Origin of the sequence: Blastococcus sp. TF02-09, from assembly GCF_003319105.1 — a bacterium.
GTDB lineage: Bacteria > Actinomycetota > Actinomycetes > Mycobacteriales > Geodermatophilaceae > Blastococcus.
Window position 1 is genome coordinate 112,399 of sequence record NZ_QOHH01000006.1, and the last position, 57,465, is coordinate 169,863.

General features: G+C 73.4%; 51 protein-coding genes (1 of these 51 only partly in view). 33 read left to right on the top strand and 18 right to left on the bottom strand.

What is annotated here, in order from left to right; all coding sequences use genetic code 11:
- Positions 1-19 precede the first annotated feature (19 nt).
- The gene (nucS, locus tag DQ239_RS10875) at positions 20-691 is read left to right on the top strand and encodes an endonuclease NucS (protein ID WP_113834431.1); all 672 of its coding nucleotides are present in this window, start codon (positions 20-22) and stop codon (positions 689-691) included.
- Here the strand turns inward: nucS and DQ239_RS10880 are convergent, their stop codons facing one another.
- The gene (locus tag DQ239_RS10880; protein ID WP_147252082.1) at positions 692-1,213 is read right to left on the bottom strand and encodes a hypothetical protein; all 522 of its coding nucleotides are present in this window, start codon (positions 1,211-1,213) and stop codon (positions 692-694) included.
- 156 nt (positions 1,214-1,369) lie between these two features.
- Between DQ239_RS10880 and DQ239_RS10885 the strand changes: the two genes are divergently transcribed.
- Positions 1,370-1,900, top strand: a complete 531-nt coding sequence (locus DQ239_RS10885; RefSeq protein ID WP_113834433.1) for a DoxX family protein — start codon at positions 1,370-1,372, stop codon at positions 1,898-1,900.
- Positions 1,901-1,937: 37 nt separating this feature from the next.
- Here the strand turns inward: DQ239_RS10885 and DQ239_RS10890 are convergent, their stop codons facing one another.
- Entirely contained in the window at positions 1,938-3,056 is a 1,119-nt protein-coding gene (locus tag DQ239_RS10890) for a hypothetical protein (RefSeq protein ID WP_113834434.1), read from the bottom strand.
- A gap of 61 nt (positions 3,057-3,117) precedes the next feature.
- Positions 3,118-3,618: a hypothetical protein gene (locus DQ239_RS10895; protein WP_113834435.1), complete on the bottom strand. Its 501-nt coding sequence runs from the start codon at positions 3,616-3,618 to the stop codon at positions 3,118-3,120.
- Positions 3,619-3,959: 341 nt separating this feature from the next.
- On the opposite strand from DQ239_RS10895, the gene DQ239_RS10900 reads away from it, so the two are divergent.
- Together DQ239_RS10900 and DQ239_RS21175 are read left to right on the top strand one after the other, a co-directional pair.
- Positions 3,960-5,717, top strand: a complete 1,758-nt coding sequence (locus tag DQ239_RS10900; protein ID WP_113834436.1) for a 3-hydroxyacyl-CoA dehydrogenase family protein — start codon at positions 3,960-3,962, stop codon at positions 5,715-5,717.
- Positions 5,718-5,903: 186 nt separating this feature from the next.
- Positions 5,904-6,026 (top strand): hypothetical protein, encoded by a 123-nt coding sequence (locus DQ239_RS21175; RefSeq protein ID WP_255411219.1) that lies wholly within the window; start codon positions 5,904-5,906, stop codon positions 6,024-6,026.
- Here DQ239_RS21175 and DQ239_RS20910 read toward each other — a convergent pair.
- From DQ239_RS20910 to mce, 4 genes are all read right to left on the bottom strand, one after another.
- On the bottom strand, positions 6,023-7,363 hold the full coding sequence (locus DQ239_RS20910) for a class F sortase (RefSeq protein ID WP_348519329.1): 1,341 nt from the start codon (positions 7,361-7,363) through the stop codon (positions 6,023-6,025). The two genes, DQ239_RS21175 and DQ239_RS20910, sit on opposite strands and share 4 nt — an antisense overlap.
- A complete protein-coding gene (locus DQ239_RS10915; RefSeq protein WP_113834439.1) occupies positions 7,360-8,586 on the bottom strand; it encodes a hypothetical protein in 1,227 nt (408 codons plus the stop codon). The genes DQ239_RS20910 and DQ239_RS10915 overlap by 4 nt, the downstream gene beginning before the upstream one ends.
- Before the next feature lie 166 nt (positions 8,587-8,752).
- Positions 8,753-10,084 carry a crotonyl-CoA carboxylase/reductase gene (gene ccrA / locus DQ239_RS10920; RefSeq protein ID WP_113834440.1) on the bottom strand — a complete coding sequence of 444 codons (1,332 nt, stop codon included), beginning with the start codon at positions 10,082-10,084 and terminating at the stop codon, positions 8,753-8,755.
- A 116-nt stretch (positions 10,085-10,200) separates the two neighbouring features.
- Entirely contained in the window at positions 10,201-10,662 is a 462-nt protein-coding gene (gene mce / locus DQ239_RS10925) for a methylmalonyl-CoA epimerase (RefSeq protein ID WP_113834441.1), read from the bottom strand.
- 192 nt (positions 10,663-10,854) lie between these two features.
- Here mce and DQ239_RS10930 point away from each other — a divergent pair, with 192 nt between their 5' ends.
- Positions 10,855-12,045: an acetyl-CoA C-acetyltransferase gene (locus DQ239_RS10930; RefSeq protein ID WP_113834442.1), complete on the top strand. Its 1,191-nt coding sequence runs from the start codon at positions 10,855-10,857 to the stop codon at positions 12,043-12,045.
- Positions 12,042-13,070, top strand: a complete 1,029-nt coding sequence (gene meaB, locus DQ239_RS10935) for a methylmalonyl Co-A mutase-associated GTPase MeaB (protein WP_113834443.1) — start codon at positions 12,042-12,044, stop codon at positions 13,068-13,070. The genes DQ239_RS10930 and meaB overlap by 4 nt, the downstream gene beginning before the upstream one ends.
- Here the strand turns inward: meaB and DQ239_RS10940 are convergent.
- Together DQ239_RS10940 and DQ239_RS10945 are read right to left on the bottom strand one after the other, a co-directional pair.
- Entirely contained in the window at positions 13,034-13,924 is an 891-nt protein-coding gene (locus tag DQ239_RS10940) for an MFS transporter permease (RefSeq protein ID WP_113834444.1), read from the bottom strand. The genes meaB and DQ239_RS10940 overlap by 37 nt on opposite strands.
- Positions 13,921-14,427: a hypothetical protein gene (locus DQ239_RS10945; RefSeq protein WP_113834445.1), complete on the bottom strand. Its 507-nt coding sequence runs from the start codon at positions 14,425-14,427 to the stop codon at positions 13,921-13,923. Before DQ239_RS10945 ends, DQ239_RS10940 begins: the two co-directional genes overlap by 4 nt.
- A gap of 136 nt (positions 14,428-14,563) precedes the next feature.
- Here DQ239_RS10945 and DQ239_RS10950 point away from each other — a divergent pair, with 136 nt between their 5' ends.
- Positions 14,564-16,042, top strand: a complete 1,479-nt coding sequence (locus DQ239_RS10950; RefSeq protein WP_113834446.1) for an NAD(P)/FAD-dependent oxidoreductase — start codon at positions 14,564-14,566, stop codon at positions 16,040-16,042.
- A 48-nt stretch (positions 16,043-16,090) separates the two neighbouring features.
- On the opposite strand, the gene DQ239_RS10955 is transcribed toward DQ239_RS10950, so the two are convergent.
- Positions 16,091-16,468, bottom strand: coding sequence for an NlpC/P60 family protein (locus DQ239_RS10955; RefSeq protein ID WP_233489079.1), 378 nt, complete (start codon positions 16,466-16,468; stop codon positions 16,091-16,093).
- A 303-nt stretch (positions 16,469-16,771) separates the two neighbouring features.
- On the opposite strand from DQ239_RS10955, the gene DQ239_RS10960 reads away from it, so the two are divergent.
- Genes DQ239_RS10960 through DQ239_RS10970 form a run of 3 tightly spaced genes read left to right on the top strand, consistent with a single transcriptional unit; the run spans position 16,772 to position 18,680 of the window.
- Positions 16,772-17,287: a MarR family transcriptional regulator gene (locus tag DQ239_RS10960; protein ID WP_113834448.1), complete on the top strand. Its 516-nt coding sequence runs from the start codon at positions 16,772-16,774 to the stop codon at positions 17,285-17,287.
- 26 nt (positions 17,288-17,313) lie between these two features.
- The gene (locus DQ239_RS10965) at positions 17,314-17,676 is read left to right on the top strand and encodes a VOC family protein (protein WP_113834449.1); all 363 of its coding nucleotides are present in this window, start codon (positions 17,314-17,316) and stop codon (positions 17,674-17,676) included.
- 47 nt (positions 17,677-17,723) lie between these two features.
- Positions 17,724-18,680: a tetratricopeptide repeat protein gene (locus DQ239_RS10970; RefSeq protein WP_199582882.1), complete on the top strand. Its 957-nt coding sequence runs from the start codon at positions 17,724-17,726 to the stop codon at positions 18,678-18,680.
- A gap of 3 nt (positions 18,681-18,683) precedes the next feature.
- Here DQ239_RS10970 and DQ239_RS10975 read toward each other — a convergent pair whose 3' ends face one another.
- The 5 genes from DQ239_RS10975 to DQ239_RS10995 all read right to left on the bottom strand — a co-directional run bounded on the left by DQ239_RS10975 (position 18,684) and on the right by DQ239_RS10995 (position 28,366).
- Positions 18,684-20,093 (bottom strand): neutral zinc metallopeptidase, encoded by a 1,410-nt coding sequence (locus DQ239_RS10975; protein ID WP_233489081.1) that lies wholly within the window; start codon positions 20,091-20,093, stop codon positions 18,684-18,686.
- Between the two features lie 29 nt (positions 20,094-20,122).
- Positions 20,123-22,933, bottom strand: a complete 2,811-nt coding sequence (glgB, locus tag DQ239_RS10980) for a 1,4-alpha-glucan branching protein GlgB (RefSeq protein WP_199582884.1) — start codon at positions 22,931-22,933, stop codon at positions 20,123-20,125.
- Between the two features lie 87 nt (positions 22,934-23,020).
- Positions 23,021-24,394, bottom strand: a complete 1,374-nt coding sequence (locus DQ239_RS10985; protein ID WP_113834450.1) for a hypothetical protein — start codon at positions 24,392-24,394, stop codon at positions 23,021-23,023.
- On the bottom strand, positions 24,391-26,232 hold the full coding sequence (gene treS, locus DQ239_RS10990) for a maltose alpha-D-glucosyltransferase (RefSeq protein ID WP_113834451.1): 1,842 nt from the start codon (positions 26,230-26,232) through the stop codon (positions 24,391-24,393). The genes DQ239_RS10985 and treS overlap by 4 nt, the downstream gene beginning before the upstream one ends.
- A 100-nt stretch (positions 26,233-26,332) precedes the next feature.
- Complete coding sequence (locus tag DQ239_RS10995) at positions 26,333-28,366, bottom strand: alpha-1,4-glucan--maltose-1-phosphate maltosyltransferase (protein ID WP_113834452.1); 2,034 nt, start codon at positions 28,364-28,366, stop codon at positions 26,333-26,335.
- A 148-nt stretch (positions 28,367-28,514) separates the two neighbouring features.
- Here DQ239_RS10995 and glgP point away from each other — a divergent pair, with 148 nt between their 5' ends.
- The 3 genes from glgP to DQ239_RS11010 all read left to right on the top strand — a co-directional run bounded on the left by glgP (position 28,515) and on the right by DQ239_RS11010 (position 32,819).
- The gene (glgP, locus tag DQ239_RS11000; protein WP_113834453.1) at positions 28,515-31,064 is read left to right on the top strand and encodes an alpha-glucan family phosphorylase; all 2,550 of its coding nucleotides are present in this window, start codon (positions 28,515-28,517) and stop codon (positions 31,062-31,064) included.
- Between the two features lie 167 nt (positions 31,065-31,231).
- Positions 31,232-32,215 carry an FHA domain-containing protein gene (locus tag DQ239_RS11005; protein ID WP_113834454.1) on the top strand — a complete coding sequence of 328 codons (984 nt, stop codon included), beginning with the start codon at positions 31,232-31,234 and terminating at the stop codon, positions 32,213-32,215.
- A gap of 85 nt (positions 32,216-32,300) precedes the next feature.
- The gene (locus DQ239_RS11010) at positions 32,301-32,819 is read left to right on the top strand and encodes a hypothetical protein (RefSeq protein ID WP_113834455.1); all 519 of its coding nucleotides are present in this window, start codon (positions 32,301-32,303) and stop codon (positions 32,817-32,819) included.
- A 95-nt stretch (positions 32,820-32,914) separates the two neighbouring features.
- On the opposite strand, the gene glgX is transcribed toward DQ239_RS11010, so the two are convergent.
- Positions 32,915-35,050 carry a glycogen debranching protein GlgX gene (glgX, locus tag DQ239_RS11015; protein ID WP_113834456.1) on the bottom strand — a complete coding sequence of 712 codons (2,136 nt, stop codon included), beginning with the start codon at positions 35,048-35,050 and terminating at the stop codon, positions 32,915-32,917.
- 63 nt (positions 35,051-35,113) lie between these two features.
- On the opposite strand from glgX, the gene DQ239_RS11020 reads away from it, so the two are divergent.
- The 15 genes from DQ239_RS11020 (at position 35,114) to DQ239_RS11090 (ending at position 51,253) form a co-directional block, all read left to right on the top strand.
- Positions 35,114-35,929: an ABC transporter ATP-binding protein gene (locus DQ239_RS11020; protein ID WP_113834457.1), complete on the top strand. Its 816-nt coding sequence runs from the start codon at positions 35,114-35,116 to the stop codon at positions 35,927-35,929.
- Positions 35,930-35,939: 10 nt separating this feature from the next.
- The gene (locus tag DQ239_RS11025; RefSeq protein WP_113834603.1) at positions 35,940-36,725 is read left to right on the top strand and encodes an enoyl-CoA hydratase-related protein; all 786 of its coding nucleotides are present in this window, start codon (positions 35,940-35,942) and stop codon (positions 36,723-36,725) included.
- A 145-nt stretch (positions 36,726-36,870) separates the two neighbouring features.
- Positions 36,871-38,013, top strand: a complete 1,143-nt coding sequence (locus DQ239_RS11030) for an ABC transporter substrate-binding protein (protein WP_113834458.1) — start codon at positions 36,871-36,873, stop codon at positions 38,011-38,013.
- A 59-nt stretch (positions 38,014-38,072) separates the two neighbouring features.
- The gene (locus DQ239_RS11035; RefSeq protein ID WP_233489083.1) at positions 38,073-38,921 is read left to right on the top strand and encodes an ABC transporter permease subunit; all 849 of its coding nucleotides are present in this window, start codon (positions 38,073-38,075) and stop codon (positions 38,919-38,921) included.
- Entirely contained in the window at positions 38,918-39,802 is an 885-nt protein-coding gene (locus tag DQ239_RS11040; protein WP_199582886.1) for an ABC transporter permease, read from the top strand. Before DQ239_RS11035 ends, DQ239_RS11040 begins: the two co-directional genes overlap by 4 nt.
- Complete coding sequence (locus tag DQ239_RS11045) at positions 39,799-40,881, top strand: ABC transporter ATP-binding protein (RefSeq protein WP_113834460.1); 1,083 nt, start codon at positions 39,799-39,801, stop codon at positions 40,879-40,881. Before DQ239_RS11040 ends, DQ239_RS11045 begins: the two co-directional genes overlap by 4 nt.
- The gene (locus DQ239_RS11050; protein WP_113834461.1) at positions 40,878-41,975 is read left to right on the top strand and encodes a PLP-dependent cysteine synthase family protein; all 1,098 of its coding nucleotides are present in this window, start codon (positions 40,878-40,880) and stop codon (positions 41,973-41,975) included. The genes DQ239_RS11045 and DQ239_RS11050 overlap by 4 nt, the downstream gene beginning before the upstream one ends.
- 116 nt (positions 41,976-42,091) lie before the next feature.
- Positions 42,092-42,871 (top strand): electron transfer flavoprotein subunit beta/FixA family protein, encoded by a 780-nt coding sequence (locus DQ239_RS11055; protein WP_113834462.1) that lies wholly within the window; start codon positions 42,092-42,094, stop codon positions 42,869-42,871.
- Between the two features lie 36 nt (positions 42,872-42,907).
- Entirely contained in the window at positions 42,908-43,870 is a 963-nt protein-coding gene (locus DQ239_RS11060) for an electron transfer flavoprotein subunit alpha/FixB family protein (protein WP_113834463.1), read from the top strand.
- Between the two features lie 100 nt (positions 43,871-43,970).
- Complete coding sequence (locus DQ239_RS11065; protein WP_113834464.1) at positions 43,971-45,359, top strand: MFS transporter; 1,389 nt, start codon at positions 43,971-43,973, stop codon at positions 45,357-45,359.
- On the top strand, positions 45,356-46,546 hold the full coding sequence (locus DQ239_RS11070; RefSeq protein WP_113834465.1) for a cysteine desulfurase family protein: 1,191 nt from the start codon (positions 45,356-45,358) through the stop codon (positions 46,544-46,546). The genes DQ239_RS11065 and DQ239_RS11070 overlap by 4 nt, the downstream gene beginning before the upstream one ends.
- Complete coding sequence (gene mnmA, locus DQ239_RS11075) at positions 46,543-47,613, top strand: tRNA 2-thiouridine(34) synthase MnmA (protein WP_113834466.1); 1,071 nt, start codon at positions 46,543-46,545, stop codon at positions 47,611-47,613. Before DQ239_RS11070 ends, mnmA begins: the two co-directional genes overlap by 4 nt.
- Positions 47,610-48,590 carry a methionine synthase gene (locus DQ239_RS11080; RefSeq protein WP_113834467.1) on the top strand — a complete coding sequence of 327 codons (981 nt, stop codon included), beginning with the start codon at positions 47,610-47,612 and terminating at the stop codon, positions 48,588-48,590. Before mnmA ends, DQ239_RS11080 begins: the two co-directional genes overlap by 4 nt.
- A gap of 55 nt (positions 48,591-48,645) precedes the next feature.
- Complete coding sequence (ligA, locus tag DQ239_RS11085) at positions 48,646-50,805, top strand: NAD-dependent DNA ligase LigA (protein WP_199582888.1); 2,160 nt, start codon at positions 48,646-48,648, stop codon at positions 50,803-50,805.
- A 52-nt stretch (positions 50,806-50,857) separates the two neighbouring features.
- Positions 50,858-51,253 (top strand): PPOX class F420-dependent oxidoreductase, encoded by a 396-nt coding sequence (locus DQ239_RS11090; RefSeq protein WP_113834468.1) that lies wholly within the window; start codon positions 50,858-50,860, stop codon positions 51,251-51,253.
- Positions 51,254-51,295: 42 nt separating this feature from the next.
- On the opposite strand, the gene DQ239_RS11095 is transcribed toward DQ239_RS11090, so the two are convergent.
- The gene (locus DQ239_RS11095) at positions 51,296-51,976 is read right to left on the bottom strand and encodes an ACT domain-containing protein (protein ID WP_113834469.1); all 681 of its coding nucleotides are present in this window, start codon (positions 51,974-51,976) and stop codon (positions 51,296-51,298) included.
- A gap of 202 nt (positions 51,977-52,178) precedes the next feature.
- Here DQ239_RS11095 and gatC point away from each other — a divergent pair, with 202 nt between their 5' ends.
- From gatC to DQ239_RS11120, 5 genes are read left to right on the top strand one after another with little or no spacing between them, the layout of a single operon-like run.
- Positions 52,179-52,496 carry an Asp-tRNA(Asn)/Glu-tRNA(Gln) amidotransferase subunit GatC gene (gene gatC, locus DQ239_RS11100; RefSeq protein WP_113834470.1) on the top strand — a complete coding sequence of 106 codons (318 nt, stop codon included), beginning with the start codon at positions 52,179-52,181 and terminating at the stop codon, positions 52,494-52,496.
- A complete protein-coding gene (gene gatA / locus DQ239_RS11105) occupies positions 52,493-54,010 on the top strand; it encodes an Asp-tRNA(Asn)/Glu-tRNA(Gln) amidotransferase subunit GatA (RefSeq protein ID WP_113834471.1) in 1,518 nt (505 codons plus the stop codon). The genes gatC and gatA overlap by 4 nt, the downstream gene beginning before the upstream one ends.
- Positions 54,007-54,210: a hypothetical protein gene (locus DQ239_RS11110; RefSeq protein WP_113834472.1), complete on the top strand. Its 204-nt coding sequence runs from the start codon at positions 54,007-54,009 to the stop codon at positions 54,208-54,210. The genes gatA and DQ239_RS11110 overlap by 4 nt, the downstream gene beginning before the upstream one ends.
- A complete protein-coding gene (gene gatB / locus DQ239_RS11115) occupies positions 54,207-55,718 on the top strand; it encodes an Asp-tRNA(Asn)/Glu-tRNA(Gln) amidotransferase subunit GatB (protein WP_113834473.1) in 1,512 nt (503 codons plus the stop codon). The genes DQ239_RS11110 and gatB overlap by 4 nt, the downstream gene beginning before the upstream one ends.
- A 9-nt stretch (positions 55,719-55,727) precedes the next feature.
- Positions 55,728-56,306: a GNAT family N-acetyltransferase gene (locus DQ239_RS11120; RefSeq protein WP_113834474.1), complete on the top strand. Its 579-nt coding sequence runs from the start codon at positions 55,728-55,730 to the stop codon at positions 56,304-56,306.
- Here the strand turns inward: DQ239_RS11120 and DQ239_RS11125 are convergent.
- A protein-coding gene (locus tag DQ239_RS11125; RefSeq protein WP_233489086.1) for a PQQ-dependent sugar dehydrogenase crosses the window boundary here: on the bottom strand, positions 56,269-57,465 show its 3' portion. The gene runs 27 nt beyond the window's last position; only the last 1,197 of its 1,224 coding nucleotides appear in the window; its start codon lies off the right edge, out of view — the gene reads right to left on this strand; the stop codon is at positions 56,269-56,271. The two genes, DQ239_RS11120 and DQ239_RS11125, sit on opposite strands and share 38 nt — an antisense overlap.

Consider the following 57,465-nt stretch of genomic DNA (forward strand, 5'->3'; position numbering starts at 1 on the left):
ACGGGTAGCGTCGCCGTCCGTGCGCTTGGTGATCGCCCGTTGCTCCGTCGACTACATCGGGCGGCTCACCGCCCACCTGCCGATGGCCACCCGGCTGCTGCTGGTGAAGGCCGACGGCTCGGTGTCCATCCACGCCGACGACCGCGCCTACAAGCCGCTGAACTGGATGACGCCGCCCTGCACGCTCAAGGACGAGCTGGTCGACGGCGCGGGCACCTGGACGGTCACCAACAAGGCCGGCGAGCAGCTGGTCATCACCATCGAGGCCGTCGAGCACGACCACGCGCACGAGCTGGGCGTCGACCCCGGGCTGCAGAAGGACGGCGTCGAGGCCGAGCTGCAGCGGCTGCTGGCCCTGCACGTGGAGACCTTCGGCGAGGGCTGGTCGCTCGTGCGCCGGGAGTACCCGACCGCGATCGGCCCGGTCGACCTGCTCTGCCGCGACGCGACCGGCGCCACCGTCGCGGTGGAGATCAAGCGGCGAGGCAAGATCGACGGCGTCGAGCAGCTGACCCGCTACCTGGAGTTGCTCAACCGCGACCCGCTCCTGGCCCCGGTCAAGGGCGTGTTCGCCGCGCAGGAGATCAAGCCGCAGGCGCGGGTGCTCGCGCAGGACCGCGGGATCGACTGCGTCACCGTCGACTACGCCGTCCTAAAGGGGACGGACGACCCGACCCAGCGGCTGTTCTAGCTAGCCCTCGGGTGCCGCTGCGAGCAGTGGCCGCACGACGTCGTCGTACTGCTGCCGGTCGAACACGAGGCTCGTGACCGGCATCTCCTGCTCGGTCAGGTCGAGCGGCGCGTAGGCGGCCTGCCAACCGATGCTGCGCCACTCGACCCGGTCGTCACCCCGGACCAGCTCGGCGGTGAGGGCGCGGCAGTCCAGATCGAAGTCGACGTGGCAGACGAGCAGCGGCACTCGTCCGTCCGGCATCACCGTCCACTCGCGGCTGACGGGCTCCCCGAGGATCGCCCGGAGATAGTCGGCCTCGTAGTCGGGCAGGGCAGCGTCGTTCCGCACCGGAGTGACCTCCGAGGCCACCGAGCCGTCCGGCCACGCCACGACCTCGCGGAGTGGCACGCCGTCGATGGTCCAGTCCAGGTACGTGACCGCGCGGGGGACCAGTTCTCGACGGAACCAGCCGACCTTCTCGACCACCGACACGCTGACGATCGCGGGCGCTGTCCCGAGGGTTGAGACCGGGCCGGGCACGTGGGGAGTGTGGCAGGCCGTGGTGAGCACATGGCGGCTGCTTGTTCTGACGCCGTACCCGGCTCACCGGGCGCAGACGTCTTCCGTCGGGCGGGCGACGGGGTGACCATCGGGGGGACCGACGGCCGCGGACGCGACAGCTGACGGAGGCACCCCATGGGACGACTGCTCCTCCGAGCCACGCTGGGCGCGGTCTTCGTGGTCCACGGCACGCAGAAGCTGTTCGGGTGGTTCGGCGGGTACGGACCGGACGGCACCGGCCAGTTCTTCGAGTCCCTGGGCCTGCGGCCCGGACGTCGGAACGCGCTGCTGGCCGGAGCGACCGAGACCGGGAGCGGTGTCCTCCTGGCCGCCGGCGCAGCCACCCCCGCGGCTGCGGCCGGAGTGACGGGGATGATGATCAGCGCGCTGGCGACGACGGTCTGGAAGGACGGCATCCGACCCGCCACCGGCGAGTTCGAGGTGCTGCTCGCTGCCGCAGCGCTCGCGCTCGCCGATGAGGGGCCCGGCCCGTGGTCGGTCGACGCCGCGCTCGGACAGGAACGCACCGGTGCCCCCTGGGCGCTGGGCGCGCTGGCGGCAGGCGCGGTCGGCACGGGTCTGGTGCTCGCCAGCGCCCGGGCGGCCCAGCCGACGGCGCCGGCGCCCGCCACCGAATCGGCGCCCGCCACGGCGTCGGACGCCTGACCCCGGCGCCGACTGCATCGTCCGGCGTGGACCTCGCCTACCGGGCTCTCCGTGCCAGGCACTCGTCCCTCAGCGGTGGCAACACGGACCAGGCCATGAGTTCGATCCACCCGTGTGCGAGGTGCACCTGCTCCACGTCCACATCGGGGTGAGCGCTCGCGATGCGCGAGTCGATGGCCTGGCGAGCATTGAGGAGACGACGGTCGGCGGGCGGGTGGGTACCCACGTTGTCCGGCCGCAGGGGTATCCCGCCGTGCTCGAGGTAGTCGCGTGCGAAGTCCACGAGGACGCCGATCATGGGGGCCATCTCCGCCATCAGACAGGCGAGGAAGCCGCTGGTCTTCGGCATCAGGAATTCGATCGAGACCGTGGCCGCGAACGTGTCCGCGTCGAACTCGCAGCTCCAGTCGAACGACAGGGCGTCGGCGTCTCCGGATGTGCGCTCCATGGCAGCCCGTTCCAGGTGGCGCAGGTACACGTGACCGAGCTCGTGCGCCACGACGTAGCGGAGGTAGCTGGACCGAATGTTGCCTGCGAAGCCGTCTCTGACCAGGAACTCCTCGGGGATTCGAGGTATGGCGGTGCGCGCGTCCTGCGTCGCGGCGTACGAGGCCAGGGTCTCGACGATCGAGGCGAGGATCGCCGAACCCGGCGCGAAGACGTGACCGGCAGCGGAGGCCACGCTGTCGAACCGGTCGAGGACCGTCATGATCGCGTCCCAGGCGTACGAGATCTGGCACCCCATGAGCTCGGCGAGCGTGAACACACCGTCGTCGTAGACCGTCACGTAGGCGTTCGACGGGAGGCGTCTGGTCTCCGCGTTGTGATGCCCCAGCGTCGTCGAGGCGAAGGGCACCCAGGTGTCGTCGGCGGTCCCCATGTCCCGTGCGGTCTCCAGCACCTCCCGGTTGTGGGCGACGAGCGCGTAGAGGTAGGACGGGTTCTGGAACGGCCCGAGCTGCACCATCAACCGTCGGGTGGCCTCGAGGTCGGCCGCGACCCGGGCGTCCCCGCGAGGAGCGTCGGCGCAGAGATCGGCGAACACGACGCCGGACGCGTATCCGTACCGCTCCGGATCCGGTGCGAAGCCCCGCTCGCGGATGGCGTGCACCTGCAGGCGTTCGACGTACCGCTGCACGTCGACGGGGATCTCCACACCGACCTCCTCACGCCGACGAGCTGGAGCCTCTCCGACAGCCCGACCGTCGGAGGACCGGTCACTCCACGTGCACCCGTGCCGCGTCGCCGACGCTGTCCTGGACCAGCGCGGAGACGGCGTCCGCCTGCATGCCGGTCGCGTCCTTGACGAGCAGGCGCAAGGTGTCGAGGACCTGGCCGAACATGCCCCGTGGCTCCTTGACCTCAACGCTCACGGTTCCGTCCGCCGCGATCATCTGCACGTAGCCGTACGCGATCTGCTTCGAGCGGTAGGCCGGTCGAGGGGCGTCGGGTCGCATGTCGAAGACCTGACCGCCCTTCGACTCCTCGATGAAGTGCGCAACGGTCGCGACGGCGAGCGACGAGCCGAACATGACCAGCGTGATCGTCGCAGGATCGACGAGGCGACGGCTGTCGTCGGTCTCCACCCGGACGCCCTCGGCTGCTGCGAAGCGGCGCACGCGGTCCTCGTCCTCGACGCCGACGATCGCGTAGTCCTCCACCTGGTCGGCACCGTCGGCCGGGGGCGCATCCCCGGAGCTGCTGTCGAGAGTGGGCACGGTGCCTCCCGCAGGTCGTGATGGCTGTCCTGGGCTCGTCGGGGTGAGTCCGGTCGCCGCACCGTAGGGGGCCGCCGGCACGGACGACAGGACACCGGGGACGCCGCCGCATCCGGGCCGACGACGTTCCGGTGGCCGGTACACGCGGGCGCCGGCCGACGACGGAGTGTCACTCGCGGTGCGCGCGATGCAGGTGCGAGCCGTCGACCCGGCAGCCCTCGAGTCCTGCTCGGGTCCCCGCCGGCGGCGTCGGTGCCGAGCCCGGACGGGTGACCCTCGGGCGGTGCCCGAGGGGCTAGTGAGAGACTGCGCCGGATCATCGACGGTGGAGGGATGGCAGCGTGGCCAGGGAATTGAACGAGGTCGGCATCGTGGGGCTGGGCACCGCTGGTGCCGCCATCGCGGAGGTATTCGCCCGGGCGGGCCTGTCGGTCACGGCCGTCGAGGTCAGCGACGAGGCGGCTGCCCGCGGCCGTGCCGCGATCGAGCGCTCGGTCGCCGCCGGTGAGGCCGACGACGCCGCGCTGGGCCGCATCCGCTACAGCACGTCGCTCGAGGACCTCTCCGGCGCGGAGCTGGTCGTCGAGGCCGTCCCCGAGCGCCTGGAGCTCAAGCGGGAGATCTTCGGCCAGCTCGACAAGATCGTCGGCCCGGACGCCATCCTCGCGACCAACACCTCCAGCCTGTCGGTCACCGAGCTCGCGGTGGGCACCGGCCGGCCGAGCAAGGTCATCGGACTGCACTTCGCCAACGCCGTCCCGACGGCGACGCTGGTCCAGGTCGCCCGCACCGCCGTCACCGACGCGTCGGTGGTCGACGACGCCGTGGCCCTGGTCGAGCGGGTGGGCAAGGTCGCGGTGACGGTGGGGGACCAACCCGGCTTCATCACCGACGCCCTGCTCTTCGGCTACCTCAACCACGCGGTCTCGATGTTCGAGAACGGCTACGCCAGCCGCGAGGACATCGACGCCGCCATGCGGTTCGGCTGCGGCCTGCCCATGGGCCCGCTGCAGGTCCTGGACCTCATCGGCGTCGACACCGCCTACGACGTCCTCGACTCGCTGCACGCGGTTTCCGGCAAGCGGCTGCACGCGCCCAGCCCGGTGCTCAAGCAGATGCGGACCGCCGGCCTGCTGGGCCGGAAGTCCGGCCGCGGCTTTTACACCTACGCCGAGGCCGGGTCGGGCGAGGTCGTCGCCGACGCCGCCACCCCGACCCCGGGTGGTGCCGCCGAGGGCGCCCGCCCGGTGCAGAGCGTCGGCGTCGTCGGCTCCGGGACGATGGCCACCGGCATCATCGAGGTGGTCGCCAAGGCCGGCTACGACGTCACCTTCATCGCCCGCTCGGACGAGAAGGTCGCCAACGTCGAGAAGGCCCTGGCGAAGTCGCTGGACAAGCAGGTGGAGCGCGGCCGGCTCGAGCAGTCCGTCCGCGACGAGGTCCTCGGCCGGGTCACCGGCGCCAGCTCCGTCGAGGCGCTGGGCGACGTCGACCTGGTCATCGAGGCCGTGGTCGAGTCGCTGCCGGTCAAGGAGGCGCTGTTCGCCGACCTCGGCCGGATCACCAAGCCGGGTGCGGTGCTCGCCACCACGACCTCGAGCCTGCCGGTCATCAAGTGCGCGCAGGCCAGCGGCCGTCCGGCCGACGTGGTGGGCATGCACTTCTTCAACCCCGCGACGGTCATGAAGCTGGTCGAGGTGGTCTCCACCGTCACCACCGCTCCGGACGTCGCCGCCACGGTGCACGCGGTCACGGCGAAGATCAAGAAGACCGCGGTCTCCTGCAGCGACCGGGCCGGCTTCATCGTCAACGCGCTGCTCTTCCCCTACCTGAACGACGCGGTGAGCATGCTCGCGGCGCACTACGCCTCGACGACCGAGATCGACACGGCCGTCAAGGCGGGGCTGGGGTACCCGATGGGCCCCTTCGAGCTCCTCGACGTCGTCGGCAACGACGTGTCGCTGGCCATCGAGAACGAGCTGCACACCGAGTTCCGCGACCCGGCGCTCGCGCCGGCGCCGCTCCTGGAGCACCTGGTCAGCGCCGGCTACCTCGGCCGCAAGACCGGTCGTGGCTTCCACGACTACGCGCGTCGCTGATCCTTGCCCCGTCGGCGCCCTCGGCCCGGTTCCCGATCTGCTGGTCGGGAGCCGGGCCGTCGCGCTGAGCAGGTCGAGAGGGCCGGCGACGGCGACTGGGTCGTCCGGACGATTACCGGGGCGAGCACCGGCAAGACCTACCGCTGCCCCGGGTGCGACCAGGAGATCCGGCCGGGGACGCCGCACGTGGTGACCTGGCCGGCGTACGCCCGCGACTCCGACCTCGACCCGTGGGACACCGAGTCGGCCGCGGACCGGCGGCGGCACTGGCACACCACCTGCTGGCGCGCCCGCGCCCGCCGCCGCTAGCCGATGAGGCGGGCGAAGACCACCACGTTGTCGGTGTAGCTGCCGGTGGCGCGGTCGAAGGTGCCGCCGCAGGTGATCAGCCGCAGCTCGGCGCCGGGCGTCGGCCCGTAGACCTCGCCGGTGGGGAAGTCGTCCTTCCCGACCTGCACGACCCGGTCGACGGCGAACGTCACGGTGCTGCCGTCGGCGCGGTCGACGACCACCTCGTTCCCCGGTGCGAGCCGGTGCAGCCCCTGGAACACGGCGGGGCGCCCCGCCCAGTCGACGTGCCCGGCGAGCACGGCCGGCCCCGGTTCGCCGGGTCGCGGGCCGCGGGCGTACCACCCGGCCTGTGACGGGTCGGCGGGCACCGCCAGCGCGCCGGCAGCGTCGAGCCCCGAGGCGGTGACGACGGCGTCGATCCCGACGGCGGGTGCGCGGACGCGCACCGGCGTCGCGTGCCCGGAGCGGTCCCCGCCGGCCAGGGCGGCGGCCAGCAGCGGGAAGCGCGCCCGCAAACCGCCGGTACCGCTCAGCAGCCCCGGCCGCCCGTCGTGCTCCACGGCTGCCAGGCCGCCGGCCGCCACGCCGCCGACCGGCACCGCGTCCGGCGCGATCGGGGTGGCCGGGGACGCGTCGAGGACGGTGCGCACGGTCAGGCCGCCGTCGGGGGAGTCGAGGACGAGCAGGCTCACCACAGTCCCGCCCACCAGGTCCACCGGCACGGTGGTGGCGCGGTCGTCTGCGGTCAGCCGCACCCGCACCGGTCCGGCCGGGACCGCGGTGGCGGCGGACACGGCCGGGAAGGACAGCCCTGCCGCCAGCGGAGGGCCACCCTCGACGGCGACGTCCACCGTGGGTGCCCCGGCCGCCGCGGCGAGCACCCGCACGCGCGCGGTCCCGTCGTCCGGCGGGGTGAGGTCGTCGGGGAGGGGCTGGAGGCCGAGGTCGGCGAAGGTCCCGGTCAGCGCGAGCGTACGGGCCTCACCGGCGGCGACCTCGACGCGCAGGGAGAGGGCCGGGGGCGTGGCGCCGGGGCTGTCGGCCGGCCGCACGCTGACCGCATAGCTGCCCGGAGCGAGCCGGCGGTAGCCGCCGACGTCGCCGTAGCCGAGCCCACGGGCGACGTCCGTGCCCGGCTCGGTGGCGGGACCACCGACCGGTGCCGGTGTCAGCGCGACGTCGACGGCGGGTGAGTCGGGGGAGAGGTGGGCGATCCGCAGCTGCCCGGGCTCGTCGGCGGCCTGCGCCGAGGGCGAGCCGCCGACGAGGGCGAGGAACGAGCAGAGCAGGCCGACCGCCGCGACGGCGAGAGTCCGGCGGCCCCGCGGACCGGGGCCGCGGGGGGCGTCCCTCAGGAGCGGCCCTGGGCGACGGGCTGGTCGATCTCCTGGGTCGACGGACCGCCGGGGGCCGGGTTGGGGCGGGGCGGAAGAGGCAGCTGCCGGGTGATCGGTCCCTCTCCCCGGGCCTGACGGGTCGCCCCGGCCTCGGCGTCGCCACGCGAGGCCGGCGTGCCCGATCCGGCGGGTAGCGTCGTCGGCTGGGCCTGCTCGGCGGCCTGGGGAGCCGTCACCGCCGGCTGCACGGCCGTCTGAGGGGCCGACACCGCCGGCTGCACAGCGGTCTGGGGACCGGCCGCCGCGGGCTGGCCGGTCCGCGGCGTGGGCTGCGGACGCTGCTCGGGCGCCCGGCCGGCCTCGGCTCGCGCGGGCTCCTCGCCGGCCGCCTCCGGACGGGCCGGCTCGGGGCGCTGGGCGGCCGGGGGCTCCGGCTGCTCGGCGCGGTCGCCGAGGTCGGGCAGGTTGTCCAGCAGCCGACGGGCCTGGACCAGCCGGCTGGTGAGCTCGTCGCGGACCCCGCGGATGGCCTCGGCCTTGGCCTCGGCGTCGGCGACGAGCGCGGCGGCGTGCTGCTCGGCGGCGGCGACCCGCTGGCGGGCGGCCTGGGTGGAGACGCGCTCGCGCTCCTCCTCGGCCCGCGCGGCCTCGGCGCGGCGGGCCCGCTGGGCGATGTCGAAGTCCTCCTCGACCTTGGCCCGCCGGGCCTGGGACTCGGCGTCGAGGCGGGCGACCCGCTCCTGGGCCTTGGAGACCAGCTCGTCGGCGCGGAGCTGGGCCTTCTGCATGATCTGCTCGGCGCCCTGGCGGGCCTCGGCGATCATCCGCTCCACCTCGGCCTGACCGGCCGCGTGGCGCTCGAGCAGGGCGCGCTCCTCGGCGTCGGTCTGCTCGCGGACGGCCTGGGCGTCGAGCTCGGCCGCGCGGCGGATCTCGCCGGCCTCCTCCTCGGCCAGCTGCAGCATGTGCTGGATGCGCTCGCTGATGTTCTCGAAGGTGGGGGCCGCGGCGGTGGCGGCCTTCCGGCGCAGCGACTCGATCTCGCCGTGCATCGCGGAGAGCTGCCCGGCGAGGTCGGCGCTGCGGGCGACCGCGGCGTCCCGGTCGGCCAGTGCGATGCGGAAGTCCGCCTCGAGCCGCTCGATGGTGTCGGCGACCTGGCTGCGGTCGTACCCCCGCAGCACCACGTCGAACGAGTGCTGGGCCTCGTGCATCGGCAGATCGTGGCGGGGGTCGCTCATGTCGTCATCCTCGCAGAAGGGGGATCGGCTCGTCACCGTGTCGTGCTCAGGCGATCCCAATGGTCACCGACGTCACCCGAGCCACGCCGCCCAGGGGCGGACGCACGAGGGCCCGGCCCTCCACGCAGGAGAGCCGGGCCCCGGTGAGTTCCTCGGTGCTGTTCTTTCAGACGCCGCGGAAGCGGTTGATCGCCTCGAGGTGCTGCTCGCGCTTCTCGGCGTTCTTCACGCCGAGGCCCTCCTCGGGGGACAGCGTCAGGACGCCGACCTTGCCCTGGTGGGCGTTCTTGTGGACGTCGAGGGCGGCCTGGCCGACCTCCTCCATCGGGTACACCTTCGACAGGGTCGGGTGGATGAGGCCCTTGTCGATGAGGCGGTTGGCCTCCCACGCCTCCTTGTAGTTGGCGAAGTGGGAGCTGAGGATCTTCTTGAGGTTCATCCACAGGTAGCGGTTGTCGTACTCGTGCAGGTAGCCGCTGGTGGAGGCACAGGTGATGATCGTGCCGCCCTTCTTGGCCACGTACACGCTGGCGCCGAAGGTCTCGCGGCCCGGGTGCTCGAAGACGATGTCCACGTCCTCGCCGCCGGTCAGCTCACGGATCTTCTTGCCGAACCGCTGCCACTCCTTGGGGTCCTGGGTGCGCTCGTCCTTCCAGAACTTGTAGCCCTCGGCGGAGCGGTCGATGACCAGCTCGGCGCCCATCTTGCGGACGATCTCGGCCTTCTCCGGGCTGCTGACCACGCAGACCGGGATGGCGCCGCCGTTGAGTGCCATCTGCGTGGCGTAGGAGCCCAGGCCGCCCGAGGCGCCCCAGATCAGGACGACGTCGCCCTGCTTCATGTTGGCGCCGTTCTTGCTCACCAGCTGGCGGTAGGCGGTGGAGTTCACCAGGCCCGGGCTGGCGGCCTCCTCCCAGGAGAGGTGCGCCGGCTTCGGCATCAGCTGGTTGCTCTTGACCAGCGCCAGCTCGGCGAGGCCGCCGAAGTTGGTCTCGAAGCCCCAGATCCGCTGCTGCGGGTCCATCATCGTGTCGTCGTGACCGGCCGGGTCCTCGAGCTCCACCGAGAGGCAGTGCGCGACGACCTCGTCGCCCGGCTTCCACTTGTTCACGCCCGGGCCCACGCGCAGCACGACGCCGGCCAGGTCGGAGCCGACGATGTGGTACGGCAGGTCGTGCCGCTTGGTCAGCTCGGAGACCCGGCCGTAGCGCTCGAGGAAGCCGAAGGTCGAGACCGGCTCGAAGATCGACGTCCACACGGTGTTGTAGTTCACCGAGGACGCCATGACGGCGACGATCGCCTCGCCGGGGCCCAGCTCCGGGGTGGGGACCTCGTCGATGTGGAGGGACTTGCGAGGGTCCTTCTCCTTCGTCGGGATCCCCTCGAACATGTGCTGCTCGTCCTTACGCACCACTACGGCGCGGTAGGACTCCGGTACGGCCAGGCCGCCCAGCGCGTCCAGCTGGTCGGCGAGGATGGCGTCCCTGATCTCGTTCACGCGAACTCCTGGGTCGTGGACGGCCGTGGGCGGCCGGCTCGGAGGGCGGTTCTGGGCAGTGCGTGGCCGGGGACGTTACCCAGCGGTAACGATCGGGCCGGAAGGGTGGTCGACGATCAGTGCGCCGACGCGGCCGGCTGGACCAGCTCGACGAGCACGCCGCCGGCGTCCTTGGGGTGGATGAAGTTGACCCGGCTGTCCGACGTGCCGCGCTTGGGGACGTCGTAGAGCAGCCGCAGGCCGCGCTCGCGCAGGGTGGCGCTGACCGCCTCGACGTCGTCGACGCGGAAGGCCAGCTGCTGGAGGCCCGGGCCCGACCGGCCGATGAACTTGGCGATCGTCGACTCCGGGGTCAGCGGCGCCAGGAGCTGGATGCGGGTGTCGCCGTCACCGACGGCGAGCATGGCCTCGCGGACCCCTTGCTCCTCGTTGGTCTCCTCGTGCACCGACCGCACGCCGAATGCCTGGGCGTAGAAGGCGATGGCCTCGTCCAGGTCGGGCACGGCGATGCCCACGTGGTCGATGGTGGTGAACAGTCCCTCGGGCAGACCCGTGGCCGCAGCGTCGTTGGTGGTCACGTCGGCATCCTGCCGCGCAGCCGCCGGTGGCGACACTCCGGGGCCGTGCGGCTGCCCGGTCGGGTGACCGGGAGTGGGCCGGACCACCCCGACCGGGGCGTGGTCCTATCCTGGTATACAGCCCGACGCCGCGCGTTCTGCGCGGCTCGTCCCCACGGTCGCCAGAGTCGGCGGCCCGGCACTGGAGGCCTCATGTCCCGCTCGGTCATCGTCAGCGGCGCCCGCACCCCGATGGGCCGGCTGCTCGGCTCGCTCAAGGACTTCTCGGCCGCCGACCTCGGTGGCGTCGCCATCAAGGCCGCGCTCGAGCGCGCCGGCATCTCCGGCGACCAGGTCGACTACGTGATCATGGGCCAGGTCATCCAGGCCGGCGCCGGCCAGAACCCGGCCCGCCCCGCCGCGGTCAAGGCCGGCATCCCGATGTCGGTGCCCGCGCTGACCATCAACAAGGTCTGCCTCTCCGGTCTGTCCGCGATCGCGATGGCCGACCAGCTCATCCGCGCCGGTGAGTACGACATCGTCGTGGCCGGAGGCCAGGAGTCGATGACCCAGGCGCCGCACATCCTCGCCAACTCGCGCACCGGCACGAAGTTCGGCGACACCAAGCTCATCGACTCGATGTCGCACGACGGCCTCTCCGACACCTTCGACCAGGTGGCGATGGGCGCGCTGACCGAGCAGGCCAACTCCCGCTACGACCTGACCCGCGAGGAGCAGGACGAGTTCGCGGCGGCCAGCCACCAGAAGGCCGCGCGCTCGCACAAGGACGGCGTCTTCGCCGAGTCGATCACCCCGGTGCTCATCCCGCAGCGCAAGGGCGACCCGATCGAGTTCACCGACGACGAGGGCGTCCGCGCCGACACCACGGTCGAGAGCCTCTCCAAGCTCAAGCCCGCCTTCGCCAAGGACGGCACGATCACCGCCGGCTCCGCCTCGCAGATCTCCGACGGCGCCTGCGCCGTGGTGGTCATGAGCGCCGCCAAGGCCCAGGAGCTCGGCATCACCCCGATCGCCGAGATCGGCGCCCACGGCGTCGTCGCCGGCCCGGACGCCACGCTGCAGAGCCAGCCGTCGGGGGCCATCAAGAAGGCCTGCGCCCGCGAGGGCATCGACCCCACCGACCTCGACGTCGTCGAGCTCAACGAGGCCTTCGCCGCCGTCGGCATCGTGTCGACCCGCGAGCTGGGCATCGACCCGGAGAAGGTCAACCCGAACGGTGGCGCCATCGCCCTCGGGCACCCGATCGGCATGAGCGGCGCCCGCCTCGTCCTCGACGTCGCGCTGGAGATCAAGCGCCGGGGACTCAAGGTCGGCGCCGCCGCGCTGTGCGGTGGCGGTGGCCAGGGCGACGCCCTGATCCTGCACGCACCCGCGAGCGCGTGAGCGAGGTCCCTGCGGGGACCGCGGTCCAGACGTCCGCCCCCGTCGCCCCCGGGCGGCGGGGGCGGCGTGCTGTCGACGTCCCCGCACTGGTCGAGCGGGCCCGCGAGGGCGACGCCCGCTCGGTGGCCCGGCTGATCTCGCTGGTCGAGGACGCCAGCCCGGCGCTGCGCGAGGTCGCGGCCGCGCTGGCCCCGCACACCGGCCGGGCCCAGGTGCTGGGGCTGACCGGTTCCCCGGGGGTCGGCAAGTCGACGACGACGACGGCACTGGTGCGGGCGCTCCGGCAGGACGGCAAGCGCGTCGGCGTGCTCGCCGTCGACCCCTCGTCGCCGTTCTCCGGCGGTGCCCTGCTGGGCGACCGGGTGCGCATGCAGGACCACGCCGGCGACGACGGCGTCTTCATCCGCTCGATGGCCTCGCGCGGCCACCTGGGCGGGCTGTCCTGGGCGACCCCGCAGGCGCTCCGCGTGCTGGACGCGGCCGGCTGCGACGTCGTGCTGATCGAGACGGTCGGCGTCGGCCAGTCCGAGCTGGAGATCGCCTCACTCGCCGACACCACGCTGGTGCTCGTCGCGCCCGGGATGGGCGACGGCATCCAGGCGGCCAAGGCCGGCATCCTGGAGGTGGCCGACGTCTTCGTCGTGAACAAGGCCGACCGGGACGGCGCGCACCAGGCGGTGCGGGACCTGCGCTACATGCAGTCCCTCGGCGGCCGGTACTCGGAGCCCGGTGGCTGGCGCCCGCCCATCTGCCGCACGGTGGCCTCCCGCGACACCGACAACGGCATCGACGACGTCCTCGCCACGGTGGCCGACCACCGGACGTGGCTGGAGTCCTCCGGCGAGGGCCACCGGCGGCGGGCCGAGCGCGCGGCCCGGGAGATCGAGGCGATCGCCCTGGCCGCGCTCCGCGCCCGGATCGGCGACCTGCGCGGCTCGGCCACCCTCGGCGCCCTGGCCGAGCGCGTGGTGGCGGGGGAGACCGACCCCTACGCGGCGGCGGACGAGCTGGTCGCCAGGCTCTGAGGCGCCGGGCGCGCGAACCGGTCGGTCAGCCGCTCCCACGGCAGGATCGACAGGATCGCGATGCAGTGCGGCAGGAAGATGATCGTCACGCCGGCGTACACCATCAGGTGGAAGCCGATCAGGAAGAGCACCAGCCCGACGCGGGCGCGGTCGCTGCGCACGAAGAGCATCAGCGGCGCGGCGAGCTCCAGGATGATCATCACCCACTGCGACGCCGTGAGCAGCCACGGGACGTCGAGGGTCCAGTCCGACAGCGGCGTCCCGCGGCGCAGCACGGCGCGGGTCAGGGTCGAGCCGGTCGGCCAGTCCCAGCCACCGAAGCGGATCTTCGCCCAGGCGGCGAGGAAGTAGGTGAGCATCACCGCGACGAGCACCGCCGCCATCGCCCAGCCCGCGGCCTCCGAGGGGCGGCGGTCGCGGAACCGCGCCCGGCCGATCGTCGGGAGCACAGCCAGCGCCACGAGGAAGGCGATCCGGTCGTGGTCGACCTTGCCGTAGCTCATCGCGATGACCATCCACTCCAGGTACAGGAGGAAGACGGCGGCGCCGAGCAGCCGCGGCGCCCGGCCGCTGGCGGCGGCCACGGCGGCCAGCACGAGCGCCCACTGGACGACGAGGACCAGCGTGTGCGTGGGAGTCGGCAGGTGCAGCAGCCGGCCGATGAGCAGCGGGGCGTACCAGTCGGTGGGGACGTCGGCGTGCGCCCGCACCCAGGCGGTGGTGAGGAAGACGTCGACCGGGATGAACAGGTAGGCGATCGTCCGGAACACCGCGATCCGCGCGAGCGGCACCGGGGCGAACCACCAGCGGCCGGTCAGCGGGCGGGGAGCCGCGGCGGTGGATGCGGTGGTCACGATGCGCCGTCCTCCGAGGTGCCGTCCTCCAGGTCGAACTCGACGACGACGGTGTCGGTGTAGTCGCCCGTCGGCTTGCCGTCGGCCAGCTCGAACTTGCGGTGCACCATCTGCACGGTCACGAGCTCGGGTGCCGCCGGGTTGCTCTCGGCGTAGGCGTCGGCGATCAGGCCGAGCAGCTCGGGGTGCTCGCGCAGCCGGTTGATCTGGCCCTCGAACTCGGCGCGCCGCAGCCCCACCTGGCCTCCGGACAACCGCACCTCCTCACCGGCCGCGGTGAGCCCGACCGCCCGGGTGGAGATCACCGGGGTGTTGGGGTCGTTGCGGGTCGAGTACATGCGGAAGGGGCCGAACGGGAACGCGTCGTCGTCGCCCCAGACGGTGCCCGCGAGCAGCAGGGCCAGGATGACGACCACCGCCCCGAGGCGGCCCCGGCGCCCGGCCGGGCTCAGTCCGAGCCCCTCCGGCTCGGTCGACGGCGGGGTGTCGAGGGAGGACTGCACCGGCGAAGGCTAGATGCGGCCCGGCGCCGACCGCCACGGTCACGCGCGCGACTCCGGCCACAGCGCCCCAGGTGCCCAGCCCGACCCACGGGCCCCGGAACTTGCGGATCGGGTCCGCCCTCGTGAGGATCACCGGGTGAGCGGGCGTGCGGGACGACCGGATGCTGTCGTCGTCGGGGCGGGGCCCAACGGGCTGGCGGCGGCGCTGCGGATGTCCGCGGCCGGACTGCGGGTCCAGGTGGTGGACGCCGGGGAACGGCCCGGCGGCGGCATGCGCACCGAGGAGCTCATCCGGCCGGGCTTCCACCACGACGTGTGCTCGACGGTGCAGCCGATGGCCGTCGCCGCCCCGTTCTTCCGCGAGTTCGACGTCGAGAGCCGCGGCGTCCGCTTCGTCCACCCCGAGGTCAACTTCGCCCACCCCCTGGACGGTGGGGGAGCGGCCCTGTCGTTCCGCTCGCTGGAGGAGACCGCCGCGCGGCTGGGCCGCGACGCCGACGCCTACCGCCGGCTGTTCGGGCCGCTGGTCGACTCCGGCACCGACGTCATCGACTTCTTCCTCTCCAGCCGGCTGCGCTCGCTGCCGACGAAGAGCGTCGCCGAGGTGACGAAGTTCGCGCTCACCGGCCTGCCGAACGTGCGCTGGCTGGCCGACCACTACTTCGACACCGAGGAGGGACGCGCGCTCGTCGCGGGCGCCGCGGCCCACGGCATGCTCGACCTGAGCCAGCCGCTCACCTCCGCGCTGGGCATGCTGCTGGCGATGCTGTCCCACCACGCCGGGTGGCCGCTGATCGAGGGCGGGTCGCAGAAGCTCGCCGACGCGATGGTGACCGCGCTCGAGGAGCAGGGAGGCGAGGTGGTGACCGGGCACCGGGTCACCGACCTGCGCGAGTTCGACGGCGTGCCCGCCGTGCTGCTCGACACGACCCCTGAGGACTTCGTGTACATGGCCGGCGACCGGCTCAACGAGGGCTACCGGCGGTGGGTCCGGCGGTACAAGCACGGCGCCGGCGTGTTCAAGATCGACTGGATCCTGTCCGAGCCGGTGCCGTGGACCAACCCCGACGTCCGCCGGGCGGGGACCATCCACGTCGCGGGCACCCTCGAGGAGACGCTGGCGGGGGAGCGCGCACCCAACCAGGGCCGGCTCACCGACAAGCCCTACGTGCTGGCCGTGCAGCCCACGGTCGCCGACCCGACCCGGGCACCGGAGGGCGGCCACATCTTCTGGGCCTACGTGCACGTGCCGCACGGTGCCGACGTCGACATGACCGGGGCGATCGAGGACCAGGTGGAGCGTTTCGCTCCGGGCTTCAAGGACACCGTCGTCGCGCGGGCGACCAAGACCGCGGTGCAGATGGAGCAGTGGAACCCCAGCTATCTGGGGGGCGACATCTCCAACGGGCAGGCCACGCTGCGGCAGATGCTGGCCCGGCCCGTCCCGCGCTGGAACACCTACCGGACGCCGGTGAAGGGCGTCTACCTGGCGTCGTCGGCGACCCCGCCGGGGCCGGCCGTGCACGGCATGTGCGGTGACCTGGGTGCCCGGGTGGCGCTGCGCGACGTCTTCGGCGTCCGCGAGGTGCCGCCGCTGCGCCCGGCCCTGCGCTGAGCCGGTCCCGGGCCACCGCGGGAGGCGGACCCGGGACCGGCTGCTGCCTCAGGCGATGCGGCGGGCGGTGTTGTAGCCGGCCATGTCGACCGTCGTGTACTCGACACCGGTCGACTCGTTGCCGGCGTGCACGATGACGCCGTCGCCGACGTAGATGCCGACGTGGCTGATCGGCTCGTAGTAGAAGACCAGGTCGCCCGGCTGCAGGTCGGCGCGCGCGACCGGGGTGCCGACGATGGCCTGGTCGGCACTGCGCCGCGGCAGCTCGATGCCCGCCGCGCGGTAGGCGTACGAGGTCAGGCCCGAGCAGTCGAAGCTGTCGGGCCCGTTGCCGCCGTACGCGTAGGCCTTGCCGACCTGGTCGCGGGCGGTGTCGACGGCGACCTGGGCCGCGGAGGGCGGCGACCACCCGGCCGGCTCGTCCACCGTACGAACCGCCTCGCCGGGACTCAACCCGGCGGTCGACCCGTCGACGGGTCGACAGGTCGACATGTCGCGCGGGCACTGGAAATACGGGGGATGGGGTGTCCCCGCTGACGCAGCGGTGTCCCTGAGACGGACACTCGTGGGTGTCGAATGTCCGGTTCAGGGACACTGCTCGCGGAACCTGGCGTCACCCGTGTCGGACGAAGACGACGGCACGCGATCCGTCGGGTGACTCCCCGCGGCCGACGGTGGTCGTCTCGGTCGAGGGACGGCGGCCGGGCCGCCCCGGGTAGCGTCCCGCGCATGGTCCGGCCGCTGGGGTTGCCCTTCGATCCGATCGAGCGCGCCGGGCAGACGTGGGAGGAGCGCTTCGGTCCGGCCGCGGCGATGCGGGCGGCGACGTCGGTCTTCCGGGTGCAGCAGATCCTGCTGGCCCGCTTCGACGAGGTGCTGCGCCCGCTCGAGCTGACCTTCGCGCGGTACGAGGTGCTGGTGCTGCTCACCTTCAGCCGCACCGGCGAGCTGCCGCTGAAGGTCATCGGGAGCCGGCTGATGGTGCACCCGACCTCGGTCACGAACGCCATCGACCGGCTCGTCGCGGCCGGCTACGTCGACCGGCGGCCGAACCCCGCCGACGGGCGCGGGGTGCTGGCCGGCATCACCCGGGCGGGGCGCGACGTGGTCGAGCGGGGGACGCGAGCCCTGACGGAGCTGGACTTCGGTCTGGGCGAGCTCGGGGACCGGGAGCTGGAGACCCTCTTCGACGTGCTGCGGCGGGTCCGGCTCGGTGCGGGCGACGTCTCGGGCGCCGAGAACTGACACACCCGTCCGGCAGCATGCCCGTCATGACCGGTTCCCGGCACCACGCCATCGACTACGTCGAGCTCACCGTCACCGACCTCGCCGCGGCGAAGCGGTTCTACGCCGAGGCGTTCGGCTGGGAGTTCACCGACCACGGACCGGCGTACGCCGGCATCCGGGGCGCCGAGGGTGGACCGGAGGTCGGTGGCCTGGCGCTCGACGGGCAGCCGCCCCGGCCCGGCGGGCCGCTGGTCCTGCTCTTCTCCGACGACCTCGACCGCACCCTCGGCGCCGTGGAGGCGGCGGGCGGCCGGGTCACCCAGGGCCCGTACGCCTTCCCGGGCGGCCGCCGCTTCCACTTCGCGGACCCGAGCGGCAACGAGCTGGGGGTCTGGGCCGAGCGCTGACGACCCTTGGCCGACACGCCCGCCCGCGCGGTGGGATGATCGAGGTCATGCAGCCGAACCGCCCCGGACGCCCCGATCCCCGCGCGCAGGCCCAGATGGCCGCCACCATGGCCGGCGCCGTCGACCTGGCGGCGGTCAAGGCACGGTCCGAGGCCGCCGCTCGCGCCCAGGCGGCCCCGCCGCCGAGCGCCACCGCCCCCGCCGGGGCGCCGGGCAGCTCGGTCGTCGACGTCACCGAGGCGACGTTCCAGGCCGAGGTCCTCGACCGCTCCTTCCAGGTGCCGGTCGTGCTGGACCTGTGGGCCGAGTGGTGCGGCCCCTGCAAACAGTTGTCCCCGGTGCTCGAGCGGCTGGCCGCCGAGGGCGGCGGTTCGTGGGTGCTGGCCAAGGTCGACGTCGACGCCAACCCGGCGCTCGCCCAGGGCCTGCGGGTCCAGGGCATCCCGGCGGTGAAGGCCGTGTGGCAGGGCCAGTTGGTCGCGGAGTTCAACGGCGCCATCCCGGAGCAGGACGCCCGGCAGTTCGTCGCCGAGCTGGTGCAGGCCACGACCGGCGGTGCGGTGCCCGGCGGCGCCGAGCAGGCGCCGGAGGTCGAGGACCCGCGGCTGGACGCCGCCGAGGCGGCGCTGGAGCGCGGCGACCTCGCGGCTGCCGAGGCCGCCTACCAGGCGATCCTCGCCGAGGAGCCCGACCACCCCGACGCCGGCATCGCGCTGCGCCAGGTGCAGGTCTTCCGCCGGGCCGAGGAAGCCGGCCCCGACGCGCTGGCCCGCGCCGACGCCGCGCCCGACGACGTGACCGCGCAGACCCGCGCCGCCGACCTCCTGCTCGGCACCGGCGACATCGAGGGCGCCTTCGAGCGGCTGCTCGACGTCATCCGGCGGACCGCGGGGGACGAGCGCGACCGGGCCCGCAAGCACCTGGTGGAGCTGTTCGCCGTCGTGGGTGACCAGGACCCGCGCGTCGCCCCCGCCCGCCGGGCCCTGATGACCGCCCTGTTCTGAGCCCTACAGGGCGTCGTCGAGCCCGCAGGCCTCGAGGCCCTCGACGAACCCCGCGCGGAACAGGTCGACCAGCTGGAACCCGGTGAGGTCCGCGGCGGGCACCACCGACGGCTCGTTGCCGAAGGTGAGCAAGAACTGCACGCTCTCGTCGATGTCCCCGGGTGAGACGACCGGCCCTCCGGCCTCGTTCTCGAACACCCGCGCGGCGTACCAGCCGCTCAGGCACACCGCCGAGCGGGCGGCGTCCTCGTCGTCGGTGGACAGGCCCAGCTGGTCGCGCACGGCCAGCCCGTACGGCAGCGCGACCGCGGTGGCGACGGCGAAGTCGCCCAGCTCGTAGGCCGGGGACGCCAGGTCGCTCGTGTCGAAGCCGACCACGTTCTCGTCGGAGCAGTAGACGAGGTCCAGGTCGCCGTCCGGCGCGCAGCCGGGCGCGTCCCCGTCGAAGGGCTCGATCGACGGCGGGTCGAACGGTTCCCCGAAGACCTGGTCGAACGCCGGCTCCCAGGCGCCCGGCAGCGAGGTGTCGATGATGTCCAGCAGCTCGTCCGGCGGCGCATTGCCGCCTCGGGCGGCGTCGGTCGGATTGCTCGGGTCGAATCCGGTCTGGGTGAACGCCCGGCCGGGGCCGAAGTTGTCGCGGCAGGCCTCCGTCCCGGTGTCGAAGCCCTCCTGGAACGCGGAGACCCGGTCGAAGTAGGAGCCGTGCGCCTGCTCCTGGCCGGGGCTGGTGCCCACCGGGTCGCGCAGCTGCAGGTAGCCGCGCAGCAGCTCGTCGAGCTCGGGGGTCCGGAGGACCGAGTGCTCGGCCTCGCCCTCGGCGACCCACCGGGTCCAGGTGCCGGCGAGGCAGTCGGCCTGGGTCTCGACGGCGATCGAGGCCGAGGGCGAGCCCACCCGGGCCTGCACCGCGTGGCCGAACTCGTGCGCCATCACCAGCGCGGGGATGAACCGGCCGAACTCCGCGCCCAGCTCGGCCAGGAACGTGCGGTCGTAGCTGATCGAGTCGGAGTTCGGGGCATCCGGGGCGACGCAGTAGAAGGCGTTGCTCTCGACGTCGGAGGCGGCCGCGCCGCACCCGATGCCGTTCGGGTACACGGCGGGGTCGGCGTTCCCGGGGTCGACGCTGAAGTAGCCGCCCTGCAGCGGCTCGAACTGCGTGCCGAAGACTTCGGGGAACTCCTCCGCCCAGAACGTCTCGAGGTCGGCCAGGGCGTTGCGTGCCAGCACGTCCACCTCCTCGTCGGTGGACCCCACCACCCGGACGTCCCCCGTGGCGACGTCCGTGGCGGGTGGCCTCGCGGGGCTGGCCAGGCCGGTGACCACGACCGAGCACCCGGTGAGGGCGAGCAGGCAGAAGGCGGCGGCGGTGAGCGTCGCCCACCGCCGCCGTCCTGCGCGTCCCGTCCCCACGGTTCAGCCGTTACCCGCGCGCGGGCCGGTCAGGCCTCGTGCAGGAACCAGACGGTCCCGAGCGGGGGAGCCGCGATCGTCGCCGAGTACGGCTGGCCGTGCCACGGCTCCTCGACGGCCTCGACGCCGCCGAAGTTGCCCACGCCGGAGCCGCCGTAGCCCTCGGCGTCGCTGTTGAGCACCTCGCGCCAGCGGCCCGGCCGGGGCAGCCCGATCCGGTACTCGTGGTGCGGGGCGCCGGCGAAGTTGACCACGCAGGCCAGCGCCGAGCGGCTGCCGTCCTCCGACGGGGTGCCGTCCTCGGCCGCCGGGACCGCCGACTTCCCGTACCGCAGGAAGGACAGCGTGTTCCCGCCGGCATCGTTGGCGTCGATCCACTGGAAGCCGGAGGGGTCGACGTCGTGCGCCCAGAGGGCGTCCAGCTCGCGGTAGCGCTCGTTGAGGTCGGTGACCAGCTGCAGCACCCCGCGGTGGGCGGGGTCGTCGAGGTGCCACCAGTCCAGCGAGCGGCTCTCGGCCCACTCGGCGTCCTGCGCGAACTCCGAGCCCATGAACAGCAGCTGCTTGCCCGGGTGGGCCCACATGTAGCCGAGGTAGGCGCGCAGGTTGGCCAGCTGCTGCCAGCGGTCGCCAGGCATCTTCCGCAGCAGCGAGCCCTTGCCGTAGACGACCTCGTCGTGGCTGATCGGCAGCACGTAGTTCTCGGAGTAGGCGTAGTGCATCGAGAACGTCAGCTGGCCGTGGTGGTAGCTGCGGTGCACCGGCTCCCGCTCGACGTAGTCCAGCGAGTCGTGCATCCAGCCCATGTTCCACTTGAAGCCGAAGCCCAGGCCGCCGAGGTGGGTGGGCCGGGTGACGCCCGGCCAGGCGGTCGACTCCTCGGCGATGGTCACGACGCCGGGGACCTCGCGGTAGACCGTGGCGTTGAACTCCTGCAGGAACGCCACCGCCTCGAGGTTCTCCCGGCCGCCGTACTCGTTGGGCAGCCAGTCGGTGCGGGAGTAGTCCAGGTAGAGCATCGAGGCGACCGCGTCCACGCGGATGCCGTCGACGTGGAACTCCTTGCACCAGAACAGCGCGTTGGCTACCAGGAAGTTGCGCACCTCGGAGCGGCCGAAGTCGAAGACGTAGGTGCCCCAGTCCAGCTGCTCACCGCGGCGGGGGTCACCGTGCTCGTACAGCGGGGTGCCGTCGAAGCGGGCCAGCGCCCACTCGTCCTTGGGGAAGTGCGCGGGCACCCAGTCGACGATGACGCCGATCCCGGCCTGGTGAGCCGCGTCGATCAGGTAGCGGAGGTCGTCCGGGCTGCCGAAGCGCGACGTCGGCGCGTAGTACGACGTCACCTGGTAGCCCCAGGAGCCACCGAACGGGTGCTCGGCCAGCGGCATGAACTCGATGTGGGTGAAGCCGGCGTCCTTGACGTAGGCGACCAGCTCGTCGGCCATCTCGCGGTAGGACAGGCCCTGGCGCCACGAGCCGGCGTGCACCTCGTAGATGCTCATCGGGCGCTCGTGCCAGTTGCCCGCCGCGCGCTCGGCCAGCCAGGCGTCGTCGCTCCACTCGTGGGTGCTCTCGGTGACGACGGAGGCGTTGAGCGGGGGCACCTCGGTGGCGAAGGCCAGCGGGTCGGACTTCTCTCGCCACACGTCGTCGGCACCGAGCACGTGGTACCGGTACCGGCTGCCCACCGGGACGCCGGGCACGAAGATCTCCCAGACGCCGGAGGAGCCCAGGGAGCGCATCGGGTAGGCCCGCGCCTGCCAGTAGTCGAAGTCACCGGTGACCTTGACGCCCCGGGCGGCGGGCGCCCAGACGGCGAAGGAGACGCCGTCGACGGTGCCGCGCGGGGTGTCGTAGTGCCGCACGTGCGCGCCGAGCACCTCCCACAGGCGCTCGTGCCGGCCCTCGCGGATCAGGTGCTCGTCGAGCGGCCCGAGGGTCGGCAGCCACCGGTAGGGGTCGTCGACAGTGTGGCGGCTCGTGCCGCCCTGGCCGTCGGGGTACTCGACCTCGATGCGGTAGTCGCCGGGCTGCTGGGGGAGCGCGGCCTCGTAGATGCCACCGGCGTGGACCTGGCGGGCGTCGTACCGGGTGCCGTCCTCGTCGACCACGACCACCGAGACGGCGTCGGGGCGCAGGGTGCGGACCACCCAGCCGCCGCCGGCCTCGTGCGCGCCGAGGACGCGGTGCGGATCGTGCGACCAGCCCTCCACGATCGCACGCAGGTCCTCCTCTCCGACCTCCGTGAGGGTGGCCTGGCCGGTCGTCGCGGGACCACCGGCACCACCGGCACCGTCGGCCGCGGAGGCGGGCGCGGGAGCGGCGTCGTCCGGTGCCTGCGGGGTCATCGGCTCCGCCGGATCGGGGTCCGGGGCCTCGGGCGGTGCCGCCGGGGTGCCGGTGGGATCGCCGGGCTCGGCGATCGGTGCTGGGGCCACCACCGGGGGCACCGTGGTGGGCCCGCCCTCGGGGGCGGTGGCGGCGGTGCTCGGCTGCTGATCGGTGGTCTCCACGCCCTCGGGGGCGACGTTGCCCGTGGCGGCGGGGGCGCGCGTGGCGGCCGTCTTCTTGGCTGGCGCGGCCTTCGTGGCGGCCGCCTTCTTCGCGGGCGCGGCCTTCGCGGCCGTCGTCTTCGCAGCCGTCGTCTTCGCAGCCGTCGTCTTCGTGGCCGTCGCCTTCGTGGTCGCGGCCTTGGTGCCCTTGCGGGTCGCCTTCTTCGCCGGGGCGTTGATCACCGGCTCCGTGCCGGCGGCCGCCTCCGCATCGGCCACCCGCTGTTCGACGGCACGCTGCAGGTCGTCCTTGTCGGCCACCGGGTCCTTCCGGTCATCGCTGCTCATCGTCTGTTCCTCCGGTGCCGTGTTCTCGAGCATCTGCGGCCCCTCTGCCGGGTCCCGGTGCGAGCGCGGGGCAGAGGGGTCCCTTCCTCAGTCGCGGCTGGTGAGCCGGGACAGCGAGTCGAGCGGGATCATCAGCCAGTGCGGTCGGTTGCGTGCCTCGTAGACGCACTCGTAAACCGCCTTGTCGGCCTCGAACGCCCGAAGGAGTGGTGAGCCGCCGCACGGGTCGAGGCCGCTGGCCTCGGAGTAGCCGGTGCAGAAGGCAGCCCGGTTGCGCTCGGCCCACTCCTGCGCGCGGTAGGCGCGCTGGGTGTCCTCGGGCTGCTCCACGAGCATGTGCCGCGCCGCGTAGTCGAAGCTGCGCAGCATGCCGGCGACGTCGCGCATCGGGCTGTCCAGCTCGCGCCGCGAGGCCAGCGGCCGGGCCGGCTCGCCCTCGAAGTCGAGCACGATCCACCCGGTCGCCGTCCGCAGCACCTGACCCAGGTGCAGGTCGCCGTGCACCCGCTGGCGCACCGTGGGCTCGGTGCTCTCGGCGACCGCCGCGTAGATCCGGCGCAGGCCCTCGGCGTGCTCGGCCAGCTGGGGGACCACCTCGATCGCGGCGTCCAGGCGCTCACCCATCTGCCGGGCCAGGGCGGCGTACCAGTCACGGTCGGCCGGCTCGGTGGGCAGCACGGCGGCCATGTCCCCGTGCACCGACGCCGTCGCCGCGCCCAGCCGCTCGCTGTCGGCGGCGAAGTCGCCGCCGACCTCGTCGGCGTGCAGGTCGCCCTCGGCGTAGAGGTCCCGGACGCTCGCCGTCGCCAGGCGCCAGCCGTCGCTGGCGTTGGGGACGAAGGTCTGCAGCATCGCGACCGTGGCCGGCTCGTTCGAGGGGTCGGGGTCGTCGATCTCGATGTGGCCCAGCAGCGGGGCGATGTGCGGGTTCTCCGTCCGGCGCAGCGCGTCGTGGATCTCCACGTCGGGGTTGAGCCCGGGCTCCAGCCGGCGGAACAGCTTGAAGATCGCCTCCGAGCCGTAGACCAGCGAGGTGTTGCTCTGCTCGGTGGAGACGATGTCGCCGGGCACGCCCTCGGGAATGTAGGCGACGCCCGCGGGGTGGAAGTGCATCGGGCCGACGGTCGAGGCGTTCACCAGGTGGATCAGCCACGGGGTGGTCGCGTCCCGGTCCCGCATGGCGTCGTAGGCGTGCGACTCCTGGCCGTCGTCGGCGGTCACCGTGCCGATGAACGCCGACTCGAGCTCGTCGGTCTTGTGCTCGCGCCACGAGATGGGCACCAGGTAGGTGTCGGCGCCGCCGTCGGTGTAGCCCACCCGCACCCGGTGCACCGAGAGCACCGGTTCGCTGCGGTCCAGGAAGAACCCGTCCTCGGTGACGTCGGCCCACTCGCGGCCCTTGCTCCCGAACCACCGCTGCGCGGGCATCCACTCGCGGAGCAGGTCGGCCAGTGCGCTCATCGGGAACCTCCGGAGGAGTCGTCGGGGGCCGGGAGGTTGTCGCCGGGCGTCTCCTCCGCGGCGCTGACCACTCCGGAGGCGAGCAGGGAGTCGGCCACCGAGCTGCTGCCGGTGCTCTCCCAGTCCTCGTGCTCGTCGGCGGCCGGTTCGGCGGGCTTGGACAGCTCGAACCAGTAGAAGCCGTGCCCGGCGAGGGTGAGCATGTAGGGCAGGACGCCGATCTGCGGGAACTCCACCCGGCCGGTCAGCTCGACCGGCGTGTAGCCCTCGAACTGCCGCAGGTCCAGCTCCACCGGCTGCGGGAACCGGGACAGGTTGTTGACGCACAGCACGACGTCGTCACCGAACCGGCGCACGAACGACAGCACCGTGGGGTTGCGCGACCCGATCTCCTCGAAGGTGCCCAGGCCGAACGTCGGGTGCTGGGCGCGGACCTGCAGCATCCGGCGCACCCACTGCAGCAGCGAGTTCGTGTTGCGCAGCTGGGACTCGACGTTGGTGACCTGGTAGCCGTAGACCGGGTCGGCGTTGAGCGGCAGGTACATGCGCTGCGGGTCGGCGGTCGAGAACCCGCCGTTGCGGTCCGGCGTCCACTGCATGGGGGTGCGGACGCCGTCGCGGTCACCCAGCCAGATGTTGTCGCCCATGCCGATCTCGTCCCCGTAGTAGAGGACCGGCGATCCCGGCAGAGACAGCAGCAGGGCGTTGAACAGCTCGAGGGTGTTGACGTCGTTGTCCAGCAGCGGGGCCAGCCGGCGGCGGATGCCGATGTTGGCCTTCATGCGGGGGTCCTTGGCGTACTCGCCCCACATGTAGTCGCGTTCCTCGTCGGTGACCATCTCGAGGGTCAACTCGTCGTGGTTGCGGAGGAAGACGCCCCACTGGCAGTTGTCGGGGATGTCCGGCGTCTGGGCCATGATCTCCGAGATCGGGAACCGCTGCTCCCGGCGCACCGCCATGAACAGCCGCGGCATGACGGGGAAGTGGAAGGCCATCTGGCACTCGTCGCCGTTCTCGCCGAAGTACTCGACGACGTCGGCCGGCCACTGGTTGGCCTCGCAGAGCAGCACCCGGTCCGGGTAGCCGGCGTCGACGACCTTGCGCACCTCCTTGAGGAACTCGTGGGTGCGCGGCAGGTTCTCGCAGTTCGTGCCCTCCTCCTCGAAGAGGTAGGGCACGGCGTCGAGCCGGAAACCGTCGATGCCCAGGTCCAGCCAGAAGCGCAGGGCGTCGATGATCGCCTCGCGCACCTTCGGGTTCTCGAAGTTCAAGTCGGGCTGGTGGGAGAAGAACCGGTGCCAGAAGTACTGCTTGCGCACCGGGTCGAACGTCCAGTTCGAGCTCTCGGTGTCGACGAAGATGATGCGGGCGTCGGCGTACCCGGTGTCGTCGTCGGCCCAGACGTAGAAGTCGCCGTAGGGGCCGTCGGGGTCGCTGCGGCTGGCCTGGAACCACGGGTGCTGGTCCGAGGTGTGGTTCATGACGAAGTCGATGATCACGCGCATGCCCCGGGAGTGAGCGGCGTCGAGGAACTCCTTGAAGTCCTCGATGTCGCCGAACTCCGGCAGCACGGCGGTGTAGTCGCTGACGTCGTACCCGCCGTCGCGCAGCGGCGAGGCGAAGAACGGCGGCAGCCACAGGCAGTCGACCCCGAGCCACTGCAGGTAGTCCAGCTTGTCGATCATGCCGCGGAGGTCACCGACGCCGTCGGCGTTGCTGTCGGCGAAGCCGCGGACCAGCACCTCGTAGAAGACGGCGCGCTTGTACCACTCGGGGTCGGTCCCGGGCGGCGGGAGGGCGGAGTGCGCGGGGGCGGACTCGGGAACGGGAACGGTCATCGCTGCGGAAGAACCCTTAGGGAGATGGCGGGCGGTTGGCGGCCCCCGTGCAGCCCCCCGTCGCGGAGGTGCGAGCGGCGGGGGGCACGGGGGTCCTGGTTCAGGAGACCGGGGGCGGGAACTGCACCGGGCGCGGGAAGGTGACCGAGAAGACGTGCGCGGGCTCGCGGAAGGGGTCCAGCTCCAGGTAGTTGAACTGGCCCCAGTCGTAGGAGGCGCCGGTGAGCTCGTCGGTGACCGAGAAGCGTTCGTGCCAGTCCAGGCCGAGCGCCTGCATGTCCAGCGCCGTCGTCCCGATGTGGGTGTCGCGGCTGGACAGGTTGACCACCACGAGGACGGCGTCGGCCGAGCCCGGGTCGGTCTTGGAGAAGCAGATCAGGTTCGGGTTGTCGACCGGGTGGAAGTGCAGCGTGCGCAGCTGCTGGAGCGCGGGGTGCGCGCGCCGGATCTCGTTGAGCCGGCGCAGGTAGGGCGCGAGGCTCCGGCCGGCCGCCTCGGCGCCGGCCCAGTCGCGCGGGCGGAGCCGGTACTTCTCGCTGTCGAGGTACTCCTCGCTGCCCGGCTTCACCGCCACGTGCTCGAAGAGCTCGAAGCCCGAGTAGACGCCCCAGGTGGGGCTCATCATCGAGGCGAGCACCGCGCGGATCTTGAACATCGGCGGGCCGCCGAACTGCAGCGACTCGTGGAGGATGTCCGGGGTGTTCACGAAGAAGTTCGGCCGCATGTAGTGCGCGTTCGTGGCGAGCTCGCGCCCGTACTCCTCGAGCTCGTCGCGCCCGGTGCGCCAGGTGAAGTACGTGTAGGACTGGGTGAAGCCGATCCGCGCCAGCTGGTGCATCATCGCCGGCCGGGTGAACGCCTCGGCCAGGAACAGCACGTCGGGATCGGTCTTCTTGACCTCCCAGATCAGCCAGTGCCAGAAGTTCAGCGGCTTGGTGTGCGGGTTGTCGACCCGGAAGATGCGCACCCCGGCGTCCATCCAGTGCCGGACCACCCGCAGGACCTCCGCGTAGATGCCCTCGGGGTCGTTGTCGAAGTTGACCGGGTAGATGTCCTGGTACTTCTTCGGCGGGTTCTCGGCGTAGGCGATGGTGCCGTCGGGCTTGGTGGTGAACCACTCCGGGTGCTCCTGCACCCACGGGTGGTCCGGGGCCGCCTGGAGCGCGAGGTCCAGCGCGACCTCCATGCCCAGCTCGCGGGTGCGGGCGACGAACGCCTCGAAGTCCTCGAGCGTGCCCAGCTGCGGGTGCACCGCGTCGTGGCCGCCCTCGGCGCTGCCGATCGCCCACGGCGAGCCGACGTCGTCCGGCCCGATCTCGTGCGGGTTGCCGCCGGGGAACTGGGCGGTGTTCGGGCCCTTGCGGTTCACCGTGCCGATCGGGTGGATCGGCGGGAGGTAGACGACGTCGAAGCCCATGTCGGCGACCGCCGGCAGCCGGTCGGCGGCGGTGGCGAAGGTGCCGTGCGTGGGGACGCCGCCGACGACCGGGCCCTCCGAGCGCGGGAAGAACTCGTACCAGGAGCCGTAGAGGGCGCGGGGCCGGTCGACGAACACCTCGAAGGGCTCGGTGCGGGTGACCAGCTCCCGGACGGGGTGCTCGTGCAGGTACTGCTGCAGGCCCGAGGCCAGCGCCGGGGCCACCCGGACGGTCAGCTCCTGCGAGGTGTCGCGGAGCGCGGTGGCCGCGGCGACCACCCGGTCCCGCCAGTCCGCGCCGGCCTCGGCGGCGACCCGGTCGAGCAGCCGGGCGCCCTCCTCGAGGTCGTTGGCCAGCTCGTCGGCGCCCTGGCCGGCCTCGATCTTCACCTCGACGGCGTGCCGCCAGGTGGCCAGCGGGTCGCTCCACGCCTCGACGCGGAAGGTCCAGGGGCCCTCGCGGTCGGGGACCACCGTGGCGATCCAGCGATCGGGTTCCGGCGGGAGCTTCGCCATCCGCACGAAGGGCCCGCTCGCGTCGTCGGCGCCGGGGGCGGTCCAGACGACGTTCGCGGCGACGGCGTCGTGGCCCTCGCGGAAGACGGTCGCGGTGATCGGCACGTGCTCGCCGACGACGGCGCGGGCCGAGAAGGTCCCGCAGGAGACGACGGGGGCGACATCGGTGATGCCGAGGCGGAGGTCAGCGCGGCCATTCATTGCCGCAACGCTATCGAGGTCCGTCTGCGCGGGCACATCGGCGGGCACCCGTCCGGGTCCGCGCACGCCGTGGGACGGGTGGTGCTGGGGTGGCCGGAGTTCCTCGCGCACCCCTGGCGGTGCCGCTGTCGCTGGTTAGTCTCGACCGGTGCGAGCCCTTCGTCGTTTCACAGTCCGCGCCGCCCTCCCGGAGCCGCTGCTCCCGCTGTCCCAGCTGGTGATGAACCTCCGCTGGTCGTGGCACCCCGAGACCAGGGACCTGTTCGAGACCCTGGACCCCGGACTCTGGCAGCGCTGCGGCGGTGACCCGGTCAAGGCGCTGGGGGAGGTGTCGGCCGAGCGGCTCGCGGCACTGGCCAAGGACCGCCGGTTCGTCCGCCGTCTGCAGGACGCCGTCGACGACCTGGAGGAGTACCTCTCCACCCCGCGCTGGTACCAGTCGCTGGGCGCCGAGGCCCCGGCGAGCATCGCCTACTTCTCCGCCGAGTTCGGCATCACCGAGGTGCTGCCGCAGTACTCCGGGGGCCTGGGCATCCTCGCCGGCGACCACCTCAAGGCCGCCTCCGACCTCGGCGTCCCGCTGATCGGCGTCGGGCTGCTCTACCGCGCCGGCTACTTCGAGCAGGGGCTGTCCTCCGACGGCTGGCAGCTCGAGCACTACCCCTCGCTGGACCCGCACGGCCTCCCGGTGAAGCTGCTGCGCGAGTCCGACGGCAGCGCCGTCGTCATCTCCCTGCCGCTGCCCGAGGGGCGCACCCTCTACGCGCACGTGTGGCGGGCCCAGGTCGGCCGCGTCACCCTGCTGCTGCTCGACAGCGACATCGAGGAGAACGCGCCGGCCGAGCGCGGCGTCACCGACCGCCTGTACGGCGGCGACGAGGACCACCGCCTCCGCCAGGAGATGCTGCTGGGCATCGGCGGCGTCCGGGCGCTGCGCGCCTACTGCGCGCGCACCGGCGTCCCGGCGCCGGAGGTGTTCCACGCCAACGAGGGCCACGCCGGCTTCCTCGGCCTGGAGCGGATCCGCGAGCTGATGGAGTCGCACGGCCTGACGTTCGCCGAGGCGCTGCAGGCGGTCCGGGCGGCCACCGTGTTCACCACGCACACGCCCGTGCCGGCCGGGATCGACCGCTTCCCGAAGTCGCTCATCGAGCGGTACTTCGCCGGCTTCGGCGTGCCGCTGCACGACCTGCTCGCGCTGGGCGCCGAGGAGGACCCGGCGAAGTACAACATGGCCCACATGGGCCTGCGGCTCGGCCAGCGCGCCAACGGCGTCAGCGAGCTGCACGGCCACGTGAGCCGCGGCATGTTCAGCAATCTGTGGCCGGGCTTCGACGAGGGCGACGTCCCCATCGGCTCGATCACCAACGGTGTGCACGCCCCCACCTGGACCGCGCGCGAGCTGGTCGACATGGGCACCCAGACCACGAGCCAGGGCGACCCGGTCGTCGTGGACGGGCCCGTGCACTTCGACGGCGTGGACACGATCCCGGCCGGTGACCTGTGGGCGGTCCGCCGCACCCTGCGCGGCCGGCTGGTCGAGGAGGTGCGGCGCCGGCTGCGCGAGACCGCGCTCTCGCGGGGTGCCACCGAGGCGGAGGTCGGCTGGACCGACACCGCCTTCGACCCCGACGTCCTCACCATCGGCTTCGCCCGCCGCGTGCCCAGCTACAAGCGCCTGACGCTGATGCTGCGCGACCCGGCCAAGCTCAAGGCGATGCTGCTGGACCCGGAGCGGCCGCTGCAGCTGGTCATCGCCGGCAAGAGCCACCCCGCCGACGACGGCGGCAAGAAGCTGATCCAGCAGATGGTGGCCTTCGCCGACGACCCGGACATCCGGCACCGCATCGCGTTCCTGCCCGGTTACGACATCGGCATGGCTCGCTACCTCTACTGGGGCTGCGACGTCTGGCTGAACAACCCGCTGCGGCCGCTGGAGGCCTGCGGCACCTCGGGCATGAAGTCCGCGCTCAACGGCGGCCTCAACCTCTCCATCCGCGACGGCTGGTGGGACGAGTGGTTCGACGGCCAGAACGGCTGGGCCATCCCGACCGCCGACGGCGTCAGCGACGCCGACCGGCGCGACGAGGTGGAGGCGCGGGCGATCTACGACCTGCTGTCCACCCAGGTGCTGCCGCGGTTCTACGAGCGCGACGGCGACGGCGTGCCCGCCCGCTGGGTGGAGATGGTGCGGCACACGCTGCGCGAGACCGGCCCCAAGGTGATGGCCACCCGCATGGTGCGCGACTACGTGCGGGCGCTGTACGTCCCGGCGGCGCAGTCGGCCCGCGTCATGTCCGCCGACGGCTACGCCCCGGCCCGGACGGAGTCCGCGCGCCGGGCGCACCTGCTGCACAACTGGTCGACGGTGCGGGTCGCCCACGTGGAGGCCACCGGCGCCGGGGACACCCCGGAGATCGGCTCGACCCTCGCGCTGCGTGCCGAGGTGGAGCTGCCCGGCCTGGAGCCGGGCGACGTGCAGGTGCAGGCCGCCTACGGCCGGGTCGACGACGCCGACGGGCTGCACGAGGTGACCACGGTGCCCATGGCGTACGAGCAGACCGAGGGCTCGCGGCACTGGTTCGCGGCCACCGTCCCGCTCGAGCGGACCGGCGCCTTCGGCTACACCGTGCGCGTGCTGCCGGACTCCCCACACCTGGCCGACCCGGCCGAGCTGGGTGTGGTGACGACGGCCTGATCGAGGCCCGGCCCCGTCGCGAGCTCACCCCGCGACGGGGCCGCCGGTCACCCGTCGCGACGCTCCCGTCACGTTCGCCTCACCTGTGTGGTGTGACGTGGAACGATCACGGCGTTTCGGGGGCGGCCGGGCCGCGAAGCCTGTTGTGCATCACTAGGCTTGCCGCCATGCCCGACCGTTGCGAAGTCCTGCCCGGAGACGCCGTCGTCGCCCGCCGCGACGGTGGCCTGCTGTGGGTGGACGCTCCCGGTTCCCCTGCTCTCGTCTCGGCCCTGCACGCTTGCCTCGGGGTCTCCGGCCCCGGCGTCGAGCACGTGCTGACCGCCGTCGCCGCGCAGGCTGGGTCGCTCGCCTCCGGCAGTGCCTCTTTTGCCGTCGTCGTGACCGACGCCGCCGCCGGCACCGCCGTCGCCCTCTGGTCCGGCAAGGGCCAGCCCACCGTGGACGGGGTGCCGGTGTCCGGCTCCTCCGTCTCCGGCGCCACCCTCGGCAAGTTCTCGCTGGGCCGCACGCTCTATGTCGGTCCCGGCTCGGCCGCCCCGCAGGGGGTTCCCGGCGTCTCCTTCGACCTCGTCGAGGGCACGGTGCCCGGCGCCGGCGCGACGCTGCACGTGTCCGCCGCCGCTCAGTCGCCGCTCGCGGCGGCGCCGGCCGGGGGCCAGGCCTCTCCGTCGTCGTTCACCGCGGGCTCGGACTCCGGCTTCGGGTCCGGCGCGAGTGCCGGCTCCAGCCGGGTCAGCGCCCCGGCCGAGTCGGGCGAGCAGACCGCGTTCTGGCGGCCGGACTCCGACTCCGCCGCCTCCGGCGACGCCCCGCCCGTGCTGCGCTTCGACGACGGCCTGGTCGTCCCGGTGGACGGCGACCTCGTGCTCGGTCGCCGGCCCGACAACCACGAGATGGTCACCGCCGGCAGCGCCCGTCCCGTGCCGATCGCGGACACCCAGAACGTGCTCTCCTCGGCCCACGCCGCCCTGACGCGGTCGGGCGGCCAGGTCTCGCTGGTCGACCTGGGCTCGCTCAACGGCACCCACGTCGCCGGCCCCGAGGCCACGGAGTGGACCCAGCTGGAGCCGGGCATCGCCCACCCGCTGTCCGACGGCGACCGCCTCCTGCTCGGCTGGACCGTCATCACCTTCGAGCAGCCCGAGTAGCCGTCCCCGCAGCGGTGAACCCCAGCGGCCCAGGACCCCACCGGTCCTGGGCCGCTTGCGTTCGACGGTGCGACAGGATCGGCGCGTGCACCTTCGCCAGAACACCGGCCACGACCTCGCGCTCAGTTCTCACGGGTACCTGCCGGTCAGCGCCCGCCGGCTCGCCCAGAAGGTCCTGCTGATCCTGCTGTCGGGCCGCATGTGGGTGCGGGACGACGACGGGCGGCGTCACGACATCACCGGCCCGACCTGGGTGGTCTGGTACCCGGGCGAGGCGGTCGAGTACGGCGCCTCCGGGACGACGGTGCACTGGCTGTTCGCCTCGCCGGTCGGGCCGGTTCCGCCGGGATCGCCGCGACCCGGCTCCCTCGTGCGGCTGCGGGCCGACGAGCGGCGCGGTGCCGTGGACGCGCTCCTCGTGCACTACCTGGACGACTCGCCGGACAGCTCGGGGCGGTGGTCGGCCGTCGCGCTGGTCCCCGACGAGGGGCACGGGATCTACGCGCTCACCGACGTCGAGGTCGTCGAGGAGTCGGACGAGGACCTGCACCTCTGGAGCTTCCGCCCGGACCTCGGCCGGCCCGTACGCCTGTCCGACACCTGACCTTCTCCACTTCGCGGGTGTTCTCCGTGCTTTGCGGGCGCTGCAGGACCCGCGAAGCGGGGAAAACACCCGCAGAGTGGCGGGTCCGCGTCCGGTCAGGGGCGGCGGAGGACCTTGAGCACCCAGACGCAGCGGCCGGGCAGCTCGACGGGGCCGGGGGCGACCATCGCCGGGTCCGGGGGCGCGCCGGTGGCGTACTCGGTGGAGACGACGAGCTCGTAGCCGTCGGCCCAGGGCGCGTCGGGCAGCTGCACGGTGAGCGGCTCCGGCCCGGCGTGCAGCCAGACCAGGTAGGAGTCGTCGACGACCGGCCGGCCCTGGGCGTCGCGGTGCCGGATGCCGCGCCCGTCGAGGTACATGCCGATCGTCTGCAGGCCGGTGTCGAACCAGTCGGCGGTGGTCAGCTGCCCGCCGCTGGGAGCGAACCACGCCAGGTCGCGGGTGCCGCCGGTGCCGGGCAGCTCGTGCCCCTCGAAGAACGCCTCCTGCCGCAGCACCGGCGCCGACCGGCGCAGCGCCAGCACGTGGGTGACGAACGCGCGCAGATCGGCGTCGACCTGCGTCCAGTCCAGCCAGGAGAGCTCGTTGTCCTGGCAGTAGGCGTTGTTGTTGCCCCGCTGGGTGCGCCCGAGCTCGTCGCCGGCGGTGAGCATCGGCACCCCGGTGGACATCAGCAGGGTGGCCAGCAGGTTGCGCACCTGCCGGGCGCGCAGCGCGTTCACCGCGGGGTCGTCGGTCTCGCCCTCGACGCCGCAGTTCCAGGAGCGGTTGTGGTTCTCGCCGTCCCGGTTGTCCTCGCCGTTGGCCTCGTTGTGCTTGTGCTCGTAGGTGACCAGGTCGCGCATCGGGAAGCCGTCGTGGGCGGTGACGAAGTTGATCGAGGCGAACGGGCGGCGGCCGTCGGAGCGGTAGAGGTCCGAGGAGCCGGTGAGCCGGTAGGCCAGGTCCCGGACGCCGACGTGCGCGCCGGACCACACGTCGCGCACCGTGTCGCGGTACCTGCCGTTCCACTCCGTCCAGGGCGGGGGGAAGTTGCCCACCTGGTAGCCGCCCGGTCCGACGTCCCACGGCTCGGCGATCAGCTTCACCCGGCTGACCACCGGGTCCTGGTGGACGACGTCGAAGAACGCCGACAACCGGTCGACGTCGTGCATCGAACGGGCCAGCGCCGAGGCGAGGTCGAACCGGAACCCGTCGACGTGCATCTCGGTGACCCAGTACCGCAGCGAGTCCATGAGCAGCGCCAGGACCGTGGGCCGGCGGACGTCGAGGGTGTTCCCGCAGCCGGTGTAGTCGGTGTAGCGGGCCGGGTTCTGCGGGTCGAGGCGGTAGTACCCGGGGTTGTCGATGCCCTTGAGCGACAGCGTGGGCCCGGTCTGGTCGCCCTCGGCGGTGTGGTTGTAGACGACGTCGAGGATGACCTCGATGCCGGCCGCGTGCAGCGCCTTGACCATCGTCTTGAACTCGGTGACCTGCCCGCCGCCGCTGCCCGAGGCGCTGTAGGCGGCGTGCGGGGCGAAGAAGCCCAGCGTGTTGTAGCCCCAGTAGTTGGTCAGCCCCCGGCGCAGCAGGTGCGGCTCGCTGACGAAGTGGTGCACCGGCAGCAGCTCCACCGCGGTCACGCCCAGCGACCGCAGGTGCTCGACGAAGGCGGGGTGGGCCAGCCCGGCATAGGTGCCGCGCAGCTGCGCCGGGACTCCCGGGTGACGCATGGTGGCGCCCTTGACGTGCACCTCGTAGATGACGGTGTCCGACCACGAGGTGTGCGGGGCGCGGTCGCCGTCCCACGGGAAGGTGTCGTGGACGACGACGCCGCGCGGCACGTGCGGCCCGGAGTCGCGGTCGTCCGGCACCGGGCTGTCGACGGCGTCGCCGGGGTGCCCGAACAGCGAGGGGTGCAGCTGCAGGCCGCCGTCCACCGCGCGGGCGTAGGGGTCGAGCAGCAGCTTGGCCGGGTTGTACCGGTGGCCGGTGGACGGGTCGTAGGCGCCGTGGACCCGGTAGCCGTAGCGCTGGCCGGGGCCGATGCCGGTGACCCGGCCGTGCCACACCTGGTGGGTGCTCTCGGTGAGCGGGTGCCGGTGCTCGACGCCGTCGGGGTCGAAGAGGCACAGCTCCACGGCGTGCGCCCCGGCCGACCACAGGGCGAAGTTGGTGCCCGTGCCGTCCCAGTGCGCGCCGAGCGGCGTGGGCGAGCCGGGCAGGATCTCGACGGCCGGGGATGCGGTCACCGGGCGATCGTGCCAAGTCCGCGGACGGACGGCGTGCAGGCGGCGCCCGCGGGGTGGGGTTGGATGGACGCCGTGTCGAGCTCAGACGCCTCGGACGGGGCCGTCGTACGGATGACCGGGGTCGACGTCGTGCGGGGTGAGACCCACCTGCTGCGCGGCGTCGACTGGCGCGTGGAGGCCGACCACCGCTGGGTGGTGCTCGGTCCCAACGGCGCCGGGAAGACGACGCTGATGCAGCTCGCGGGCGCGCTGCTGCACCCCACTCGCGGCGAGGTGCGGTTGCTGGGGGAGACCCTCGGCGCGGTCGACGTCTTCGAGCTCCGTCCGCGCATCGGCGTGACCAGCGCGGCGCTGGCGCAGCGGATCGAGCCGGCGGAGACGACCGGCGACGTCGTCGTGTCCGCCGGGTACGCCGTCGTCGGCCGGTGGCGAGAGCGCTACGACGTCCACGACCTGACCCGCGCCGGGATGCTCATGCAGCAGTGGGGCGTCGCCCAGTTCGCGCACCGGCCGTTCGGGACGCTGAGCGAGGGGGAGCGCAAGCGGGCCCAGATCGCCCGCGCGCTCATGCCCGACCCCGAGCTGCTGCTGCTCGACGAGCCCGGTGCCGGGCTGGACTTGGGCGGCCGCGAGGACCTCGTCGCCCGGCTGTCGGACCTCGCCCGCTACTCCTACGCGCCGGCGCAGGTCCTGGTCACCCACCACGTCGAGGAGATCCCGCCCGGCTACACCCACGCCCTGCTGCTGCGGGGAGGTGAGGTCGTCGCCGCGGGCGCCGCCGACGACGTCCTGACCGCCGGGACGCTCTCGGACACCTTCGGGCTGCCGCTGGACCTCACCCGCACCGACGGCCGCTTCACCGCCCGCCGCGCTCGCTAGGGTGCCGTCCATGGCTGAGCCCGAGTTCGTGACCCTGCAGGTGGAGGACGGGGTGGGCACGATCCGCCTCGACCGCCCGAAGATGAACGCCATCGACGAGCAACTGCACCTCGAGGTGCGCGCCGCGGCGGCCGAGGCGGGGGAGCGGGCCGACGTGCGCGCCGTCGTCGTCTACGGCGGCGAGCGGGTGTTCGCCGCCGGCGCCGACATCAAGGCCATGTCGCAGCTGGACGGCGCGGGCATGCGCGAGTGGGGCCGCGAGCTGCAGGACTCCTTCCGCGCCGTGGCCGGCATCCCGAAGCCGGTCATCGCCGCCATCACCGGCTACGCCCTGGGCGGCGGCTACGAGCTGGCTCTGTGCGCCGACTTCCGCGTGCTCGGCAGCAAGGCGAAGATCGGCCAGCCCGAGATCCTGCTCGGCGTGATCCCCGGCGCCGGCGGCACGCAGCGCCTGGCCCGCCTGGTCGGCCCGGCCAAGGCCAAGGACCTCGTCTTCACCGGCCGGCACGTGGGCGCGGAGGAGGCCCTGGAGATCGGCCTGGCCGACGCCGTCGTCCCCGACGCCGAGGTGTACGAGACCGCCGTCGCCATGGCGCGCAAGTTCGCCGCCGGGCCGCCGCTGGCGCTGGCCGCCGCGAAGCGCGCGATCGACGAGGGCCTGGAGCTGCCGCTGGACGAGGCGCTGACGCTGGAGACCCGCCTGTTCGCCGAGCTCTTCGACACCGAGGACCAGAAGACCGGCATGCGCTCGTTCCTGGAGAGCGGCCCGGGCAAGGCGGAGTTCACCGGCCGCTGAGCGCACCGTCCCGACACCGGTCGGACGCCGGATCGTCACCTTCTCGTACTGCGCGGGGGGCGCCGCGGTAGGTCAGAATGCGCCAGGCCGTCCGGTCGGGTCCAGGGGGACCCGGGTACGGAACGGCCCCACACCAGGAGGACACGTGCGACGAACCACCCTGCGGACCGCGGTCGCGGTCGTGACGGCGGGACTGACCCTGACCGCCTGCGGCTCCGACGACGGTGGCTCCGGCAGCGGCAGCGGCTCGGACTGGGCGGAGGCGGCCTCGGTCGAGGACGGCGGCGGGATGGACGCCCTGATCGAGGCCGCGAAGGCCGAGGGCGAGCTCAACGTCATCGCCCTCCCGCCGGACTGGGCCAACTACGGCGAGATGCTCGAGACCTTCAGCGCGAAGTACGACATCGAGATCAACAGCGCCAGCCCCGACGGCTCCAGCCAGGACGAGCTCAACGCCGTCACCAGCCAGCGCGGCCAGGACCGGGCGCCCGACGTCCTCGACCTCGGCCTGTCCTTCGCCCGCCAGGCCAAGGCCCAGGACCTCACCGCCCCGTACCAGGTGCAGACCTGGGACGAGATCCCCGAGGACCAGAGGGACCCCGACGGGCACTGGTACAACGACTACGGCGGCTACCTGTCGATCGGCTGCAACGCCACGATCGTCCAGGAGTGCCCCACCACGCTGGCCGAGCTCGCCGACCCGCGCTACGCCGGCCAGGTCGCCCTCAACGGCAACCCGACGCAGGCGCAGGCCGCCTTCGCCGGGGTCTGGGCCGCCGCCCTGGCCAACGGCGGCAGCCTGGACGACATCGGCCCGGGGATCGACTTCTTCGTCGACCTCAAGGAGAGCGGCAACTTCAACCCGGTCGAGTCGACGCCGGCCACCGTCCTCGCCGGGGAGACGCCGATCTCGCTCGACTGGGACTACGTCAACGCCGCCCAGACCGAGAAGATGCAGGCCGCGGGCTCGACGTGGGAGGTCGCCGTCCCCAGTGACGGCCTGATGGGCGGCTACTACAGCCAGGCCATCAGCCGGTTCGCCCCGCACCCGGCCGCCGCCCGCCTCTGGCAGGAGTTCCTCTACAGCGACGAGGGCCAGAACATCTGGCTGAAGGGCGGCGCCCGCCCGGTGCGGCTCCCCGAGATGGAGGCCGCCGGCACCGCCGACGAGCAGGCGCGCAGCGCGCTGCCCGAGGTGGAGGGGACCGCCGAGTTCCCGACCGAGGAGCAGGAGGCCGCCGCCAAGGAGGTCGTCACCGCCCGCTGGAACGAGGAGATGTCGGGCTGAGTACCGCATCCGCGGACGTGTCCGCGCCGGCCCCCCGTCGCGGGGGCCGGCGCGCACGCGTGCTGACGGCGCTGGGTGCTGCGCCGTTCTTCCTGTACGTCGGGGTGTTCCTGCTGCTCCCCATCGCGGTGCTGGCGGTCGAGGCGTTCCGCGCCACGGACCCGGTCACCTTCGAGGAGACCTGGTCGACCGCCTCCGTCTCCGCCGTCACCGAGGGCGTCTACCGGCGCGCCTACCTGGGGAGCCTGCAGCTCTCACTGATCACCGCGCTGCTGAGCGCCGTCCTCGGCCTGGCGCTGGCCGTCGCGATCCTGCGCGCCCGCCGCGGCCGGCTGCTCCGCCGGCTGGTCCTCACCGCCTCCGGGGTGCTCGCCAACTTCGGCGGCATCCCGCTGGCCTTCGCCTTCCTGGCCACGATCGGCACCGCCGGTGTCGTCACCCGGCTGCTCACCGAGACCTTCGGGATCGGGCTGGGCGGGTTCTCCCTGGCCTCCATGACCGGCCTGGGGCTGGTCTACCTGTACTTCCTGATCCCGCTGATGGTGCTCACCATCGTCCCGGCGCTGGAGGCGCTGCGCCCACAGTGGCGGGAGGCGTCGGACAACCTGGGCGCGTCGGGGTGGCAGTACTGGCGCCACGTCGGCGGTCCGGTGCTGCTGCCCCCGGTGCTCGGCGCGACGATGCTGCTCTTCGCCTCGGCCTTCGCCGCCTACGCGACCGCCAAGGCGCTGGTGGGCAGCAGCGTCCCGCTGGTCACCCTCCAGATCGCCGACGCGCTGTCGAGCAACGTCGTCGTCGGCGCGGAGAACCTCGGCAAGGCGCTGGCGCTCGGGATGATCGTCGTCGTCGGCCTGGTGATGGCCTTCTACGCGTGGATCCAGCGGCGCACCCAGCGGTGGCTGGCATGACGGCGCTGGCCGAGAGCGTCGCCGGCGCCGGGGGAGTGGCGCCCGAGAACCCCGTGCGGCCGGCCCGCCGTGGCGGGGGTGCCTGGCGGTTCGCCGTCCTCGGGCTGCTGGGGCTGTACTTCCTCGTCCCGATCGCGGCGTCGGTGTGGTTCACCGTCCGCGACCGCGGCACCGGCGGGTTCACCGCCGAGTACTACACGAGCATCCCGGGCTCCGACGGGTTCGCCGAGTCGTTCACCCGCTCGCTGGTCCTCGCCGCGCTCACCGTGCTCATCGCCCTCGTGCTGATGCTGCCGACCGTCGTCCTGGTGAACCTGCGCCTGCCACGGCTGCGCACGACGGTGGAGCTGCTCACCCTGATGCCGCTGGTGGTGCCGCCGATCGCCCTGGTCGTCGGGGTGCGCAGCGTCCTGGCGTGGGCTCCGGACTACTTCCTGGACACCCCGCTGGCCGACGTCTTCTTCGCGATCCAGGAGCCCGAGCTCCCGTGGATCCTGGTCTTCGTCTACGTCGTGCTGGCGCTGCCGTTCGTGTACCGGGCGCTGGACGCCGGCGTCCGCGGAGCCGACCTGCGCACGCTGACCGAGGCCGCGCGCAACCTGGGCGCCTCCTGGCCCCGGGTGCTGCTCTGGGTGGTGCTCCCGGTGCTGCGCACCTCGGTGCTCAACGCCGCCTTCCTCACCCTCGCGCTGGTCCTGGGCGAGTTCACGTTCGCCAACATCCTCGGCTTCGAGACCTTCCCGACGTGGATCCTGCGAATCTCGGGGTCGGAGCCGCAGCTGTCGGTGGCCGTCTCGGTGCTCTCGCTGCTGGTCACCTGGCTGCTGCTGCTGATGATCTCCGCGCTGGACCGCCGGCGCGGCACGAAGGAGAACCCATGACCGCCGCCTCGCTGCGGACCACCGGCGCGGACCGGGGCGACCGTCCCGGTGCGCCGATCCGCCTGGAGGGGCTGACCCGCCGCTACGGGTCGGTGCTCGCCCTGGACGGTCTGGACCTCGACATCGCCGGCGGCGAATTCCTGGCGCTGCTCGGGCCCTCGGGCTGCGGCAAGACGACGGCGCTGCGGGCGATCGCCGGCTTCGAGCAGCCCGACGCCGGGCGCGTGCTCGTGGACGGCCGCGACGTCACCGGCGTCCCGGCCAGCAAGCGCGACATGGGCATGGTCTTCCAGGCCTACAGCCTCTTCCCGAACCTGACCGTCGCCGAGAACGTCGCCTTCGGCCTCCGCGTGCGCCGCCGCGACCGCTCGGAGCAGCGCCGCCGCGCCGCCGAGCTGCTGGAGCTGGTCGGCCTGGCCGACCGGGGGAACCGCTACCCCCACCAGCTCTCCGGCGGCCAACAGCAGCGGGTGGCGCTGGCCCGCGCGCTCGCGGTGGCCCCGAAGGTGCTGCTGCTGGACGAGCCCCTGTCGGCGCTCGACGCACAGGTCCGCGTGCAGCTGCGCGAGGAGATCCGCCGCATCCAGCTCGAGCTGGGCACCACGACCGTCTTCGTCACTCACGACCAGGCCGAGGCGCTGTCGGTGGCCGACCGGGTCGGGGTCATGCGTGCCGGCCGGCTGGAGCAGGTGGCGGGCCCCGACGAGCTCTACGAGCGCCCGGCGACGGCCTTCGTCGCCGAGTTCGTGGGCACGATGAACCGCCTCCCGGCCCGGCTGTCCGACGGCGTGGTCGAGATGCTCGGCACCCGGCGGCCGCTCGCCGGTTCGTCGTCGACCGGACCGGTCGAGGCGCTGATCCGGCCGGAGGCGCTGGTGGTCACCGCCGGCGGAGCGGGGCGGGTGGTCACCCGTACCTTCTCCGGGGCGAGCACGCGCCTGCTCGTCGCGCTGTCCGAGGGTCCGGAGGTGCGCGTCGACCTCCCCAGCGCCGACAGCCAGCACCTCACCCCGGGGACGGCGGTGTCGGTCACGCCGGCCGAGCGGCCGGTGCTGGTCGTGCCCGCCGAGCCGGCGTGACCACGGTCGACCGGTCCGACTCCTCCGGCCGGGCCTGGGTCGACCGGGCGGTGGCGATGGTCGAGGCCGACGCCCGGCGCAGCGCGGACACCCACCTGCTGGTCTACCCGCTCCCGCCGGAGTGGGGGATCGACCTGTACCTCAAGGACGAGTCGACCCACCCCACCGGCAGCCTCAAGCACCGCCTGGCCCGGTCGCTGTTTTTCTACGGGCTGTGCTCCGGGCAGATCACCGCGGGCAGCACCGTCGTCGAGGCCTCCAGCGGGTCGACGGCGGTGAGCGAGGCCTACTTCGCCCGCATGCTCGGACTGCCCTTCGTCGCGGTGATGCCGCGCTCGACCAGCCCTGAGAAGATCGCGCTGATCGAGTTCCACGGCGGCCGGTGCCACTTCGTCGACCGCGCGGCCGACATGTACGGGGCGGCCCGCCGGCTCGCCGACGAGTGCGGCGGCCACTACCTCGACCAGTTCACCCTGGCCGAGCGCGCCACCGACTGGCGGGGCAACAACAACATCGCCGAGTCGATCTTCGAGCAGCTCGCCGCCGAGCGGCACCCGGTCCCGGAGTGGGTGGTCGTGGGCGCCGGCACCGGCGGCACGAGCGCGACCATCGGCCGCTACCTGCGCTACCGCCGGCACCCCACCCGGCTGGCCGTCGTGGACCCGGAGAACTCCGCCTTCTTCCCCGGCTACGCCACCGGGGACGCCGGGACGACGACCGGGGTGCCGTCCCGGATCGAGGGCATCGGGCGGCCGCGGGTGGAGCCGTCGTTCGTGCCCACCATCGTCGACCGGATGCTGCAGGTCCCCGACGCCGCCTCGCTGGCCGCCATGCGCCACCTCGCGGAGGTCACCGGCCGCCGCGCCGGCGGGTCGACCGGCACCAACCTGTGGGGCGCGTTCGCGCTGGTCGCCGAGATGCTCTCCGCGGGCCGCACCGGCAGCGTCGTCACCCTGCTGTGCGACGGCGGCGAGCGCTACGCCCACACCTACTACGCGGACGAGTGGGTCGCCGGGCAGGGCCTGGACCTGGCCCCGCACGCCGCCACGCTGCGCCGTTTCGCCGCGAGCGGGGAGTGGCACCCGACCGCGTGATGTGCCTCACCCGGCCCTCGTTCCGCCTGGCGGTTACGTGCAAGTAACCTCCAGGGTCGGAGCTGGTCGGGCGTTCCGCTCGCACCCCCTGACGCGTCGCGGAGGTAGGTCTGGCGATGAACATCGTCGTTCTGGTCAAGCAGGTCCCGGATTCCGGCAGCGAGCGCAAGATGGACCCGGCGGACAACACCGTCGCCCGCGCCGCGGCCGACAACGTCGTCAACGAGATCGACGAGTACGCCATCGAAGAGGCGCTCGTGGTCAAGGAGGCGCAGGGCGGCGAGGTCACCGTGCTGACCGTCGGCCCTGACAGCGCCACCGACGCGATCCGCAAGGCGCTCTCGATGGGCGCCGACAAGGCCGTCCACGTGTCCGACGAGGCCATCAAGGGCTCCGACGCCGTGCAGATCAGCGCCGTCCTGGCCGCGGCCCTGGGCCAGCTCGAGTTCGACCTGGTCATCTGCGGCGCCGAGGCGACCGACAGCCAGATGAGCGTCATGCCGGCGCTGCTGGCCGAGCGGCTGGGTCTCCCGCAGCTCTCCGGCGCCCGCAAGCTCACCGTCGACGGCGGTGTCGCGAAGATCGAGCGGCAGACCGACGGCGGCTACTGGGCCGTCGAGGCGCCGCTGCCGGCGATCGTCTCCACCTGGGACACGATCAACGAGCCGCGCTACCCCTCGTTCAAGGGGATCATGGCCGCCAAGAAGAAGCCGGTCGAGACCAAGACCCTGGCCGACCTCGGTGTCGACGCCTCGGCCGTCGGCCTGGCCAACGCCACCACCCAGGTCGTCGACTTCGCCGGCCGCCCGCCGAAGGGCGAGGGCGTCAAGGTGACCGATGAGGGCGACGGCGCGCAAAAGTTCGTCGACTTCCTCGCCGGCCAGAAGATCGTCTGAGCCCGGCCCGGATCGAAGGAAGAGGAGAAGCTACTCATGGCAGAGGTCCTGGTCCTGGCCGAGCTCAACCCGGCCGGCGGAGGAGTCCGCAAGACGACCCTCGAGGCGCTGACCGCGGCTCGCGCGCTCGGTGAGCCGTCCGCCGTCGTCATCGCCGCCCCCGGCACCGCCGTGGGCGTGAAGGACGCGTTGGCCGAGTACGGCGCGGCCACCGTCTACGTCGCCGAGGCCCCCGAGGTCGACGAGTTCCTCGTCGCTCCCAAGGCCGAGGTGCTCGCCCAGCTGGTCGGCGAGAAGTCGCCCGCCGCGGTCGTCATCCCCTCCTCGCCCGAGGGCAAGGAGGTCGCCGCCCGGCTGGCGATCAAGATCGGCAGCGGCTTCCTGACCGACGTCACGGAGATCACCGCCGACGGCACCGCGACCCAGGTCGCGTTCGCCGGCCAGGTCATCGTGCACTCGAAGGTCACCGCCGGCATGCCCATCTACACGCTGCGCGGCAACTCGGTCACCCCTGAGCCGGCCCCCGCCGCGGGCGCCGAGCAGGCCGTGTCCGTCTCGGTCTCCGACGCCGCCAAGGGCGCCAAGGTCACCGACCGGGTCGTGGAGCAGAAGAGCAGCCGCCCCGAGCTCACCGAGGCCTCGATCGTGGTCTCCGGTGGTCGCGGTGTGGCCAGCGCCGACAACTTCTCGATCATCGAGGCCCTGGCCGACTCGCTCGGTGCCGCCGTGGGCGCTTCCCGCGCCGCGGTCGACTCCGGCTTCTACCCGCACAGCTTCCAGGTGGGGCAGACCGGCAAGACCGTCTCGCCGAACCTGTACGTGGCGGTCGGCATCTCCGGTGCCATCCAGCACCGCGCCGGCATGCAGACCTCGAAGACCATCGTGGCCATCAACAAGGACCCCGAGGCCCCGATCTTCGAGCTCGCCGACTTCGGTGTCATCGGTGACCTCAACACCGTCGTGCCGCAGGCCACCGAGCAGATCAACGCACGGAAGTAACGCAGCGCGCTCCGTCCGGGCGTCGCCCCCCCGGGGGCGGCGCCCGGTCGCGTCTGCGGACCCCGGGAAGCACGGGCGGCCGGCGGCGGTTGGGCCGTTCGTGGACCAGACCGTGCCGGGGAGCATCTGGGACGCCGGGCACCGGCGGACGACGATCGGTCTGCTCACCCTGGTCACGCTCGTGGCCTTCGAGGCGATGGCCGTCGGGACGGCGATGCCCAGCGCGGTCGACGAGCTCGACGGCGTCGCCTGGTACGCCTGGCCCTTCAGCGCCTTCCTCGTCACCTCGGTCGTCGGCATGGTGGTCGGCGGCGAGGTGGGGGACCGGCGGTCGCCCCGGCCGGGAGTGCTCGCCGGCGTGCTCGTCTTCGCCGCCGGCCTGCTGATCGCCGGGGTCTCCCAGCACATGGCGGTGCTCGTCGTGGGCCGGGCGGTGCAGGGCCTCGGCGCCGGCGTCGTCATCGTGCTGCTGTACGTGATCGCCGGTCAGGCGTACTCCTCGGAGCTGCGGCCCCGGCTGTTCGGCGCCTTCGCGGCGGGATGGGTGCTGCCGGCCCTGATCGGCCCGCTCGCCGCCGGCCTGGTCACCACGCACGTGGGCTGGCGCGGCGTCTTCCTCGGCCTGCTGCCCCTGGTGGGCGCGGGCCTCGCCCTGCTCCTGAGCGCCGGCTCCGACGCGGCGCCTCCCTGGGCGGTCGCGGGCCGGCGCAGCAACGCGCCCTGGGCCCTGCTCGCCGGTGCCGGCATCGCCGCCCTGCAGTACGCCGCCCAGCGCCTGGACCTCGCGGGCGTCGGGCTCGTCGTCGTCGGCGCGGTGGCCCTGGCGGCCGGCCTGCGCCGGCTGCTGCCGCCCGGCACGGTCCGCGCCCGGCCGGGGATCCCCGCGGTCGTGGCCTGCCGCGGCCTCGCGGCGGGGGCCTTCTTCGGCATGGACGCCCTGCTGCCCTTCGTCCTGACCGAGCAGCACGGATGGAGCGCGTCCACGGCCGGCCTGCCGCTGACCGCCGGAGCGGTCGGCTGGGTGGTCGCCGCGCAACTGCAGGGACGCCGCGCGGAGGTACCCCGGCAGCGGGTGCTGCGCGCAGGGTTCGTCCTGCTCGCGCTCGGTCTCCTCACCACCGCGACGGTCGCGGTGCCCGCCTTCGGTGGCTGGCCGGCCTACCTCAGCTGGTTCGTCGCCGGCGTGGGCATGGGCCTGGGCATGCCCAGCGTCGGGGTGCTGCTGCTGCACCTCTCGCCCGAGGCCGAGCGGGGGGCCAACTCGGCAGCCCTGCAGATCTCCGACGTCACCGCCTCGGCGCTGTGCATCGGCCTGTCCGGCGTCCTGGTGGCCGGGGCGGCCGACAGCGGGGGCGCGCTCTGGCCGGCGGTGCTCGCTGCCGTGGCGGTGCTCTCGGTGCCCGCGCTCCTCGGCGCCCGCGTGGCCGGGCGCACCGTCCCGCCGGGCCAGGAGGCCTCGGCGGCCGCGACTACCCTGGCGGCGACATGACGTATCTGGACCACGCGGCGACGACGCCGCTGCTGCCCGAGGTGCTGGCGGCCATGACCGAGCAGCTGGGTCGGGTCGGGAACGCGTCCTCGCTCCATGCCAGCGGCCGCGCGGCCCGCCGGGTGGCCGAGCAGTCCCGCGAGCGGCTGGCCGAGGCGCTGGGCGCCCGGCCGTCCGAGGTGCTGTTCACCGGTGGCGGCACCGAGAGCGACAACCTGGCGATCAAGGGCCTGTTCTGGGCCCGGCGGGGGTCCGACGCCCAGCGCCGCCGGCTGGTCGTGAGCCCCGCCGAGCACCACGCCGTCCTGGACAGCGTCGAGTGGCTGGTCAAGCACGACGGCGCCGACGTGACCTGGCTGCCGGTCGAGCCGAGCGGGCGGATCCGGCCCGAGGCGCTGGCCGAGGCGCTCGGCGACGGCCGGGACGTCGCGCTGGCCAGCGTCATGTGGGCCAACAACGAGATCGGCACCGTCAGCGACATCGCCGCCCTCGCCGGCACGGCGCACGCCGTCGGCGTCCCGCTGCACACCGACGCCGTCCAGGCCGTCGGGCAGGTGCCGGTGGACTTCGGGGCCAGCGGCGTCGACGCCCTCACCATGACCGGGCACAAGCTCGGTGGGCCGATGGGGGCGGGCGCCCTGCTGCTGCGCCGCGACGCCGAGTGCACCCCGCTGCTGCACGGCGGCGGGCAGGAGCGCGACGTGCGCTCCGGCACCCTGGACGTCGCCGCCATCGTGGGTCTCGCCGTCGCCACGGTCACCGCGGTGGGCCGCCGCGAGCAGCGGGCGGCGCAGGTGGGTGCGCTGCGCGACCGCCTGGTCCGCGGGGTCACCGCCGAGGTCCCCGACGCCCGGCTCAACGGCGCTCCGCTCGACGAGGAGCTGGCCGGTGGCCCCGGCCGGCTGCCCGGCAACGCGCACCTGTCGTTCCCCGGCGCCGAGGGTGACGCGCTGCTCATGCTGCTCGACGCCCGGGGCATCGAGTGCTCGACCGGGTCGGCCTGCAGCGCCGGCGTCGCCCGCCCGAGCCACGTGCTGCTCGCGGTCGGTGCCGACAGCGAACGCGCCCGGAGCTCCCTGCGCTTCAGCCTCGGGCACACCTCGACCGACGCCGACGTCGACGCCGTCCTCGACGTGATCGGGCCGGTCGTGGAGCGCGCGCGGCGCGCGGGGCTCGGCCGGCGATGAGGGTGCTCGCCGCGATGAGCGGTGGGGTGGACTCCGCCGTGGCGGCCGCGCTGGCCGTGGACGCCGGGCACGACGTCACCGGGGTGCACCTGGCGCTGTCGCAGCACCGGCAGGCGCTGCGCAGCGGCTCGCGCGGCTGCTGCAGCGTCGAGGACTCCCACGACGCCCGCCGGGTGGCCGACGAGCTCGGCATCCCGTTCTACGTCTGGGACCTCGCCGAGCGCTTCACCGAGGACGTCGTCGACGACTTCGTGGCCGAGTACGCGGCCGGGCGCACCCCGAACCCGTGCCTGCGGTGCAACGAGAAGATCAAGTTCTCCGCGGTGCTCGACCGCGCGCTGTCGCTGGGCTTCGACGCCGTCGTCACCGGTCACCACGCGCGGCTGGCCGACGGCGAGCTGCGCCGGTCGGTGGACGCCGCGAAGGACCAGTCCTACGTGCTTGGCGTGCTCACCCCGGAACAGCTCGCGGCCGCGTGGTCCCCGCTCGGCGGCATGACCAAGGACCGGGTGCGGGAGATCGCCGCCGAGCGCGGGTTCGGCGTGGCCACCAAGCCCGACTCGCACGACATCTGCTTCATCCCCGACGGCGACACCCGTGGCTTCCTGGCCCGGCGGCTCGGCAGCCTGCCCGGCCCGGTCGTCGACGCGACCACCGGGGCCACCGTCGGCGAGCACGACGGCACCTACGGCTTCACGGTCGGCCAGCGGAAGGGCCTGGGTGTGACCGCCGGTGACTCGCGGCCCCGCTACGTGCTGGGCATCGAGCCGGTCAGCCGCACGGTGACGATCGGGACGGCCGACCTCGCCGTCGTCGACGAGGTGCGCACCGGCGTCCCGACCTGGACCGGTGCGGCGCCCGCGCTGCCGGGCCGGTTCGAGGTGCAGTTGCGCGCGCACGGCACCCCGGTCGCCTGCGAGGTGAGCACCGGGGACGACGGCCTGCGGATCGCCCTGGCCGAGCCGCAGCGCGGGGTCGCCCCGGGGCAGTCCGCCGTCCTCTACGAGCCGGACGCCGCGCGCGGTGACCGCGTCGTCGGCCAGGCGCCCGTGGCGGACGCCCGGTGACCTCGCCCTGGGGGCCGGCGACGGGGGTCGGCTCGCTGCCGGGCGTGGACCCGGCCGAGGCGGTGCGGCTCGTGCTGGGTGAGCTGCCGGGCATGCCGCACCTGCCGGAGCTGCCCGGCCGCGGCGCCGGTGCCGACATGGTCGGGCGGACGGCGGCGCTGCTCGTCGACCTGGCCGTCGATCTCACGCCGGCGGGCTGGCGGCTGGTGCCACGGGCCGGCATCGACCAGCAGCGCGCCGAGGAGTTCCTCGCCCGCGACCTCGATGCGCTGCACGACCTGGCCGAGGGCTACACCGGGCCCCTGAAGCTGCAGGCGGCCGGGCCGTGGACGCTGGCCGCCTCGCTGGAGCGCCCCCGGGGCGAGCGGGCCGTCGTCGACGCGGGAGCGCGCCGTGACCTGGCCCAGTCGCTGACCGAGGGGCTGGCCGGCCACGTGGCCGCGGTCGCCGCGCGGGTGCCGGGCGCGCAGCTCGTGCTGCAGCTCGACGAGCCCGGCGTGCCCGCGGTGCTGCAGGGCGCGCTGCCGACGGCGAGCGGGTTCGGGCGTCTCCCCGCCGTCCCGGCCGAGGACGTCGAGCGCGAGCTGAGGGCCGTGGTCGACGGCCTGCCGGTGCCGGTGGTGGTGCACTGCTGCGCCGCACGGATGCCGTTGACGCTGTTCCGGTCCGCCGGCGCCGCCGGGTTGTCGTTCGACCTCTCGCTGGTGCCGGACCTCGACGCCGTCGGGGAGGCCGTCGACGCCGGCGTCCACCTGCTGGCCGGCGTGATACCGGGCACCGATGCGCCGCTGCCCGACGCGAAGGCGACCGCCTCGCGGGTGCAGGGCTGGTGGCGCGAGCTGGGCTTCTCCGCCGAGCAGCTGCCCGAGGTCGTCACGCTCACGCCGTCGTGCGGCCTGGCCGGTGCCACGCCCGGCTACGCGCGCGGCGCGATGACCCACCTGCGCGAGGCGGCGAAGTACCTGCAGCCGGAGTGAGCCCCGAGCGGGTGAGGGCCGGTTCGTCGTCGTACGTGCCGGATACCGTTCCCCCGTGAGCACCGATCCCGTTGCGCTGGACGAGCCGGTCGTCGAGGCCGCGGTCGACCGCGAGGACGTCACGCAGGTCCCCGACGAGGCGCGCACGCGCCACCGGGACCTCTCCGAGGAGCTGGACCGCTACGCCTTCGCGTACTACGTGCGCGACGAGCCGCTGGTCAGCGACGGGCAGTACGACGAGCGGATGGCCGAGCTCAAGGCCATCGAGGCGGCCCACCCCGCGCTCGTGACGCCCGACTCCCCGAGCCAGAAGGTCAACGGTGGGTTCGGCGGCACCGCGACCTTCGCGCCGGTGCAGCACCTGGAGCGGATGCAGAGCCTGGACAACGCGTTCAGCACCGACGAGCTCTCGGCCTGGGCGGCACGCGTGGAGCGCGACGGCGCGGCGGGTGCGAGCTACCTGTGCGAGCTCAAGGTCGACGGCGTCGCGGTCGCCATCGTCTACGAGAGCGGCCGGCTGGTCCGGGCCGCGACCCGGGGCGACGGGACGACGGGGGAGGACGTGACCGCCAACGTCCGCACCATGGCCAACGTCCCGCAGCAGCTGACCGGCGACGACGTCCCCGAGCTCCTCGAGGTGCGCGGCGAGATCTACTTCCCGGTGGCCGGCTTCGCCGACGTCAACGCGGGCCTGGTCGAGGCGGGGAAGGCCCCGTTCGCGAACCCGCGCAACGCGGCCGCCGGGTCGCTCCGGCAGAAGGACCCGAAGGTCACCGCCTCCCGGCCGCTGCGGCTCGTCGTGCACGGGGTCGGGGCGCACCGGGGCTTCGACGTCGACCGGCAGTCGGCCGCCTACGAGCGGCTGCGCGCGCTGGGCCTGCCGGTGAGCGACCGCTCCGAGGTGGTCGACGACCTCGAGGCGGTGTGGGCCTACATCGAGCGGACCAAGGAGCAGCGGCACTCCGTCGAGCACGAGATCGACGGGGTGGTGGTCAAGGTCGACCAGTACGCCCTGCAGCGCCGGCTCGGCTCGACCTCGCGCGCCCCCCGCTGGGCGATCGCGTTCAAGTACCCGCCGGAAGAGGCGACGACGACGCTCCTCGACATCCGCGTGAACGTCGGCCGGACCGGGCGCGTCACGCCGTTCGCCTACATGGAGCCGGTGAAGGTGGCCGGGTCGACCGTCCAGCTGGCCACGCTGCACAACGCCAGCGAGGTCAAGCGCAAGGGCGTGCTCATCGGCGACACCGTCGTCATCCGCAAGGCCGGCGACGTCATCCCCGAGGTGCTCGGCCCGGTCGTGGCCGCCCGCACCGGCGACGAGCGCGAGTTCGTCATGCCCACTCACTGCCCCGAGTGCGGCACCGAGCTGCGCCCGGAGAAGGAGGGCGACGCCGACATCCGCTGCCCCAACGCCCGGTCCTGCCCGGCCCAGCTGCGGGAGCGCGTCTTCCACGTCGCCGGCCGGGGCGCCTTCGACATCGAGAACCTCGGCTACGAGGCGGCGATCGCGCTGCTGCAGAGCCACCTGCTGACCGACGAGGGCGACCTGTTCTTCCTCGACGAGGAGAAGCTGCAGCGGTCGTCGTTCTTCACGAAGAAGGACGGCACCCTCAGCGCCAACGGGGCAAAACTGCTCGCCAACCTGCAGAGCCGCAAGGACGTGCCGCTGTGGCGGGTGCTCGTCGCGCTCTCCATCCGGCACGTCGGCCCCACCGCCGCGCAGGCGCTGGCCCGCGACTTCCGGTCGCTGGACCGCATCGCGGAGGCGTCGGAGGACGAGCTGGCCGCGGCCGACGGCGTCGGGCCCACGATCGCCAGGTCGGTCCGCGACTGGTTCGAGGTCGACTGGCACCGCGAGCTGGTGGAGAAGTGGCGCCGGGCCGGGGTGCGGATGGTGGACGAGGGCAGCGACGCGGGTCCCGGTCCGCTGACCGGCGTCACCGTCGTGGTCACCGGCTCGCTGCGCGACTACAGCCGCGACCAGGCGATCGCCGCCATCCAGGAGCGCGGCGGCAAGGTGACCGGCTCGGTGTCGAAGAAGACCGGCTTCGTGGTGGTCGGTGCCGACCCGGGCAGCAAGTACGACAAGGCGGTGCAGGTCAAGGCGCCGATCCTGGACGACGACGGCCTGCGGGTGCTGCTCGAGGCCGGCCCGGACGCCGCCCGCGAGGTCGCGACGATCGGTGACGGGAGCGAGCCGCCCGCGGAGTGAGGCCCGCGGGCGCGGGTAGGTGCGGGATCCACTCCGTCGGAAGGACCTCCCCGTGTCCCTGCCCGCAGACCTGGCCGACCTGCTCCGCCGCCCCAGCCCCTGCTTCCTGGCGACGCTCATGCCCGATGGCTCGCCGCAGATGACGCAGACCTGGGTCGACACCGACGGGCGCGACGTGCTGATCAACACCGTCCGGGGACACCAGAAGGTCCGCAACGTCGAGCGCGACCCGCGGGTGGCTCTGAACGTGGCCGACCCCGACGACCCGAGCCGCTACGTCGAGGTGCGCGGCCGCGTCACCGAGGTGACCGAGGACGGCGCCCGCGAGCACATCGAGGCGCTCTCCCGGCGCTACACCGGCGGCCCGTACCCCTGGTTCGGCGGCCGGGACCAGGTGCGCCTGCTGCTCCGGATCTCCCCGGAGAAGGTCACCTCACCGCGCGGCTGAGCACCACCACCGGTCGCCCCCGGGTCGTCGGAGGCAGCGGTCTCAGGCCGGCGGCAGGTGGGTGACGGTCGACGCGATGCCGATCAGGTGCACCAGCCGCAGCAGCTCCGAGCGGCGGAACGCCGGGCCGCCGGAGCGGCCCATGACGACCGCGCAGGCATCCCCGCCGTAGGGCGCGGCCATCATCTCGATGGCCATCTCCCGCCAGCGCTCGGGCAGCCAGTCCTCGTCGCTGGGCAGCAGCCGCGCGCCGGTCAGCGGCATCCACGGCAGCGTCACGCCGTCGAAGGACGGGGCCGCCTCGGACGCCGACCGCACTGACCAGCCACCGTCACCGCAGTCGAGGACCACCGCCCACCCGCTGTGGAACACCCGCGGCAGCTCCGCGGCGAGCAGCTTGGCGGCCATCTCGGGGTCGGGCGGGTTGCCGCCGGCGCGCGCCAGCGCCTCGAGCAGCTCCAGCTCGCGGTGGGTGTCCAGCGGGCCGGCGAAGGGTCGCAGCGACTCCACGCGCACGTCGGGCACGCTCTGCGCCACGGTGATGAGGCTGTCGGGCAGCCGGTCCGGGGGCAGGTCGACCACGACGTCGTCGACGGCCACCCCGGTACCGCGCTCGAGCACGTCCAGCGACACGATGTCGATGCCGGCGGTGCCCAGCGCGGTCGCGACCGCGCCGAGGATGCCGGGGCGGTCGGGCATGACCAGGCGCAGGAGATAGGACACGGTTCCTCCCAGGATCGCTTCGGGCTCCCCGGGCGTCTGCCGGGCGGGGGTCCTCGAGAGATCGCCGTTGATCGCTGCGGGGGCAGCCTCTCACGGTGCGGACCCGGGCAGACCCCCCACGTACAGTGGGAAGGTCCCGGTCCCGGCCCCCGACCGCGGTGGCCGCGCCGGCCGTTCCCCTCGAAGTGGAGTTCCGTCCCGCATGAGCACGCCGTCCCGCAAGGACCGACTGACCCGTGACGAGGTGGCCCACCTGGCGCACCTGTCGCGGCTGGCCGTGACCGAGGAGGAGCTCGACCTCTTCGCCGGCCAGCTGGGCGCGGTGCTGGACGCCGTCGCGCAGGTGGGCAAGGCCGAGGTCGCCGACGTGCAGCCGACGACGCACGCGGTGCCGATGACCAACGTCTTCCGCGAGGACGTCGCCCGGCCCAGCCTGCCCCGTGACGTCGTCCTGGCCGGTGCGCCGGCCGCCGAGGACGGCCGGATCCGCGTGCCGCGCATCCTGGGGGAGGAGGCGTGAGCGAGCTGACCACCACCGACGCCGCCGAGCTCGGCCGTCTGCTCACCGCCGGTGAGGTCAGCTCCGCCGACCTCACCCGCGCCTACCTCGACCGCATCGCCGCCGACGACGACGCGATCGGCGCCTACCTGCACGTCGACGCCGAGGCCGCGCTGCGCTCCGCCGAGCAGGTCGACGCCGCCCGGGCCGACGGCGGCGTGCTCGGCCCGCTGGCCGGCATCCCGCTGGCGCTCAAGGACGTCGTCGTCACCGAGGGCGTGCCGACGACGAGCGGCTCGAAGATCCTCGAGGGCTGGCGCCCGCCGTACGACGCGACGCTGGCCGCCCGGCTGAAGAACGCCGGCACCGTGCTGCTCGGCAAGACCAACATGGACGAGTTCGCCATGGGCTCCTCGACGGAGAACTCGGCGTACCGGGTCACCCGCAACCCGTGGGACCACGACCGCATCCCGGGCGGCTCCTCCGGCGGGTCGTCGGCCGCGGTCGCCGGTGGGCTCGCCCCGTGGGCGATCGGCACCGACACCGGCGGCTCGATCCGCCAGCCGGCCGCCGTCACCGGCCTGGTCGGGCACAAGCCCACCTACGGCTCGGTGTCCCGGTTCGGGCTCATCGCCTTCTCCTCGAGCCTCGACCAGGCCGGCCCCATGGCGCGCACCGTCCTCGACGCGGCGCTGCTGCACGAGGCGATCGCCGGCCACGACCCGCTGGACTCCACGAGCATCAACGCACCCGTGCCGGTGCTCGCCGAGTCCGCGCGCCGCGGCGCCGAGGGCGACCTGGCCGGCCTGCGCGTCGGCGTCGTCACCGAGCTGGGCGGGGACGGGCACACTGAGGGCTACGAGGCCGGCGTGCTCGCCCGCTTCGCCGAGACGGTGGCGCTGCTGGAGAGCCTGGGCGCCGAGGTGCGCCCGGTGTCCTGCCCGGCCTTCGACCTCGCGCTGCCCGCCTACTACCTCATCGCCCCGAGCGAGGCGTCGTCCAACCTCGCCCGCTTCGACGGCGTCCGCTACGGCCTGCGGGTCGGCGACGACGGCGACCGCGACCTCGACGAGGTCATGGCGCTCACCCGCGAGCAGGGCTTCGGGCCCGAGGTGAAGCGCCGGATCATCCTCGGCACCTATGCGCTCTCCAGCGGCTACTACGACGCCTACTACGGCCAGGCCCAGAAGGTCCGCACGCTGATCACGCGGGACTTCACCACCGCCTGGGAGGACGTCGACGTGCTGGTCAGCCCGACCAGCCCGACCGTCGCCTGGCCGGTCGGCGCCCGCGTCGACGACCCGATCGCCATGTACGCCGCCGACCTGTGCACCTTGCCGGCCAGCCTCGCGGGCATCCCCGCGATCTCGGTCCCGTGCGGCCTGTCCGACGGGCTGCCCGTCGGCTTCCAGGTCATGGCGCCGGCCCTGGCCGACGACCGGTGCTACCAGGTCGCCGCCGCGCTGGAGGCCGCGCAGGACGCCGCCCGCGGCTCCCGCTTCCTCGACCAGCTGCCGGTGCGGAGCGCCGCATGAGCGCCCCGCTGAAGGCGGCGTGGGCCCTCACCGCGTTCGTCATCGTCGCGGGCGTCGTCGGCTGGCTCGTCACCGACCGCCCCGTCTTCGCCGTCTTCCTCGTCCTGGGCGTGCTGACCGCCGCCGGCGCCGTGCTCACCGGCCGCGCCGAGCGCTCCGCCGGCCGGGGCACCGCCCCCAAGGAGGGCCCGACCCCATGAGCACCAGCACCGCCGACCGGCTCGTCGACTTCGACGAGGTCCTCACCCGCTACGAGCCGGTGATGGGCCTGGAGACCCACGTCGAGCTGGGCACCGCGTCCAAGATGTTCTGCGGCTGCGCCACCACGTTCGGCGCCGAGCCGAACTCCCAGACCTGCCCCACCTGCCTGGGCCTTCCCGGCTCCCTGCCGACGGCGAACGCCGCCGCGATCGAGTCGACCATCCGCATCGGCCTGGCGCTGGGCTGCCGGATCGCCACCTGGGCGCGGTTCTCCCGGAAGAACTACTTCTACCCGGACATCCCCAAGGGCTTCCAGACGACGCAGTACGACGAGCCGCTGTGCACCTCCGGGCACCTGGACGTCGAGGTGGACGGCGAGACCTACCGCGTGGAGATCGAGCGGGTGCACCTCGAGGAGGACACCGGCAAGAACCTGCACGTCGGTGGCTCGACCGGCCGCATCCACGGCGCCGACCACTCGCTCATCGACTACAACCGCGCCGGCATCCCGCTGGTCGAGATCGTCACCCGCCCGATCCCGGGCGCCGGCGCCAAGGCTCCCGAGGTCGCCAAGGCCTACGTCACCGAGCTGCGCGAGGTCCTGGTGGCCCTCGGCGTCTCCGAGGTCCGCATGGAGCAGGGCAACCTGCGCTGCGACGTCAACACCTCGCTGGCGCCGATCGGCAGCCTGGAGTGGGGCACCCGGACCGAGACCAAGAACGTCAACTCGCTGCGCTCGGTGGAGCGGGCGGTGCGGTACGAGATGCGCCGCCAGGCGGCGGTGCTCGATGCCGGCGGGACGATCACGCAGGAGACCCGGCACTTCCACGAGGACACCGGCACGACGTCGCCCGGCCGCAGCAAGGAGGAGGCGACCGACTACCGGTACTTCCCCGAGCCCGACCTGGTGCCGGTCGCGCCCGACGAGGAGTGGGTGGCCTCCCTGCTGGCCGAGCTGCCGGAGCTGCCGGCGGCCCGGCGCACCCGCCTGTCCGACGAGTGGGGCATCTCGCCGACGGAGATGGCCTGGCTGGTCAACGCCGGCGCCGTCGAGCTGGTCAGCGACACCGTCGCCGCCGGGGCCTCGCCCGCCGACGCCCGCAAGTGGTGGCTGGGTGACCTCGCCCGCCGGGCCAACGACACCGGCACCGAGCTCGCGGCGCTGGCCGTCACGCCGGCGCAGGTGGCCGAGCTGATCGGGCTCATCTCGGCGGGCACGATCAACGACCAGCTGGCCCGCCAGGCCCTCGACGGCGTGCTGGCCGGCGAGGGCGACCCGGCAGCCGTGGTCGAGGCGCGGGGGCTGGCCGTCATGGGCGAGTCCGACGAGCTGGTCAGCGCCGTGGACGCCGCGATCGAGGGCAACCCCGACGTCGCCGACAAGGTGCGCGGCGGCAAGGTGCAGGCCATCGGCGCGCTCGTGGGTGCGGTCATGAAGACCACCCGCGGGAAGGCCGACGCCGCCACGGTGAAGCGGATGCTCGAGGAGCGGCTCGTCTCCTCCTAGCCTGACCGGGTGGCCCGGCCGGAGGTGCAGCTGCGCGCGCTGCGTCGCGCGGACTTCCCCATGGTCGGCCGCTGGCTCGCCGAGCCGCTGGTCGCCCGCTGGTGGAACGACGACAGCTCCCTCGACGCGGTCGAGGCGCAGTACGGCCCGACGGTGGACGGCGCCGATCCCACGGCCGTGTACATCGCCGAGCACGAGGGACGGGCCGTCGGGCTCGTCCAGGTCTACCGGTTCGACGACGAGCCGGAGTCGCTGGCCGAGCTGTCGGCGGTCTGCCCCGTGCCACCCGGCGCGCTGAGCATCGACTACCTGCTGGGCGAACCGGACGTCCGCGGCCGCGGTCTGGGCGCGGCCATGATCACCGCGGCCGTGGCGCGCGGGTTCGCCGACCACCCGGACGCCGGCGAGGTGCTCGTCCCGGTGGTCGCGGCCAACGAGGCGTCGTGGCGGGCGCTGGAGCGGGCCGGTGGAACCCGGTACGCCGTCGGCGAGCTGGAGCCGGACAACCCGGTGGACAGCCGCGATCACGTCGTCCACAGATTCCTGCGACCTACAGCGGGGAGCCCCCGGCGGCCGACGGCGGGTTGATCCGCAGCACCTTGTCGTCGTCCGCCGCCGGCGTGCCGATGCCGTCGCGGTTGGAGGTGGTGATCCACAGCGCGCCCTGCGCGTCGGCGACGACGGTCCGCAGCCGGCCGTACTGCCCGCCGAGGAACTCCTCGAGCTCGCCGGAAACCGCGCCGCCCTCGTCCACGGGGACGACGTGCACCCGCTCGCCGTCCAGCGCGCCGAGGAAGACGGCGGGGCCCAGCACGGCGCAGCCGCCCAGCCCGTCCTCGCCGGGGACGATCTCGACCACCGGGCCGGCCGGGCCCGAGTAGTCGGCCCCCTCGACGAGCTCGTCGAGCTCGTCGGCGCCGCCCCGCGCGGCGTCTGCGGCGAACAGCCGGTCCTCCGCGCCCGCGCACACGGCGGTCACGTCGCGGTGCCCGCTGGTGAACACCCGGTCCGGTCCGACGGGGCCGCCGAACACGTCGATCCGCAGCACCTTCCCCGCCAGCGAGGCGGGGTCGGTGGCCAGCGCGGGGTTCCCGGCGTCACCGGTGCCGACGAACAGGCTCCCGTCGGCGCCGAAGAGCAGGCCGCCCCCGTTGTGCACCTCGCCCCGCGGGATGCCGGTGAGCACCGCGTTCGGCATCCCCCTGATCGGGAAGCGCACGACCCGGTTGTCGACGGCGGTGGACAGGTAGGCGTACAGCAGCCCGTCCTCGGCGAAGGTGGGGGAGACCGCCAGCCCCAGCAGCCCGCCGTCGCCGGCGGTGTCCACGCCCGGCACGACCATCAGCTCGCGGGCGGGGGAGCGGTCGGGGAACACCTGCAGGATGCGGCCGGTGTCGCGTTCCCCGACGACCGCACTGCCGTCGGGCAGCAGGGCCAGGCCGGTGGGCACGGCCAGCCCGGTGGCGACGACGTTGGGATCGCCGCCCTCCTCCTCGGCACCGGGCTCGGCGGGCCGACCGGGGGTCGGTGCGGACGACGGAGGAGGCCCGACCTCCGGTGGCGCGCCCTCGGGTAGCGGCCGGAAGGGGCCGGAGGGCTCGTAGCCGTCCGAGCCGCACCCGGCCAGCAACAGGGCGGCCGCGAGCAGCGCACCCGCCGTCGCCCGCCGCATGACCTCCACACTACGTGCGTCTGGGGCCGGGTCGTCGCCGTCGACGACGTCCCGAGCAGGCGCGGTGCCGGCGGC

What these genes read in the sequence shown, in the direction of transcription:
- DQ239_RS10885 (WP_113834433.1), top strand. Translation starts at nt 1,370, where the DNA reads ATGGGACGACTGCTCCTCCGAGCCACGCTGGGCGCGGTCTTCGTGGTC.
- DQ239_RS10915 (WP_113834439.1), bottom strand. Translation starts at nt 8,586, where the DNA reads ATGAGCGACCCCCGCCACGATCTGCCGATGCACGAGGCCCAGCACTCG.
- DQ239_RS10930 (WP_113834442.1), top strand. Translation starts at nt 10,855, where the DNA reads ATGTCCCGCTCGGTCATCGTCAGCGGCGCCCGCACCCCGATGGGCCGG.
- DQ239_RS10960 (WP_113834448.1), top strand. Translation starts at nt 16,772, where the DNA reads ATGGTCCGGCCGCTGGGGTTGCCCTTCGATCCGATCGAGCGCGCCGGG.
- DQ239_RS10965 (WP_113834449.1), top strand. Translation starts at nt 17,314, where the DNA reads ATGACCGGTTCCCGGCACCACGCCATCGACTACGTCGAGCTCACCGTC.
- DQ239_RS10970 (WP_199582882.1), top strand. Translation starts at nt 17,724, where the DNA reads ATGCAGCCGAACCGCCCCGGACGCCCCGATCCCCGCGCGCAGGCCCAG.
- glgB (WP_199582884.1), bottom strand. Translation starts at nt 22,933, where the DNA reads ATGAGCAGCGATGACCGGAAGGACCCGGTGGCCGACAAGGACGACCTG.
- DQ239_RS10985 (WP_113834450.1), bottom strand. Translation starts at nt 24,394, where the DNA reads ATGAGCGCACTGGCCGACCTGCTCCGCGAGTGGATGCCCGCGCAGCGG.
- treS (WP_113834451.1), bottom strand. Translation starts at nt 26,232, where the DNA reads ATGACCGTTCCCGTTCCCGAGTCCGCCCCCGCGCACTCCGCCCTCCCG.
- DQ239_RS10995 (WP_113834452.1), bottom strand. Translation starts at nt 28,366, where the DNA reads ATGAATGGCCGCGCTGACCTCCGCCTCGGCATCACCGATGTCGCCCCC.
- DQ239_RS11005 (WP_113834454.1), top strand. Translation starts at nt 31,232, where the DNA reads ATGCCCGACCGTTGCGAAGTCCTGCCCGGAGACGCCGTCGTCGCCCGC.
- DQ239_RS11020 (WP_113834457.1), top strand. Translation starts at nt 35,114, where the DNA reads ATGGACGCCGTGTCGAGCTCAGACGCCTCGGACGGGGCCGTCGTACGG.
- DQ239_RS11025 (WP_113834603.1), top strand. Translation starts at nt 35,940, where the DNA reads ATGGCTGAGCCCGAGTTCGTGACCCTGCAGGTGGAGGACGGGGTGGGC.
- DQ239_RS11040 (WP_199582886.1), top strand. Translation starts at nt 38,918, where the DNA reads ATGACGGCGCTGGCCGAGAGCGTCGCCGGCGCCGGGGGAGTGGCGCCC.
- DQ239_RS11045 (WP_113834460.1), top strand. Translation starts at nt 39,799, where the DNA reads ATGACCGCCGCCTCGCTGCGGACCACCGGCGCGGACCGGGGCGACCGT.
- DQ239_RS11055 (WP_113834462.1), top strand. Translation starts at nt 42,092, where the DNA reads ATGAACATCGTCGTTCTGGTCAAGCAGGTCCCGGATTCCGGCAGCGAG.
- DQ239_RS11060 (WP_113834463.1), top strand. Translation starts at nt 42,908, where the DNA reads ATGGCAGAGGTCCTGGTCCTGGCCGAGCTCAACCCGGCCGGCGGAGGA.
- DQ239_RS11070 (WP_113834465.1), top strand. Translation starts at nt 45,356, where the DNA reads ATGACGTATCTGGACCACGCGGCGACGACGCCGCTGCTGCCCGAGGTG.
- mnmA (WP_113834466.1), top strand. Translation starts at nt 46,543, where the DNA reads ATGAGGGTGCTCGCCGCGATGAGCGGTGGGGTGGACTCCGCCGTGGCG.
- gatC (WP_113834470.1), top strand. Translation starts at nt 52,179, where the DNA reads ATGAGCACGCCGTCCCGCAAGGACCGACTGACCCGTGACGAGGTGGCC.
- DQ239_RS11110 (WP_113834472.1), top strand. Translation starts at nt 54,007, where the DNA reads ATGAGCGCCCCGCTGAAGGCGGCGTGGGCCCTCACCGCGTTCGTCATC.
- gatB (WP_113834473.1), top strand. Translation starts at nt 54,207, where the DNA reads ATGAGCACCAGCACCGCCGACCGGCTCGTCGACTTCGACGAGGTCCTC.